This is a genomic window from Pseudomonas sp. B22129 (genome assembly GCF_044218875.1).
Taxonomy (GTDB): domain Bacteria; phylum Pseudomonadota; class Gammaproteobacteria; order Pseudomonadales; family Pseudomonadaceae; genus Aquipseudomonas.
In genome coordinates, this window is record NZ_CP162592.1 from 1486713 (window position 1) to 1544383 (window position 57671).

General features: G+C 61.3%; 44 protein-coding genes (2 of these 44 cut by a window edge). 24 read left to right on the forward strand and 20 right to left on the reverse strand.

Features of this window, described 5'->3' with window-relative positions; translation table 11 throughout:
• The 3 genes in view from zigA to AB4P94_RS06730 are tightly spaced (at most 45 nt apart) and all read left to right on the forward strand, a layout consistent with a single transcriptional unit that may run on beyond the window.
• A protein-coding gene (gene zigA / locus AB4P94_RS06720) for a zinc metallochaperone GTPase ZigA (protein ID WP_395609918.1) crosses the window boundary here: on the forward strand, window positions 1-555 show its 3' end. 654 nt of this gene lie to the left of the window's left edge; the window shows 555 of its 1209 coding nt (coding positions 655-1209); its start codon lies beyond the left edge, outside the window; the stop codon is at window positions 553-555.
• Window positions 555-1199, forward strand: coding sequence for a DUF1826 domain-containing protein (locus tag AB4P94_RS06725; protein ID WP_395609919.1), 645 nt, complete (start codon window positions 555-557; stop codon window positions 1197-1199). Before zigA ends, AB4P94_RS06725 begins: the two co-directional genes overlap by 1 nt.
• A 45-nt stretch (window positions 1200-1244) precedes the next feature.
• A complete protein-coding gene (locus AB4P94_RS06730) occupies window positions 1245-2207 on the forward strand; it encodes a CobW family GTP-binding protein (protein ID WP_395609920.1) in 963 nt (320 codons plus the stop codon).
• Here AB4P94_RS06730 and AB4P94_RS06735 read toward each other — a convergent pair.
• The gene (locus tag AB4P94_RS06735) at window positions 2201-2596 is read right to left on the reverse strand and encodes a DUF3301 domain-containing protein (protein WP_395609921.1); all 396 of its coding nucleotides are present in this window, start codon (window positions 2594-2596) and stop codon (window positions 2201-2203) included. The two genes, AB4P94_RS06730 and AB4P94_RS06735, sit on opposite strands and share 7 nt — an antisense overlap.
• Window positions 2597-2713: 117 nt before the next feature.
• Here AB4P94_RS06735 and pdxY point away from each other — a divergent pair, with 117 nt between their 5' ends.
• Window positions 2714-3586, forward strand: coding sequence for a pyridoxal kinase PdxY (pdxY, locus tag AB4P94_RS06740; protein WP_395609922.1), 873 nt, complete (start codon window positions 2714-2716; stop codon window positions 3584-3586).
• Between the two features lie 132 nt (window positions 3587-3718).
• Here pdxY and AB4P94_RS06745 read toward each other — a convergent pair whose 3' ends face one another.
• Complete coding sequence (locus AB4P94_RS06745) at window positions 3719-4204, reverse strand: acyl-CoA thioesterase (RefSeq protein ID WP_003213461.1); 486 nt, start codon at window positions 4202-4204, stop codon at window positions 3719-3721.
• Between the two features lie 290 nt (window positions 4205-4494).
• Here AB4P94_RS06745 and AB4P94_RS06750 point away from each other — a divergent pair, with 290 nt between their 5' ends.
• Entirely contained in the window at window positions 4495-6258 is a 1764-nt protein-coding gene (locus AB4P94_RS06750; RefSeq protein WP_038845475.1) for a cation:proton antiporter, read from the forward strand.
• Between the two features lie 165 nt (window positions 6259-6423).
• On the opposite strand, the gene AB4P94_RS06755 is transcribed toward AB4P94_RS06750, so the two are convergent.
• From AB4P94_RS06755 to uvrD, 3 genes are all read right to left on the reverse strand, one after another.
• Entirely contained in the window at window positions 6424-6831 is a 408-nt protein-coding gene (locus AB4P94_RS06755; RefSeq protein ID WP_017135771.1) for an SMI1/KNR4 family protein, read from the reverse strand.
• Window positions 6832-6966: 135 nt separating this feature from the next.
• Complete coding sequence (locus AB4P94_RS06760; RefSeq protein WP_395609923.1) at window positions 6967-7839, reverse strand: Tim44 domain-containing protein; 873 nt, start codon at window positions 7837-7839, stop codon at window positions 6967-6969.
• Window positions 7840-8029: 190 nt separating this feature from the next.
• Window positions 8030-10213 carry a DNA helicase II gene (uvrD, locus tag AB4P94_RS06765; RefSeq protein WP_395609924.1) on the reverse strand — a complete coding sequence of 728 codons (2184 nt, stop codon included), beginning with the start codon at window positions 10211-10213 and terminating at the stop codon, window positions 8030-8032.
• A 278-nt stretch (window positions 10214-10491) separates the two neighbouring features.
• Between uvrD and AB4P94_RS06770 the strand changes: the two genes are divergently transcribed.
• The 3 genes from AB4P94_RS06770 to AB4P94_RS06780 all read left to right on the forward strand — a co-directional run bounded on the left by AB4P94_RS06770 (window position 10492) and on the right by AB4P94_RS06780 (window position 14828).
• A complete protein-coding gene (locus tag AB4P94_RS06770; RefSeq protein ID WP_395609925.1) occupies window positions 10492-13365 on the forward strand; it encodes an EAL domain-containing protein in 2874 nt (957 codons plus the stop codon).
• A gap of 162 nt (window positions 13366-13527) precedes the next feature.
• Entirely contained in the window at window positions 13528-14394 is an 867-nt protein-coding gene (gene hexR / locus AB4P94_RS06775; protein WP_003177007.1) for a transcriptional regulator HexR, read from the forward strand.
• Window positions 14395-14630: 236 nt separating this feature from the next.
• Window positions 14631-14828, forward strand: coding sequence for a PA3496 family putative envelope integrity protein (locus AB4P94_RS06780; protein ID WP_395609926.1), 198 nt, complete (start codon window positions 14631-14633; stop codon window positions 14826-14828).
• On the opposite strand, the gene AB4P94_RS06785 is transcribed toward AB4P94_RS06780, so the two are convergent.
• Entirely contained in the window at window positions 14758-15732 is a 975-nt protein-coding gene (locus AB4P94_RS06785) for a LysR family transcriptional regulator (protein ID WP_395609927.1), read from the reverse strand. The genes AB4P94_RS06780 and AB4P94_RS06785 overlap by 71 nt on opposite strands.
• 196 nt (window positions 15733-15928) lie before the next feature.
• On the opposite strand from AB4P94_RS06785, the gene AB4P94_RS06790 reads away from it, so the two are divergent.
• Together AB4P94_RS06790 and oadA are read left to right on the forward strand one after the other, a co-directional pair.
• Window positions 15929-17344 (forward strand): acetyl-CoA carboxylase biotin carboxylase subunit, encoded by a 1416-nt coding sequence (locus AB4P94_RS06790; protein ID WP_395609928.1) that lies wholly within the window; start codon window positions 15929-15931, stop codon window positions 17342-17344.
• A gap of 11 nt (window positions 17345-17355) precedes the next feature.
• Window positions 17356-19164, forward strand: coding sequence for a sodium-extruding oxaloacetate decarboxylase subunit alpha (oadA, locus tag AB4P94_RS06795; protein ID WP_395609929.1), 1809 nt, complete (start codon window positions 17356-17358; stop codon window positions 19162-19164).
• A gap of 55 nt (window positions 19165-19219) precedes the next feature.
• On the opposite strand, the gene AB4P94_RS06800 is transcribed toward oadA, so the two are convergent.
• From AB4P94_RS06800 to AB4P94_RS06820, 5 genes are all read right to left on the reverse strand, one after another.
• Window positions 19220-20206, reverse strand: a complete 987-nt coding sequence (locus tag AB4P94_RS06800; protein ID WP_395609930.1) for a hypothetical protein — start codon at window positions 20204-20206, stop codon at window positions 19220-19222.
• Window positions 20207-20651: 445 nt separating this feature from the next.
• Entirely contained in the window at window positions 20652-23624 is a 2973-nt protein-coding gene (locus AB4P94_RS06805; RefSeq protein WP_395609931.1) for an autotransporter domain-containing protein, read from the reverse strand.
• A 230-nt stretch (window positions 23625-23854) separates the two neighbouring features.
• The gene (locus tag AB4P94_RS06810) at window positions 23855-24526 is read right to left on the reverse strand and encodes a GNAT family N-acetyltransferase (RefSeq protein ID WP_395609932.1); all 672 of its coding nucleotides are present in this window, start codon (window positions 24524-24526) and stop codon (window positions 23855-23857) included.
• A 10-nt stretch (window positions 24527-24536) separates the two neighbouring features.
• Complete coding sequence (locus AB4P94_RS06815) at window positions 24537-24983, reverse strand: GNAT family N-acetyltransferase (protein WP_395609933.1); 447 nt, start codon at window positions 24981-24983, stop codon at window positions 24537-24539.
• Window positions 24980-25618: an FMN-binding negative transcriptional regulator gene (locus AB4P94_RS06820; RefSeq protein ID WP_395609934.1), complete on the reverse strand. Its 639-nt coding sequence runs from the start codon at window positions 25616-25618 to the stop codon at window positions 24980-24982. The genes AB4P94_RS06815 and AB4P94_RS06820 overlap by 4 nt, the downstream gene beginning before the upstream one ends.
• A gap of 87 nt (window positions 25619-25705) precedes the next feature.
• Here AB4P94_RS06820 and AB4P94_RS06825 point away from each other — a divergent pair, with 87 nt between their 5' ends.
• Window positions 25706-27250 carry a PLP-dependent aminotransferase family protein gene (locus AB4P94_RS06825; RefSeq protein ID WP_395609935.1) on the forward strand — a complete coding sequence of 515 codons (1545 nt, stop codon included), beginning with the start codon at window positions 25706-25708 and terminating at the stop codon, window positions 27248-27250.
• 96 nt (window positions 27251-27346) lie between these two features.
• Window positions 27347-29632: a hypothetical protein gene (locus tag AB4P94_RS06830; protein WP_395609936.1), complete on the forward strand. Its 2286-nt coding sequence runs from the start codon at window positions 27347-27349 to the stop codon at window positions 29630-29632.
• A gap of 7 nt (window positions 29633-29639) precedes the next feature.
• On the opposite strand, the gene AB4P94_RS06835 is transcribed toward AB4P94_RS06830, so the two are convergent.
• From AB4P94_RS06835 to aspA, 7 genes are all read right to left on the reverse strand, one after another.
• Complete coding sequence (locus AB4P94_RS06835; RefSeq protein ID WP_395609937.1) at window positions 29640-30731, reverse strand: polyamine ABC transporter substrate-binding protein; 1092 nt, start codon at window positions 30729-30731, stop codon at window positions 29640-29642.
• Window positions 30728-31768 (reverse strand): histone deacetylase family protein, encoded by a 1041-nt coding sequence (locus AB4P94_RS06840; protein ID WP_395609938.1) that lies wholly within the window; start codon window positions 31766-31768, stop codon window positions 30728-30730. Before AB4P94_RS06840 ends, AB4P94_RS06835 begins: the two co-directional genes overlap by 4 nt.
• Window positions 31769-31890: 122 nt before the next feature.
• On the reverse strand, window positions 31891-32883 hold the full coding sequence (locus tag AB4P94_RS06845) for an AraC family transcriptional regulator (RefSeq protein WP_395609939.1): 993 nt from the start codon (window positions 32881-32883) through the stop codon (window positions 31891-31893).
• Window positions 32884-34741: 1858 nt separating this feature from the next.
• Window positions 34742-37567 carry a hypothetical protein gene (locus AB4P94_RS06850; RefSeq protein ID WP_395609940.1) on the reverse strand — a complete coding sequence of 942 codons (2826 nt, stop codon included), beginning with the start codon at window positions 37565-37567 and terminating at the stop codon, window positions 34742-34744.
• Between the two features lie 110 nt (window positions 37568-37677).
• Window positions 37678-38655, reverse strand: coding sequence for an asparaginase (locus AB4P94_RS06855; protein ID WP_395609941.1), 978 nt, complete (start codon window positions 38653-38655; stop codon window positions 37678-37680).
• Window positions 38656-38732: 77 nt separating this feature from the next.
• A complete protein-coding gene (locus tag AB4P94_RS06860) occupies window positions 38733-40178 on the reverse strand; it encodes an alanine/glycine:cation symporter family protein (RefSeq protein ID WP_395609942.1) in 1446 nt (481 codons plus the stop codon).
• Between the two features lie 469 nt (window positions 40179-40647).
• Window positions 40648-42072, reverse strand: a complete 1425-nt coding sequence (gene aspA, locus AB4P94_RS06865; RefSeq protein WP_053258714.1) for an aspartate ammonia-lyase — start codon at window positions 42070-42072, stop codon at window positions 40648-40650.
• Between the two features lie 182 nt (window positions 42073-42254).
• On the opposite strand from aspA, the gene AB4P94_RS06870 reads away from it, so the two are divergent.
• The 5 genes from AB4P94_RS06870 to AB4P94_RS06890 all read left to right on the forward strand — a co-directional run bounded on the left by AB4P94_RS06870 (window position 42255) and on the right by AB4P94_RS06890 (window position 46051).
• A complete protein-coding gene (locus tag AB4P94_RS06870) occupies window positions 42255-43163 on the forward strand; it encodes a LysR substrate-binding domain-containing protein (RefSeq protein ID WP_177038780.1) in 909 nt (302 codons plus the stop codon).
• Between the two features lie 333 nt (window positions 43164-43496).
• The gene (purE, locus tag AB4P94_RS06875) at window positions 43497-43988 is read left to right on the forward strand and encodes a 5-(carboxyamino)imidazole ribonucleotide mutase (protein WP_003176980.1); all 492 of its coding nucleotides are present in this window, start codon (window positions 43497-43499) and stop codon (window positions 43986-43988) included.
• Between the two features lie 11 nt (window positions 43989-43999).
• Window positions 44000-45085, forward strand: coding sequence for a 5-(carboxyamino)imidazole ribonucleotide synthase (locus AB4P94_RS06880; RefSeq protein ID WP_176994505.1), 1086 nt, complete (start codon window positions 44000-44002; stop codon window positions 45083-45085).
• A gap of 105 nt (window positions 45086-45190) precedes the next feature.
• The gene (locus AB4P94_RS06885) at window positions 45191-45436 is read left to right on the forward strand and encodes a GlsB/YeaQ/YmgE family stress response membrane protein (protein ID WP_017253508.1); all 246 of its coding nucleotides are present in this window, start codon (window positions 45191-45193) and stop codon (window positions 45434-45436) included.
• A 78-nt stretch (window positions 45437-45514) separates the two neighbouring features.
• Window positions 45515-46051, forward strand: coding sequence for a DUF3299 domain-containing protein (locus AB4P94_RS06890; protein WP_050784921.1), 537 nt, complete (start codon window positions 45515-45517; stop codon window positions 46049-46051).
• Window positions 46052-46169: 118 nt separating this feature from the next.
• On the opposite strand, the gene AB4P94_RS06895 is transcribed toward AB4P94_RS06890, so the two are convergent.
• Window positions 46170-47069 carry a D-hexose-6-phosphate mutarotase gene (locus tag AB4P94_RS06895; protein WP_395609943.1) on the reverse strand — a complete coding sequence of 300 codons (900 nt, stop codon included), beginning with the start codon at window positions 47067-47069 and terminating at the stop codon, window positions 46170-46172.
• Between the two features lie 57 nt (window positions 47070-47126).
• Window positions 47127-47531, reverse strand: coding sequence for an acyl-CoA thioesterase (locus tag AB4P94_RS06900; protein WP_003176975.1), 405 nt, complete (start codon window positions 47529-47531; stop codon window positions 47127-47129).
• Between the two features lie 373 nt (window positions 47532-47904).
• On the opposite strand from AB4P94_RS06900, the gene AB4P94_RS06905 reads away from it, so the two are divergent.
• From AB4P94_RS06905 to phoU, 7 genes are all read left to right on the forward strand, one after another.
• Entirely contained in the window at window positions 47905-49179 is a 1275-nt protein-coding gene (locus AB4P94_RS06905; RefSeq protein WP_395609944.1) for an MFS transporter, read from the forward strand.
• 102 nt (window positions 49180-49281) lie between these two features.
• Window positions 49282-50571 (forward strand): MFS transporter, encoded by a 1290-nt coding sequence (locus AB4P94_RS06910; protein WP_395609945.1) that lies wholly within the window; start codon window positions 49282-49284, stop codon window positions 50569-50571.
• Between the two features lie 337 nt (window positions 50572-50908).
• The gene (locus AB4P94_RS06915; protein ID WP_017135798.1) at window positions 50909-51895 is read left to right on the forward strand and encodes a phosphate ABC transporter substrate-binding protein PstS; all 987 of its coding nucleotides are present in this window, start codon (window positions 50909-50911) and stop codon (window positions 51893-51895) included.
• Between the two features lie 485 nt (window positions 51896-52380).
• Window positions 52381-54414 (forward strand): ABC transporter permease subunit, encoded by a 2034-nt coding sequence (locus AB4P94_RS06920; protein ID WP_395611304.1) that lies wholly within the window; start codon window positions 52381-52383, stop codon window positions 54412-54414.
• Between the two features lie 15 nt (window positions 54415-54429).
• Window positions 54430-56100 (forward strand): phosphate ABC transporter permease PstA, encoded by a 1671-nt coding sequence (gene pstA, locus AB4P94_RS06925; RefSeq protein WP_395609946.1) that lies wholly within the window; start codon window positions 54430-54432, stop codon window positions 56098-56100.
• 136 nt (window positions 56101-56236) lie between these two features.
• The gene (gene pstB / locus AB4P94_RS06930) at window positions 56237-57070 is read left to right on the forward strand and encodes a phosphate ABC transporter ATP-binding protein PstB (protein WP_017135801.1); all 834 of its coding nucleotides are present in this window, start codon (window positions 56237-56239) and stop codon (window positions 57068-57070) included.
• A gap of 71 nt (window positions 57071-57141) precedes the next feature.
• Window positions 57142-57671, forward strand: the 5' portion of a protein-coding gene (gene phoU / locus AB4P94_RS06935) for a phosphate signaling complex protein PhoU (protein WP_395609947.1). 232 nt of this gene lie beyond the right edge of the window; only the first 530 of its 762 coding nucleotides appear in the window; it begins with the start codon at window positions 57142-57144; the stop codon falls past the right edge of the window.

Below are 57671 nucleotides of genomic sequence, written 5' to 3' on the forward strand. Positions count from 1 at the left end.
CTGAACAAAATTCTCAACACCGGCCGTTTTGACTTCGAACGCGCCGCCCAAGCGCCGGGCTGGTTGCAGGAGCTGCGCGGTGAACACATCCCGGAAACCGAAGAGTACGGCATCGCCTCCACGGCTTACCGTGCACGGCGCCCGTTTCATCCGCAGCGCTTCTTCGACTTTATCGACCGCCCTTGGGTGAACGGCAAGCTACTGCGCTCCAAAGGGTTTTTCTGGCTGGCCAGCAAGCATCAGGACGCGGGCAGTTGGTCTCAGGCCGGTGGCCTGATGCGCCATGGTTTCGCCGGGCGCTGGTGGCGTTTTGTGCCGAAAAGCCAATGGCCGCAGGACGAGGAAAGTGTGGCCGCGATCATGGGCAACTGGCAGTTGAGCACCGGCGATTGCCGCCAGGAGCTGGTGTTTATCGGGCAAAACATTGATTTCAACCAGATGCGCGCCGAGTTGGACGCGTGCCTGCTCAACGATGAAGAAATGGCCCTGGGCGTCGAAGGCTGGCGCCTGTTGGCCGACCCCTTTGGCCCTTGGTATGAGGAGGCGGCTGCCTGATGCTGGCCCCGGTGATTCCCCTGCGCCCCGTGATCCGTCAGACCCGCGGTGAAACCCCGCTGGCGCTGTCCGACATTCTCAACGATGGCGTCAACCTGGCGCTGTGGCAGCGCCAGTTACCTCTGCATATCGCCGAATTCGGCGCCTTGCTGGTGGCGCTCAACGAGCCGCTTGCGGATTCCATGGTGATTGAGCTGAAAGATGATGACTCGGCGCCGAACCTGCAAGGTTTGGCATCCAGTTGCAGCGATCTTGAAGGCTACGAAGGCTTTATCGCCGATGTGTCGTGGCTGGTCAGCGCGTTTGCTTGCCTGCTCGGCGCCAGACGCATTGGCGTGCGTCTGCGGTTACTGGACAAAGCCATGTGCCCGCGCTTTCACGTTGACCACGTGCCCGTGCGGTTGATCACCACGTACGCCGGTATCGGCAGCCAATGGCTGCGCGAAGGCGTGATGGACCGACGCAAGCTGGGCCAGCCAGACGCAGAGCCCACGGACCGCATCGAGCAAATTCACTGTGGCGAAGTCGCGTTGCTCAAGGGCACCAAATGGCATGGCAACGAGGCTCACGGCCTGATTCACCGTTCGCCCGCGCCCAAGGCCGATGAGCGGCGGTTGATCCTGACGCTGGATTGGCTGGCATAACCGCGTAGGATCAAACGCTCTACACGGTCTGAAATGAAGCCCTCCATGCTGCAGAATATTCCCACCCATGTGATTGCCGGGCCCTTGGGCGCCGGCAAGACCAGCCTGATCAAGCACCTGCTCGCCCAACGCCCGGCCGACGAGCGCTGGGCGGTGCTGATCAACGAGTTCGGGCAGATCGGCCTGGACGCGGCGTTGCTCACCCAAGATGACGATGGCATTGCCTTGGGCGAGGTGGCCGGTGGCTGTTTGTGCTGTGTGAATGGTGCACCGTTCCAGGTCGGCTTGGGCCGTTTGCTGCGTAAGGCGAAGCCGCACCGGCTGTTCATCGAGCCCTCGGGTCTGGGCCACCCGGCGCAGTTGCTCAGGCAGTTGCGCGAAGCGCCATGGCAGGGCGTGCTGGCGGTTCAGCCGTGCGTGTTGGTGCTGGATGCCCAGGCGCTGGCGGCGGGTAAACCCTTGCCTGATGCGCAACGTGAGGCGTTGGCCAGCGCCGGGCTGCTGGTATTGAACAAGGATGAGGCGCTGGATGCCGCGCAGCACCAGGCTATCGAACAGCAACTACCGGATTGCCCGCTTTATTGGACCCGCCAGGCGCAATTGCCGCTGGTGCGGCTGCCCGGGCTGAATGCAATAGCCGCTGCGGCTGTGGATAACTTCGCGGTGCCCACGGGCTTGGCGCAAATGCCAGCGATATGGAGCGATCCGCAATTGCCGATTTGCTTGAGCCAAGCTCAAGAGGGCGGCTGGAGCATCGGCTGGCGCTGGCATCCGAGCCAGGCATTCGACACCCAGTGCCTGGAGGGTTGGCTGACAAACCTCGATTGGCGCCGCGCCAAACTGGTTATCCACAGCGCTGAAGGCTGGGTAAGCGCCAACGCTGTGGATAACAGCCCACTCAGCTGGCAAGCCAGCGAATGGCGCCGAGACTCACGTATTGAATTGATCTTCAGTGCGCCACAGGACGTGGCTGCGTTACAGGCTGCTCTGGCAGCCTGCCGTCAGTGACGGTTTTTGCTGGCGTGGTCCTGGCGCCACTGGCTCAGCTCAATCACCTCGGCGCTGGGCAGCGGGGTCTTGATCTCGAACGGGTAGGGCGCCAGTTCGATTTGCGCGCTGTGCGCACCGAATTGGGTGATCGTCCCGGGGTGACGGGTTTCGCCGGTTACGGTGAACTCGAAGTTGTAGATGCGCGCCAGACGCCGCCGACCATTGGCATCCTTCACAAAACCAATGCGTTTGAGCGCCACCGCGCCGTCCAGCAACTCGATATCGAGCTTGGCGCAATGCTGCTTGACCCGCTCCAGCGCCCGTTCGCGCAGGCCGTGGTTGTGCCACACCCATGCCGCGCCCGTCGCCAGCAGCATCAATACGAAGATGTTTCCCAGGGTGAGCATGCGATGAACTCCAACAAAGTGAGAGCAGCTTAACTGTGTCGCCGGTCTGTCGTACAGGCTGCGTTTAGTCGCATACTGCGCGGCCAGAATTCAAACGGCTTTACGGAAATCTCCCGCATGAAACGCACACCTCATCTGCTTGCGATCCAGTCTCATGTGGTCTTTGGCCACGCCGGAAACAGCGCCGCCGTGTTCCCCATGCAGCGGGTCGGGGTGAATGTCTGGCCGCTCAACACGGTGCAGTTCTCCAACCACACCCAGTATGGCCAGTGGGCGGGTGAAGTGTTGGCACCGCAGCAAATTCCGGCGTTGGTGGAAGGCATTGCCGCGATTGGCGAACTGGGCAATTGCGATGCGGTGCTGTCCGGCTACCTCGGTAGCGCCGACCAGGGCCGCGCAATCTTGACGGGCGTTGCGCGGATCAAGGCGATCAACCCCAAGGCGCTGTACTTGTGTGACCCGGTGATGGGCCATCCGGAAAAGGGTTGCATCGTGCCCCAGGAGGTCAGTGATTTCCTGCTGGATGAAGCCGCTGCCATGGCTGACTTCCTCTGCCCGAACCAGCTGGAGCTGGACAGCTTCGCCGGGCGCAAACCGCAATCGCTGTTCGATTGCCTGGGCATGGCCAAGGCATTGTTGGCGCGCGGGCCGAAGGCCGTATTGGTCAAGCATCTGGATTACCCGGGCAAACTGCCGGAGGGTTTCGAGATGCTGCTGGTGACCGCCGACGGTAGTTGGCACCTGCGCCGGCCGCTGCTGGCGTTTCCTCGCCAGCCGGTGGGTGTGGGCGACCTGACCTCGGGGCTGTTCCTGGCGCGCGTATTGTTGGGCGACAGCCTGCTGGCAGCCTTCGAATTCACCGCCGCTGCCGTACATGAAGTGCTGCTGGAAACCCAGGCCTGCGGCAGTTACGAGTTGGAACTGGTGCGCGCTCAGGACCGTATTGCCCATCCGCGTGTGCGCTTTGAGGCCACGCCAATCGGTTTGTAGTCACGCAAAACCCAATGTGGGAGCTGGCTTGCCTGCGATAGCTATCTGTCAGTTACCGATGTATTGACTGATCTGCCGCCATCGCGGGCAAGCCCGCTCCCACATTTTTTGATCTGGTTTACAGACCGGGGCTTACGGACCGTCCGCCTTGATTTCCTGGTAGCGCTTTTCCAGCTCCTGGCGAATCTGCCGGCGCTGCTGGGCCTGCACGAAGCGGCGCTTGTCTTCGCTGTTCTGCGGTTGCAGCGGCGGCACGGCGGCAGGTTTGCGCTGGTCGTCCACGGCCACCATGGTGAAGAAGCAGCTGTTGGTGTGGCGCACCGAGCGCTCACGGATGTTCTCGGTGACGACCTTGATGCCGACTTCCATCGAGGTATTGCCGGTGTAGTTGACTGACGCGAGGAAGGTCACCAACTCGCCGACATGGATCGGCTCACGAAAAATCACCTGGTCTACCGACAACGTGACCACATAACGGCCTGCATAACGGCTCGCGCAGGCGTAGGCCACTTCGTCGAGGTACTTGAGCAGGGTGCCGCCGTGGACATTGCCTGAGAAGTTGGCCATGTCTGGGGTCATCAATACCGTCATCGACAGCTGGGCGTTTCCGGGTTCCATAGCACACTCACGGTTGTAGGCATCTGTTGGGGAGGGCACCTCTGCGGGTGCTGAAATCTTTGCAGCTATCCCTAACGGGACGCCGGTGGGCGGCTTGCCGTCACGCCTGCACCGATCTGTTTCCATATATTGCACCGGCTTTATGCCGGAAGTCGCGGTGTTAACCTTCAAAAGCCCGTGTCAGGGCATTTCTTACGATTTAGGCCGACTTTTCCTTCCGCGCGTTGCGACTGTTCAACGGCGTGCGCGGAAGTGGGAAAAGCGCCAGTACCCTCAAGGAGCCCCTCGCCATGCACGCCATCAGTTTTATCCAGGATTTGGCCGTGATCATGCTGGTGGCAGGGGTGGTCACCATCCTGTTCCACCGCCTCAAGCAGCCGGTGGTGCTGGGTTACATCGTCGCCGGGTTCATCATCGGCCCCCACACCCCGCCGTTCGGCCTGATCCACGATGAAGACACCATCAAGACGCTCGCCGAGCTGGGGGTGATCTTCCTGATGTTCTGCCTGGGCCTGGAATTCAGCCTGCGCAAGCTGTTCAAAGTCGGCGCCACTGCGTTTATCGCGGCGTTCCTCGAAATCATCCTGATGATCTGGATCGGTTATGAAATCGGCCGCTGGTTCGACTGGAACACCATGGACTCGCTGTTCCTTGGCGCAATCCTGGCAATCTCCTCGACCACCATCATCGTCAAGGCGCTCAATGACTTGAAGATGAAGAACCAGCGTTTCGCCCAATTGATTTTCGGCGTGCTGATCGTGGAAGACATTCTCGGCATCGGCATTATCGCCTTGCTGTCGAGCATCGCCGTCAGCGGCACGGTCAGCTCCGGCGAGGTGTTTTCCACGGTCGGCAAGCTCTCGCTGTTCATGATCGTCGCGCTGGTCATCGGCATTTTGCTGGTGCCGCGGTTGCTGGCCTACGTGGCGAAATTCGAAAGCAACGAGATGCTGCTGATCACCGTGTTGGGCCTGTGTTTTGGGTTCTGCCTGCTGGTGGTGAAGCTGGAATACAGCATGGTGCTGGGCGCCTTCCTGATCGGCGCGATCATGGCCGAGTCGCGGCAATTGATTAAGATCGAGCGCCTGATCGAACCCGTTCGCGACATGTTCAGCGCTATTTTCTTTGTGGCGATTGGTTTGATGATCGACCCTCAGATCCTGTTGCAATACGCCTGGCCCATTGCGGTGATCACCGTGGCGGTGGTGCTGGGCAAGATGTTGTCCTGCGGCCTGGGTGCGTTTATCGCCGGTAACGATGGCCGTACTTCACTGCGTGTGGGTATGGGGCTGTCACAGATTGGCGAGTTTTCCTTCATCATCGCGGCGCTTGGGATGACGTTGCAGGTGACCAGCGACTTCCTCTATCCGGTGGCGGTGGCCGTGTCGGCGATCACCACCTTGCTCACGCCGTATTTGATTCGCGGCGCCGACCCCTTGTCGTTGAAGATTGCCGCCGTGATGCCCAAGCGCATGAGCCGGGTGTTCGGTATGTACGGAGAATGGCTGCGCAGCATCCAGCCGCAAGGCGAGGGCGCGATGCTGGCGTCGATGATCCGCAAGATCATCCTGCAAGTGGGGGTTAACCTGGCGCTGGTGGTAGCGATCTTCTTCGCCGGCAGTTTCTTTGCGGCGCGCATTGGCGGCTATCTGGAGGGATGGATCAGCGATCCGAGTTGGCAGAAGGCGTTGATCTGGGGCGGGGCACTGCTGTTGTCGCTGCCGTTTTTGATTGCGGCGTACCGCAAGCTCAAAGCGTTGTCGATGTTGCTGGCGGAGATGAGCGTGAAGCCGGAGATGGCCGGGCGGCATACCCAGCGGGTGCGGCGTGTGATTGCGGAGTTGATCCCCATTCTGTCGCTGTTGGTCATCTTCCTGCTGTTGGCAGCCTTGTCGGCCAGTATTCTGCCGACCAACAAGTTACTGGTGCTGATCGCCGTGGTCACGGCTGCGGTGGCAGCCGTGCTCTGGCGCTGGTTCATCCGCGTGCATACGCGGATGCAGGTCGCCTTGCTGGAGACGCTGGATAACCACAAAGACACGCCGGAGCACTAAGGCGCCTTCACTGTAGTGAGCGAGCTTGCTCGCGCTGGGCTGCGCAGCAGCCCTTAAACAACCGCCTCGCCCCACCTGGAAAGACGCGTTGCCCTGTTTGGGGCTGCTTCGCAGCCCAGCGGGAGCAAGCTCCCTCGCCACAGGGTTAGCCTTCACACATTCAAATCAGCTTTCCAGCCAGACGTCTCGCGCCCAGTGCCACACCGATTCCCAGGTTTCTTCGGTCACCAGTTCTTCTTCGCCGGACCACAGCACCACAGTGCCGTCTTCTTCTACGCAGTAGTAGTCATCGCCGTCCTGGCAGATCGGGATCATGCTGCGATCAACGCCGGCGTCCCAGGCATTGGCCGCAACGTCCGGCAGGTACGTGTGGGACTGCGGGTCGGTAACGGTCACCGGCTCCAGGCTGCCATACACTACGTCGCTGACGGTCAGCAGAAACTCACGGAACACAAAGGGAATGTCGATGAACAGTTGTTCCTCGATTTCCACGATCTGATCTTCATCAGGCAGTTCCAGAGGAACCGGAACCGGTTCGTTGGCTTCACGCAATTGTTCGATGATTTCTTCCACGGCCGGGATCCTCTTGCTGATGGCGCGGTTAACAGGGGCGTTTTATACAGTAGCTCGCTATAAGTGCAACCGTGAAATAGAAAACCCCGGAACATGTCCGGGGTTTTTATCACAGGTGGCTCAAACGCGCGGGTATCAGCCGTTCTGACGGATACCGGCGACCAGCCATGGCTGGTTCTCGCCTTGCGGACGTTCCATGTTCCAGCTTTCGCTGAACACTTCGCCCTGGTCGAAACGCGAGGTCTTCGACACGCCGCTGAAGGTCAGGGTGGCGATGGTCTTGTCGGCGCGGTCATCCACTCCGTCCAGCTGTACGCGCAGGTCGTCGATGTAAGTCGACTGGAAGGCATCACCGATCTCGGCGCGTTCGCGCTTGAGGAACTCCAGCAATTGCGGGGTCACGAACTCGGAAATCTTGTCCATTTCGTTGGCGTCCCAGTGTTGTTGCAGGGACTGGAAGTGGCTGCGGGCCGCTTCGACAAAACGCTCTTCGTTAAACCAGGCCGGTGCGTTGATCACCGGGCGGGCAGCAGCCGGTGCAGCCGAACCACCGAAGATCGAACCCATGGCAGGTTTTTGCTCGAACACTTCACGCTGCATCGGCGCGCCGGCGGGCGCCAGGTGCTCCTGCTGCTTGCGGCGACGGGCGGCGATAAAGCGGAAGATCACGAAGGCAATGACCGCCAGGATCAACATGTCAAAGATTTGCATGCCCTGGAAGCCGCCGCCCATGAACATGGACGCGAGCAGGCCACCGGCGGCGATGCCGGCCAGAGGGCCCAACCAGCGCGAAGCACCGCCGGCCTTGGCAGCAGCGCCAGCGGCACCGGCTGCACCAGCGGTCGCGGCTGCGCCGCCCATGCCACCGGCGGCTGGGGCCATTTGGCTGGTCTGGTGGCTCGGCGCTGCGCCGGAGCTTTTACCGCCACCGAAGCGTTTGGCGTTGGCGTCAAGGCTCATCGTCAGGCCGATGCACAACGCCATGGCGATGCTAAGAAAACGTTTCATAAAGGGAATTCCCATTTGTGGATTGCACGCGCGCCATGTTGCACAGGTGTCGTGACAGTGGCTAGCGGCAGAGTGTTTCGGGCTTTTGCGTAAGACCGATTCCGAAGGGTCTGTAGGACTAGTTACAGATATTGGCCCGCCACCTGTAAAAACAAGGGCGGGCCAGTAACCTTCATACAGGGAAGATGTATCAGATTGCTTCGAGCTTCGCGTAGCCCATCATCAGCCACTTGCTGCCTTCAGCGAAATTCACCTGCACCCGTGCCTGGGCGCCGGCGCCTTCGAAGTTGAGGATCACGCCTTCGCCAAACACCGAATGCCTGACCTGTTGGCCAAGGCTGAACTGGGTTTCAGGAATTTCGGAGCCGGCGAACAGGCTGCTGGCGCTCTGTTGCTGGCCACCGCCAAACGGGCGGCTGACGCTGTTGGACAAGCGCACTTCCTGAATCAGGCCCTTCGGTACTTCACGTACGAAACGCGAAACCTTGTTGTAGGTCTCGCTGCCGTACAGGCGTCGGGTTTCGGCGTAGGTCATCACCAGGTTCTGCATGGCACGGGTGATGCCCACATAGGCCAGGCGGCGTTCTTCCTCAAGGCGGCCGGGCTCTTCCAGGCTCATCTTGTGCGGGAACAGGCCTTCTTCCATGCCCACCAGAAACACGTACGGGAACTCCAGGCCCTTGGCGCTGTGCAGCGTCATCAGCTGGATGCTGTCTTCATGCTCGTCAGCTTGTGTATCGCCGGCTTCCAGCGACGCATGGCCGAGGAAGGCGGCAAGTGGCGTGAGGTCTTCTTCGCTTTCGGCGTTTTCGAACGCGCGCGCTGCGCTGACCAGTTCCTCAAGGTTTTCTACCCGAGCCTGGCCTTTCTCGCCTTTTTCCGCTTCGTGGTAGGCAATCAGCCCGGACTGCTCGATCACGGTCTGGGTCATCAAGTGCAGGGGCATTTCCGCGCACTTGGCCGCGAGGTTCTCGATCAGCTCGACAAACACACCCAACGCCCCGGCCGCACGGCCAGTCAGGCCTTTATTGGCGACCAGCAGGCGCATGGCTTCCCACATTGATACATCGGCGTGGCGCGCGTGGTCGCGAATTGCTTCAACGGTTTTCTCGCCAATGCCGCGCGCCGGGATATTGATCACGCGCTCCAGCGCCGCATCGTTGCCACGGCCTTCCAGCAAGCGCAGGTAAGCCATGGCGTTCTTGATTTCCGCACGCTCGAAGAAGCGCTGGCCACCATAGATACGGTACGGGATACGTTCGCGCAGCAAGGCTTCTTCCAGTACCCGCGATTGGGCGTTGGAGCGGTACAGAATCGCGATATCGCTGCGCGCCAGGCCGGTTTTCAGCGCGCTTTCGATGGTTTCCACCACGTAGCGCGCTTCATCGTGCTCGTTGAACGCCGCGTACAGGTTGATCGCTTCGCCTTCGCCGCCGTCGGTCCACAGCTCTTTGCCCAGGCGCCCGGTGTTGTTGGCGATCAAGGCGTTGGCGGCCTTCAGAATCCCGGCGGTGGAGCGGTAGTTCTGCTCCAGGCGGATAGTCTCCGCGTCCGGGAAGTCTTCGGAATATTGGTAGATGTTCTCGATTTTCGCGCCGCGCCAGCCGTAGATCGACTGGTCGTCGTCACCCACCACCATCAGGCTGTCGCCGCCCTTGGCCAGCAGGCGCAACCAGGCGTACTGCACGGCGTTGGTGTCCTGGAACTCGTCCACCAGGATGTGGCGGAAGCGTTTCTGGTAGTGCGCCAGCAAACCCGGGTTGTCGCGCCACAGGTCGAGGGCGCGCAGCAGCAACTCGGAGAAGTCGATGACCCCGGCGCGCAGGCAGGCGGCCTCGTAGGCTTCATAAATGCTGCGCATGGTGGCCAGGAACAAATCACCGCTGGCCTGAATATGCTGCGGGCGCAGGCCTTCGTCTTTCTGGCCGTTGATGAACCATTGCGCCTGGCGTGCCGGCCAGCGTTGTTCGTCCAGGCCCAACTCGCGGATCACCCGCTTGACCAGGCGTTGCTGGTCATCGCTGTCGAGAATCTGGAAGGTCTGGCTCAAGCCCGCTTCTTGCCAATGGGCCCGCAACAGGCGGTGTGCCAGGCCGTGGAAGGTGCCGACCCACATGCCGGCCGGGCTGATGCCCATCAGCTGCTCGATGCGGTGGCGCATCTCGGCAGCGGCCTTGTTGGTGAAGGTCACCGACAGGATGGAGTGCGGGGAGGCGTTTTCGACCTGGATCAACCAGGCGATACGGTGCACCAGCACTCGGGTTTTACCGGAGCCAGCACCGGCCAGGACCAACTGACGGCCAACGGGGGCCGCTACGGCCTGGCGTTGGGCATCGTTGAGGGAGTTCAGCAAAAGGGAGAGATCATCGCGCATCGGCGCATTCTAGGGTGCCCGGGGGAGTGGGGCAAATACCAATGCCGGGTGGTCGGCGGAAAACTTCAACGGCGCCCGCAGCGGGCAAAGATTCTGCCGTGAGGGATGACTGGTCGGTCATGCTCCGCAGCCCGCGCCGCGTCTCGCTCAAGCTGTCTGGCCCAACCGTTTGCGGTTAAAAGTCCTACAGGTTTTATGACCTGGGGCAGTTTGGCCCAAGCGCTTGCTTGTGTATGCTCCGTGCACGTTTCGGGCTCACCATTATAAGAACACTGCCTATGACCCTCAGTACCGACCTGTTCGGCGCCTCGACCGCGCCCGCACAGGTCATTCGTAAACACTACGCAACCGAGATGGCGGTCGAACGCACTCGGCTGTTGTACCAAGGCTCCTTGCTGCCGACGTTATTGATGTTGGTCAACGGCCTGGTCTGCGCCTGGTTGCTGTGGAACCCCAAGCAATACCTGCTGGACAGCATCTGGCTGGTCTGGCTGCTGGCCCTGGTGGCGATGCGCGTGATCCAGGTGGCCGCCTTTGATTCGGCGATGCCCAGCCGCCAGGCTCTGCCGGTGTGGGGGCGCATGTTCATGCTCGGGTCGGCGGTCAGCGGCCTGACGCTGGCAACCGCCGCCATCGCGCTGGTGCCGGCGGACAGCTTTATGCAGCAGGCCTGGGTGTTTGGCCTGATCGGCGCAGCGACGCTGTCGGCCAGCGTGGCCTATGCCGTGAGCCTGCCGGCGTTCCTGTCCTTTGCGCTGCCGTGCCTGGTGCCGGCTATTGTCTATTTATTCTGGGACGGCACCCCGCAGCAGCAAGGTTGGGGTGTGCTGGGCCTGATTTTGCTGGCTTCGTTGAGCCTGGTGGCGTGGCAGGTCAACCGCCTGATACAGCGCGGGCTGCTGAGGCGTTTCCAGAACCAGGCCTTGATCGAGCATCTGCAGCAGGCGCAGCAGCGCAGCGAGCAGTTGAATCAGGAGCTGGTGCGCGAAGTCGAACAGCGCCGCCACGTCGAGCAGGACCTGCGCGATGCACAAATCGGCCTGCAGGACCGCGTGGCGCAACGCAGCCAGGAGCTGGACGCCGCCAGCCTGGCCCTGAACAAAAGCGAAGCGCGCCTGGCCATGGCCCTGCAAGCCAGTGAATTGGGGCTTTGGGATTGGAACCTGCAAACCGACGAAGTCCATCACACCCAACTCAAGGAGCTGTTCGGCCTGGAGCCTGAATACGTCACGGCGATGCTCAGCCACCTCAAACCGCGCCTGCATCCCGAAGACTTGCCGCTGCTCAAGCGCGCACTGGTGGAACACCTGAAAGGTCGCAGCGAGGATTACCAGGTGGAGTACCGCGTACGCCATGGCGATGGGCACTGGGTCTGGATTGAAGACCGTGGCCGCGCCGTGGAGCGCACGCCGAGCGGGCGGGTCACGCGTATGCTCGGCACACGTCGTGACATCAGCGCCGGCAAGGCGTTGGAAGAACAGCAGCGGCTCGCGTCGACCGTGTTTGAGGCCGCCAGCGAGGGCATCGTGATCCTCGACCCTGATTACGTGCTGATTGCCGTAAACCAGGCTTTCAGCCGCGTCACCGGCTTTGAAATTGGTGACATGATCGGTCGCAACGTCGTTGAGCTGCCCAGCAGCCGCGACGCCCGCCGCCATTTCCCGGTGATCCGCCAAGCGCTCCTCAGCCACGGCACCTGGCAGGGCGAGTTGGTGGAAACCCGTAAGAACGGCGAGCTGTACCCGCAATGGCTGCAGTTGAATGTCGTGCGCGATGTCCGGGGAAAAGTCAGCCATATTGTGGGCTTCTTCGCCGATCTGTCTGCGCGGCGTGAATCCGAAGAACGCATGCGCTACCTTACGCACTACGACGAACTGACCGGGCTGGCCAACCGCTCGTTGTTCCGCGAACGCCTGCGCGAGGCCCATACGCGAGTACGCCAGGGCGGGCGTAGCCTGGCGCTGCTGCACATCAACCTTGATCGTTTCAAGCTGCTCAATGACAGCCTGGGCCACGAAGTGGCTGATCAGCTGTTGCAGAAAATGGCACGTCGTTTGATCAATGCCTTGCCCGAGGCCGACACGATTGCGCGGATGTCCGGGGATGAATTCGCGGTGCTGTTCGATGCTTACGGTAGCCTTTCCAGCCTTGCGCGAGTGGCCACGCGGTTGCTCGCCAAACTGCGCGTGCCGGTGACGGTGGAGGGGCATGAGCTGGTGGTCAGCGCCTCGATGGGCGTCAGCCTGTTGCCAGACAACGCGCGGGAAATTTCCGCGCTGGTGAGCCAATCAAACATGGCCATGCAGCACGCCAAGCATTTGGGGGGCAATAACTTCCAGTTCTTCACCGACAGCCTGCAAGCCAGCACCCTGGAGAGGCTGCAGCTGGAAAACCACCTGCGCAAGGCCATCGACGAGCGCCAGCTCACCGTGTTCTACCAGCCGAAACTGTGCCTGGCCACCGGCAAGCTGAACGCTGCCGAAGCGTTGATTCGCTGGGAGCACCCGCAATGGGGCATGGTGCCTCCGGGGGACTTTATCGGCCTGGCCGAAGAGACCGGCCTGATCGTGCCGCTGGGCGAATTTGTACTGCGCCAAGCCTGCTGGCAGGCGTGCGAGTGGCAGCGCCAGGGGCTGGCGCCGATTCGGGTGTCGGTGAACCTCTCGGTGCATCAGTTGCGCCAGGGCAAGTTGGTCAGCCTGGTGCGCCAGGTGCTCGAAGAAACCGGCCTGGCCCCGCAATACCTGGAGCTTGAGCTGACCGAAAGCCAATTGCTCGACAGCGTGGAGCACATCATCGCCACCTTCCAGCAATTGCGCGACCTGGGCGTGAAGCTGGCCATCGACGATTTCGGCACCGGCTATTCATCCCTCAGCTACCTCAAACGTATCCCGGTGGACTACGTAAAAATCGACCAGACGTTCATCCGTGGTCTGGGGCAGGGGCGTGAAGACGCCGCCATCACCCGCGCAATCATTGCCATGGCCCACGGTCTGGCGCTCAAAGTGGTGGCCGAAGGCGTGGAGGATCAGCAGCAGTTGGACTTCCTGCGTGGTGAGCGCTGCGACGAGGTGCAGGGTTACCTGATCAGCCGACCGATGCAGGCCGAAGGGTTGGCAGAATTGTTACGGAAAAATGCAGATTTTCCCTGAGGTTGGCCGGGGCGCCTTTATGGCTACATGGCGCCTGCCCGCTGAATCAGAGGGCATCAGGGCGATTTAGTGATGCATCGGACGGGCAAAACGACAATTCTTGTAGTATAACTACAAGCTTGCTACATCCCTGGCGTCTGCCAATAACAAGAGTCCTGCCCTTTGAACCTGTTGCAACATATCGCCCAGTCGCGCCACCTGTTACGCAAATCGGAACTCAAGGTTGCCGATCACGTGCTGCTTGACCCTGCGGCCGTGATGCACAGTTCCATGGCCGACCTGGCCCACAGCGTGGGTATCAGTGAGCCGACCATCGTGCGCTTCTGCCGCGCCATTGGTTGCTCGGGGTTCCAGGATTTGAAACTCAAGCTGGCCCAGAGCCTGGCCGCGGGTGCGAGCTTCGGGCAGTTTGCGATTCATGAAGACGATTCCGTCGCCGATTACAGCCTGAAAATCTTCGACACCACCTTGCACACGCTGATGGAAGTGCGCGAGAAGCTCGACCCGGTGGAACTGCAAAAGGCCGTGACAGCGATGTCCCAGGCCCAGCGCGTCGAGTTCTACGGTTTCGGTGCCTCCGGTGCCGTTGCGGCGGATGCCCAGCACAAATTCTTCCGCCTGCTGCTCACCGCCGCGGCGTACAGCGACCCGCACATGCAGGCGATGTCGGCGGTGACCTTGAAGCCAACCGACGTGGCCATCTGCATATCCCAGTCCGGCCGCTCCAAAGACCTGTTGATCACCGCCAACCTGGTGCGTGAAAGCGGCGCGTCGCTGATCACGTTGTGCCCGAGCCAGACGCCGTTGGCGGAGCTGTCCACGGTCAACCTGGCGATTGATGTGCATGAAGACACTGAAATTTATACGCCGCTGACTTCGCGCATCGCGCATCTGGTGGTGATCGATGTGCTGGCGATGGGCGTGGCCATGGCGCGCGGGCCGAGCCTGGTCAACCACCTCAAGAGCGTGAAGCGCAGCTTGCGCAGCCTGCGGTTGTCACCCAAATCCGTTAAAGCCCTGGACGACTGATAGGTCGCACGCACAGCAATGTGGGGTAGGGCTTGTGTGGGAGCGGGCTTGCTCGCGAAGGCGGCGTGCCAGTCAAGGATGTTGTAACTGAACCACCGCATTCGCGAGCAAGCCCGCTCCCACATTTTGATCTCCTGTATTTCCAGAAGATTCATCGTCCTGTCATCCCCGCGCCGCTAAACCGTAACTCCCCAAGCCCATCCTGTACTCCCCGTACTCGCATTGGGAGACTCGAAATGACCCGTCCCTACGAAGACAGCAACAGCGCCGTAAAAACCCGCCGTCAGCAGGAAGACCAGCGCCGCATGGCGTTTCGTCGCGCCATCGAAGACCGTTGCGAAGAGCGCCAATTGCTCCAGAGCATCAGTGACTACCCGGAACTCCATTGGCAGGCACCCGCGGCTGCCCAGCGAAACGCTCAGCCAGCGCGCTGATCTGCACCCGTTCGCTGCGGATAAAGCCCAGGAACGCATGGGCCACCGGTGACAGGCGCTTGGCTTTGGCTTGCACCAGGCACCAACTGCGGTACAGCGGCAATTCTTCCACCGGCAGCTCCTTGAGCCCGCCGGTGGCCAGCTCCAGGTTGACCGCGTGGCGCGTCAGCAACGCCACGCCCAACCCTGCGCTCACACACTCACGCTGCGCCTCGGCTGAGGCCACTTCCACCGTCTGGGTGAAGTGCACGCGTTTCTCCTTGAAATACTCCTCGCAGGCCAGCCGCGTGCCGGAACCCGGTTCGCGCAGCAGTAGCGTGTAGGGTTCCAGATCCTGCAGGCGCAGCGGCCCTTGCAGGCTCAAGGGATGATCCGGCGGCGCCACGGCGATGATCGGGTTGTTGAGGAACGGCAGGAATTCCAGCCCCATGTCCTGGGGGACCATCGACATGATCACCAGGTCGTCGCGGTTGTCGGAAAGCCGGCGAATCACCTGCGCGCGGTTGACCACCGTCAGGTGCAATTGCACCTCGGGGTGCTGGCGCTTGAAAGCGGCAAACAGGTGCGGCACGAAGTATTTGGCGCTGGATTCCACCGCCAGTTTCAGCTGGCCTTGCAATGAACCTTGCATGTCCGAGAGCTGCATATCGAGGTTTTCCAGGCGCCCGAAGATGTCGCGGCTGGCCCGTTGCAAGGCTTCGGCGGCCTCGGTCATGTAGAGCTTTTTGCCGACGTAATCGAACAGCGGTTGCCCGATCAGCTCTTCCAGCTGGCGAATTTGTAGGCTGACGGCCGGTTGTGTGAGAGACATTTCCTCAGCCGCGCGACTGTAGGAGCGCAAATCACAGACTTCATTGAAAATCTGCAATTGACGCAATGTCATACGCATCAATGACTTACGCATTATCAAAACCCTTCTGCCAGACACCGTGGTATCAACTATAAGTCTTTACTTATACACGACCCAATAATTATTGATTTTTGTTAATCCTTCGGTGCGCATAGTGTGTGTCTCGCGACTGTCATGAAACATTTGGTCACGCGCCGACCCGGATCCAGGGGGTCGTAGAACGCAGCAATCGGCTCAAGGGAATTTCCAAGTGATAAAAAAGATCCTGATCGCCAACCGTGGTGAAATTGCCGTACGAATCGTGCGTGCCTGCGCCGAGATGGGCATTCGCTCGGTCGCGGTCTTTTCCGACGCCGACCGCCACGCGCTGCACGTCAAACGTGCCGACGAAGCCCACAGCATTGGCGCCGAGCCGTTGGCCGGCTACCTGAACCCGCGCAAGCTGGTGAACCTGGCCGTGGAAACCGGCTGTGACGCGCTGCACCCCGGTTACGGTTTCCTGTCGGAAAACGCCGAGCTGGCAGACATCTGCGCCGAACGTGGTATCAAATTCATCGGCCCTTCGGCGGAAGTGATTCGCCGCATGGGCGACAAGACCGAAGCGCGCCGCAGCATGATCAAGGCCGGCGTGCCGGTCACCCCCGGCACCGAAGGCAACGTCGCCGATATCCATGAAGCACTCACCGAAGGCGACCGCATTGGCTACCCGGTAATGCTCAAGGCCACTTCCGGTGGTGGCGGTCGTGGTATCCGCCGTTGCAACAGCCGTGAAGAACTCGAACAAGCCTTCCCCCGTGTCATTTCCGAGGCCACCAAGGCGTTCGGTTCGGCGGAAGTGTTCCTGGAAAAATGCATCGTCAACCCCAAGCACATCGAGGCGCAGATCCTCGGCGACAGCTTTGGCAATGTGGTGCATCTGTTCGAGCGCGATTGCTCGATCCAGCGCCGTAACCAGAAGCTCATCGAAATCGCTCCAAGCCCGCAACTGACGCCGGAACAGCGCGCCTACATCGGCGACCTGTCGGTGCGCGCGGCCAAGGCCGTGGGCTACGAGAACGCCGGCACCGTGGAGTTCCTGCTCGCCGAGGGCGAGGTGTACTTCATGGAGATGAACACCCGGGTGCAGGTGGAGCACACCATCACCGAGGAAATCACCGGCATCGACATCGTGCGTGAGCAGATCCGCATCGCGTCGGGCCTGCCGCTGTCGGTCAAGCAGGAGGACATTCAGCACCGTGGTTTCGCGTTGCAGTTCCGTATCAACGCCGAAGACCCGAAGAACAACTTCCTGCCGAGCTTCGGCAAGATCACCCGTTATTACGCGCCCGGCGGCCCCGGCGTGCGCACCGACACGGCGATCTACACCGGCTACACCATCCCGCCGTTCTACGACTCCATGTGCCTGAAACTGGTGGTGTGGGCGTTGACCTGGGAAGAAGCCATGGACCGCGGCCTGCGTGCCCTGGACGACATGCGCCTGCAAGGCGTGAAGACCACCGCCGCCTACTACCAGGAAATCCTGCGCAACCCGGAATTCCGCAGCGGCCAGTTCAATACCAGCTTCGTTGAAGCCCACCCTGAGCTGACCAACTACTCGATCAAGCGCAAACCCGAAGAGCTGGCCCTGGCCATCGCCGCCGCCATCGCCGCCCACGCAGGCCTGTGAGGAATACAACAATGTCCAAGAAAATCTTTGTCACTGACACCATCCTGCGCGACGCCCACCAATCGTTGCTCGCGACCCGCATGCGCACCGACGACATGCTGCCGATCTGCGACAAGCTCGACAAAGTCGGCTACTGGTCCCTGGAAGTCTGGGGCGGCGCGACCTTCGACGCCTGCGTGCGCTTTTTGAAAGAAGACCCGTGGGAGCGCCTGCGCAAACTGCGTGCCGCGTTGCCTAATACGCGCCTGCAAATGCTGCTGCGTGGCCAGAACCTGCTGGGCTACCGCCATTACAGCGACGATGTGGTTAAAGCCTTCGTCGCCAAGGCTGCCGTGAATGGCATCGACGTCTTCCGTATTTTCGACGCCATGAACGACGTGCGTAACTTGCGCGTGGCCATCGAAGCGGTGAAAGCCGCCGGCAAACATGCTCAGGGCACCATCGCCTATACCACCAGCCCGGTGCACACCGTCGAAGCTTTCGTTGCCCAGGCCAAGCAGCTGGAATCCATGGGTTGCGACTCCATCGCGATCAAGGACATGGCGGGCCTGCTGACGCCGTACGCCACGGGCGAGCTGGTCAAGGCGCTGAAAGCCGAGCAGACCCTGCCGATTTTCATCCACTCGCATGACACGGCGGGTTTGGCCGCGATGTGCCAGCTCAAGGCCATCGAAAACGGTGCCGACCACATCGACACCGCCATCTCCAGCTTTGCCTGGGGCACCAGCCACCCGGGTACCGAGTCGATGGTTGCCGCCCTTAAAGGCAGCGAATTCGACACCGGCCTGAGCCTGGAACTGCTGCAAGAGATTGGCCTGTACTTCTACGCCGTGCGCAAGAAGTACCACCAGTTCGAAAGCGAATTCACTGCGGTCGACACCCGAGTGCAAGTCAACCAGGTGCCGGGCGGCATGATCTCCAACCTGGCCAACCAGCTCAAAGAGCAGGGCGCACTGAACCGCATGAGCGAAGTGCTGGCCGAAATCCCGCGTGTGCGTGAAGACCTCGGCTTCCCGCCGCTGGTGACGCCGACGTCGCAGATCGTCGGCACCCAGGCGTTCTTCAACGTGCTGGCCGGCGAGCGCTACAAGACCATCACCAACGAAGTGAAGCTCTACCTGCAAGGCGGCTACGGCAAAGCGCCGGGCACGGTGAACGAGAAACTGCGCCGCCAAGCCATCGGCAGCGAAGAAGTGATCGATGTGCGCCCGGCCGATTTGCTCAAGCCGGAAATGACCAAGCTGCGCGGCGAAATCGGCGCGTTGGCCAAGTCCGAAGAAGACGTGCTGACTTACGCCATGTTCCCGGACATCGGCCGCAAGTTTCTCGAAGAGCGCGACGCCGGCACCCTGGCGCCGGAAGTGCTGTTGCCGATTCCAGAGGCTGGCGGCGTGGCCCGTGCAGGCGGCGAAGGCGTGCCGACCGAGTTCGTCATCGACGTGCACGGCGAAAGCTACCGCGTGGACATCACCGGTGTCGGCGTGAAGGCTGAAGGCAAGCGCCACTTCTACCTGTCCATCGACGGCATGCCGGAAGAAGTGGTGTTCGAACCGCTCAACGAATTCGTCAGCAGCGGCGGCAGCAAGCGCAAGCACGCCACTGCGCCTGGCCATGTCAGCACGGCAATGCCGGGCAACATCGTTGACGTGCTGGTCAAGGAAGGCGACGTGGTCAAGGCCGGCCAGGCCGTGTTGATCACCGAAGCCATGAAGATGGAAACCGAAGTGCAGGCAGCGATTGCCGGCAAGGTGACCGTTGTTCACGTGGCCAAGGGCGACCGGGTCAACCCTGGCGAAATCCTGATTGAAATCGAAGGCTGATTCAGCCTTCGACACTACCGTTTAATCCTCGGGGGGGCAGGTGCCCCCCTTTTTTTTAACTTGCATACCCAAGCCTGCCCGCCGACCCCGTGAAGTAAGGATTGAAGTTGGCTCCCACGTTAAGGCTTACCGGCAGCCCAGGAGGTAGCAGCGATACCCTGACACCCACGAAGGCGTCAGCACGTACGCCCGGCCCTGCGGAAATACTATGTTTCGGCGCGGTGTATTTTGAAGTGTCAGTGCTAAATGTGACGGAATGTTGAATGTTAAAAGTAGGGGCTATACTTGCCCCGCCATTCACTTGTACCGGACCGGCCTGGACGTTTGCGGTGGCACTGCTTCTTGAGACGAAAGTATAACTATTGGTAACGGTTACCGTTTTATCGTTATTAAATGATACTTGTGGGTCTTTGTTGGGTGTCACGGTGTAGTCGAGACCGGGACCTCCTGCTCTTATTGTTTGCGCTGTTTCATGGGAAAAGCTCTGGCTTATGCCGCCACCGATGTCGCCCACACTTGCCTGTGCCCCACCGTTCACGTTAGCAATTTGAGTGGTCGTTAACGTGGGGGAGAAGTTTGCGTTAAATTTGACTTCGCCATTTAGCTTTAAGGTAGTACTGAACTCCGGAGCGCTGACAGTGATCCTTTTTATTACGCCGGCCCCTGCGTTAACACCCACGCCCGTTCCCAAGATGTTTGGAATCCCTATGCTGCCCGTACCGCTCAATTCGAACTGCATATTCGGCCTGACGCTGGCACGCAGGTCGCCGCTTTCTGTGACACTCAAGGTGATAGCGGGGTCAAATCGTACCGTTTTGGTTACCCCGACATTGACGCCGGGAATCGGTGTGAGGCCTGCAGAAATAAAGACATTCGTTCTAGGGATAAACGTGAGTGTCGGCAGGGGTTGAAATGTCGCTTTCCCGCCTGGAACGTTCGCTGTATAGGGTGCGAGCGGCGAATAAGGCGTTTGATTATTTATTGGATCTTGCGGTTGCGGGGCGTGAGGCTGATAGGCTGGGTTTGAAGAAACTGCATTCATAATGTTTCACCTTTAGTCAGTATTTTATCGTTGGCGGTGCACTGTTTTTATTAAGTTATGCTGCCCGATCTTTACATCTATCTACACGTATAGCGCGCTCGATAGATGTACAAATACTGTGTGGGATGAATAGTTTATTAGTTCCGTACAGGAACGGCTGCCGAGCCTATAAGCGTTTTTATCATTGTTTTAAAAAGGGTCTTATTGACAAATGAATAGGGGGTGCTGATGTGTTAAATGGCGTGGGATTAAACCGACAAAGAATGACAATACAGTGGGCCGGACTCAGTATTGGGTGGCTGTTTATCGATGTTCAGAAGATTAAGCACATATTAATTAATTTCGGCCAAATTTTGATCCAGGTCGAAGGCTGGTCAAGCCTTCGACAATGCCGCTGAATCCTTATCTCAGAGGCTTTCTTTCCCTGGCGTCCAGTTCAGCCCTGTTAAAAACTCATCTGCCATTGGCCGACCAAGGCGTGGTTGCGGCTGTTGCTGCCGATCTCTCCGGTATAGCCCAAGCCCAGGCTATGACGAGCTGACAAGCCCACATCCAGCCCGGCTTCGAGTAAGAGGCTGTCGCGGTCCAACGCGCTGCCCTCGACGTTGAACGCTGTACCGCCCGCGAGGAAAGCCTGGCGAGTATTGCTGTCGACGTCGCCGTAAGTGTGTTTCCAGCCGGCGCTGACCCGTGGGGTGAGGCTGATGCCATTGTCCAACTGGCTCAAGTGCGCCAGGCGCAGGCCGAATGTGCTGCTGAAGTTGTCCTGGGTCTGGCCGTCCACGTGCAGCGCAGCGGAGCCGCCTTTCTCGTTGTAGCTGTCGCGCTGATAGCGCTGGTAGCCGAGGCTGGCGAACGGCTCGGCACTCAGGCGACCGCTACCCAAGGCGTAACCCAGTTCGGCGAAGGCTTGTTGGCTGTTGGCGTCGTAGTCGCCTTTGGGACGGTCGTTGAAACCTTTGAAGGCCACGGTGCGTTTGCTGTCGCCTTGGTGGCCGCTGTAAGCCGCGCCGAGGCGCAGGGCCAATGGCCCGCTTTGGCGCATCGCGTAAATGCCGGCGTGCCAGCTGTCGACGCTGCCGTCGACGCCGGTGGTGTCCAGATCGGTTTTGGAGTAACCGCCCAGCACGCCGACACGCCATTCGCTGTCCAGCGCCCAATCGGCGCCGAGCACTGTGCCCTTGGTGCGCTGGGTCAGGCCATTGCTGCCGTGCTCACCGTCCAGCTTGCCGTAGCTGCCGATGCCTTGCAGCCACAGGCGGCCGCGTGCGTTGGGGTCGTTGAGGTTACGCGCATCGCTCGGTACGCCGGTGGCAGCCAGTACAGGCGTGTCTTTTTGATCGAGCCCGACCAGCAAGCCTGCGCCGCCGCCCAGTTGATGCATCGCCGCCAGCATGCTGTTGCCCACCTGGGCACTGGCGCCGAGGGTGGCGCTGGTGAGGTTAGCGGTGCTGCTGCCCGCCAATTGCTCGATGGCTGCGCCTGCGGTGGCGTTGGTGGTGTTGAGCAGGGCGTTGTACAACGTGCTGTTTTTGCCCAGGCTTGCCAGGCTGTTGGCGGCGTTACTGCCGTTGCCGGTGCTGGCGAACTGATTGAAGTTGACGTCGTTGCGTGTGTACGTCAGGCCAACCTGCGTTGGGCTGTAATCCAGGGTCGGTGTGAGGAACGCGTAGTCACTGGTGACGTTGCCGAATGTGCCGTTGATGCTGCCGGCTTGCAGCACGGTGTAATGGCTCTGCCATGGGTAGGTGCCGGTTCCGGGATTGACGGCCAACGTGGCGCCATTGAGATACGCCGTGCCGCCGACCTGAACCGGCGCGCTGCTGCCGTCGGCGTTGACGCCGTAGGCCAGGGTAGCGCCGCTGCCGAAGGTCAGGTCGCGAGTGATGCTCGCGGTGCCCAAAGCGGTGTTGGTCTGCAAGGTGCCGTTGACCAGCAGGCTGCCCACCGAGCCGCCGCCGGCATAAATACCGCCCGCGTCGACTGTCACGTTACCCACGATGCCGCCCTGGTTGATCAGTTTGGCGCCGCTGAAAATCTCGCCGCCGTCGCTGAAGTCACCCTGGCTGGTGAGGGTCCAGGTGCCTTGTTTCACGTCCAGCCATTCGAAGTTGCGGCTGTTGCCGAAACTGCCGCCGGCCGGGTCGTCCATGGTCACGCGGTCATAGCCTGCGCCGCCGTCCACCAGGCCGACAAAGCGGCTGCCACCGAGCAGCACCAGTTTGTCATCGCCGCCGCCCAAATCCAGCGCCAGGCCGTTGCTGCCGCTGATGGTGCCGCCGTTGATCACGGTGTCGGCAAAGTTGCCGACGAACTTCACGCCAAAGCCGTTCAGGCCCTGAATGGTGCCGTGGTTTTCCAGGGTGGTTGCCGCAACGCCCGGGCCGTCGCTGCCGTCGTCCACCAGCACCGCGTTGTTGGCGCCGCTGACCAGGGCGCCGCTGGCGTTGTACACATAGCCGCCGCCGAGGGCGATGCCTTCGCTGCCGTTGGCAAAGCCGTTTTTGTCCACGCCGCCTGCGCCGACGCCCTGAATGATTCCGTAGTTCTCGATGTGGGCGATTTTGTCGATGTCTACGCCGTCGCCGTCGCCATCCGGTTGCAGGCCGGAGAAGGCGCCGGTGATGGTGCCGTGGTTGATCACCGTGCCGTCGCCATCGGAGCCGAAGCCCGAACCATTGCGGCCGATCACGGTGCCGTAGTTGGTCAGCGTGGCGCCAAGGTCAGTGGTGATGCCGTGGCGGCCGCCGGAAATCAGGCCGTAGTTGGTCACCGTCACGCCGGTGGCGGAGTCGATGTCCACGCCGTCGAATTTGTCATCGCGGGAGAAGGTATCGCCCGTGGAGATCTCGCCATAGTTGGTGATGCTGGCGTTGCCGCCGGTCTTCATGCCGTCGCTGGCATCGCCGCGAATCAGGCCGCCTGCGCGGTTGATGATGGTGGTGGTGACGTTGCTGCTGCGGATCGCATCCAGGTCCAGCCCTTGGCCGGTGGCAGAGCGAATAGTGCCGCTGTTGTCGATCAACAAGCTGCCGCTGGCAAAGTTGCTGTTGATGCGCAACGCGTCATTGGCGCCCTGGATCACGCCGCCGGCGAGGTTGTAGATGCTGTAGTTGCGCGCCCCGGTCAGGGAGCCCGAGCTGTCGATGCCACGCCCGCCGCTGGAAACCAGCTTGCCTGCGTTGGTGATCACCACGCCCGCGCCGCTGGTGCCGTCCTTCAAGGTCACCGCCACGCCCGGCGTGGTGATGCTGCCCGCCGCGGAGGTGGTCAACGCATCACTGCCACCCAGGGTTTGCCCGGTGGTGGTGGGTGTGTTGATTTGCAGGTTTTTCGGCGGGGCAGTGGCCGCTTCGACGAAGCCGCTGCTGGCCAATAAGGTAATGGCGAGCGCGAGGCGATGGGGAGACGGGGGCATGGCAGGCGACCTTGTTATAAGAAACGAGGCGACCTGTATAACGAAGGAGGGTTGCAGGAATGTGTCGGGAACATGACAGGGTGGCCGGACGCAAAGTCCGAAGTGAGTGAAGATCCAATGTGGGAGCGGGCTTGCCCGCGATAGCGGTGTGTCAGCGATACAGAAGTTGGCTGAAGAATCGCTATCGCGGGCAAGCCCGCTCCCACAGTGATTTAAGGTGTTTGGGGAATTCAGGCCCGGCACTGCGCCAGCGACTTCAGTTGCCCGTCACCGCTCTGATTCGCCTGCGACAACCACTCTTCAAACCCCGCGCCAACTTTCGGCCACTCCGAATCGAGAATCGAATACCACGCGGTATCGCGGTTCTGACCCTTGACCACCATGTGCTGGCGGAACACGCCTTCAAAACTGAAGCCCAGGCGCTCGGCCGCGTATTTGGAGCGGCCGTTGCCGTTGTTGCACTTCCACTCCAGGCGACGATAACCCTGGTCGAACGCGTGCTTGGCCAGCAGATAAACGGCCTCGGTGCTTTTCGGCGAGCGCTGCATCGGGGCGCCGAAGGTCACGTGGCCGATTTCAATGCGGCCCTGGGCAGGCACGATGGACATCAAGCTCAGGATGCCTTGCACCTGGCCGTTTGCGCGGTCGATCACGCTGAAAAAGTACGGATCGTTGTGAGCCGCGTGATTGTTCAGCCAAGCATCAAAAGCGGCACGCTCGGGGAACGGGCCATACGGCAAATAATCCCACAGTTTCGGGTCGGCGCCCGGGCCTTGCAGGGCCTGGAACAAGTCGTCGCCATGGCGCGCGGGGTCGAGTTTTTCCAGGCGGATAAAGCGCCCTTCGAGCACTTTCACGGTCGGCGCGGGGGCGCCTTTCCAGTCGGCGAGGGAAATGGACATGCTGCGCTCCTTAAAGACCTTTGCGAAATTGGATGAAACCCGGGCGTTCGGCGATGCGTTCGTACAGTTGGATCGCCGTGGCATTGGTTTCGTGGGTCAGCCAGTGCACCTTGGCGCACCCATCGGCCTTGGCGGTGGCGTAGACGAATTCGATCAGTTTGCGGCCGACGCCGGTGCCGCGTTGGGCCGGGTCCACCAGCAAATCCTGCAGGTAACAGGAGTTTTCGATGCTCCAGTTGGAGCGGTGGTAAATGAAGTTGACCATGCCCACCGCCTTGCCGTCCTGCCAGGCCAGCGCTGAATGGGTCGGCTCGCTGGCGTCGATCAGGCGCTGCCAGGTGCTTTGGCTGACGGCGTCCGGCAGTTCGGTGTTGTAGAACTTCAAATACGCGTGCCACAGCGGCAACCAGGCGGCGTGGTCGGCGGCGGTGACCTGGCGGATGTCGATCTGACTCATTCTGAAACTCCTTGGGGAATAAAGCGCGCGAGGGTCTGGTCACGCACGTCGAGGCTGGCGGCCAGGCCGTCGCGTACGCCAGCGATGTCCGCCGGGCTGCGGTTCTGGCTGAGTTTGCGTTTGCCAATCAGGCGCTCGACCGGCAGGGCGAAGCCGACGATGGCTTTGAGCATGCCCTCAATGTAGTCGGCGGGGGCGTCGCTGACTTTCCACGGCTGGGCGCGGCCACCTTCGTGGCGGTCGGTCAGCGCCGTGACCACGCTGAGCAAGCGCTCGGCGTCGCTGAATACCTCGGCCTTGCCGTAGGCATGCACGGCGATGTAGTTCCAGGTCGGTACCACTTTGCCGTGCTCGGCCTTGGCCGGGTAAAACGCCGGGCTGATGTAGGCCTCGGCGCCGGCGAAAATCACTAGGGCTTCGCTTCCATTTTGCAGGTCTTTGCACTGCGGGTTGGCTTTGGCCAGGTGGCCGTACAACGTGCCGTTGGGGCCTTCGTCGGGGTTGAGCAGCAGCGGCAAGTGGCTGGCCATCAGCCCTTGCTCACCAAAGGTCACCAACTGTGCCAAACGGGTGTGCAGGATCAATTGGTGCAGTTCGGGCAAGTCGTCGAGAGCAAAGGCGCGCGGTGTGTACATGGAAATATTCCTTGGCGAATGCCTGCATCCTAGGCAGGCTAATGGTTCGTTGAAAGAGCCATCTGGCACCCATTTCATAGGTCCAATATGCCGCCCATCACGCCACCGCTGTCGTTCAACCCTGCAGGAATCGAACTGGATCGCCGTCAAGGGCTGACGCGCCAACTGTACGAAGCCTTACGCCAGCGCGTGCTGGACGGACGGCTTGTCAGCGGCACCCGATTGCCCGCCAGCCGTGACTTGGCGGCGGCGTTGTCGATCTCGCGCAACAGCGTGGTGCGTGCCTACGACCAGCTGTATGCCGAAGGGTTTACCGAAAGCCGGGTCGGTGATGGCACTTATGTGGCGCAACTGCCCACGGCAAAAAAATTATCCACAAAACCATCCACAGGGTTATCAACAGGCTTATCCCCAGCCTTATCCACAAAATGGGCCAATTTACCGGAAGATCTCGACAACGAAGTTATCCACAGCGGCGGCTTGGCCCGGATAAAAACCAACCACTTGTCACTGCCGCCAGCGGGGCCGCCACGGGCATTTCGCGTGGGCGTGCCGGCGTTCGATCTGTTCCCGTTTGATGTGTGGGCCAAGCTGAACGGGGCGTTCTGGCGCAATCCGGACCTGGAACTGCTCTGCTACGGTGACCCCGCGGGTGACGCGCGGTTACGCGGTTTGATCGCCGCTTATTTACGCAGCTCGCGCGGCATGCAGTGCACGGCTGAGCAAATAGTGATCACCAGTGGCGCGCAGCAGGCAATCAGCCTTTGTGCACAGCTGCTGGTGGAGCCTGGCGATGGGGTGGCGGTGGAGAACCCCGGGTATCGCGCGGCCGGGCATGCGTTTGCCCTGGCTGGCGGGAAATTGCATGGCGTGCCGGTCGATGGCGAGGGCATTGATTGCCAGGTGCTCAACACCCTGCGGGACTGCCGCGTGGCGTATGTCACGCCGTCCCATCAATATCCGCTGGGCGTGGTGATGAGCCTGGCGCGGCGCCTTGAATTGCTGGCCTGGGCCGAGCGCACGGGCGGCTGGATCATCGAGGACGACTATGACGGCGAGTACCGATACAGCGGCGCGCCGTTGTCGCCTTTGGCCGCTTTGGATCGCAGTGGGCGAGTGCTCTATGTCGGTACGTTCGGCAAGGTGGCATTTCCCGCGTTGCGTCTGGGTTATCTGGTGTTACCGGCGGGGCTGGTGGACGCCTTCTCCCGGCGCCGCGCTGTGGACATGCGCCACTCCGAAGTCAGCACTCAGGCAGTGATGGCCGAGTTCATGGCCGCCGGGCATTTTCAGCGGCACATTCGCCGTATGCGCCGCGCCGCCTTGAGCCGGCGCAATGCCATGCTCGCTGGCTGGCCCGCCGGGTTGCCGGGCATGGGGGAGTTGCCCAGCGTCGCGGCGGGGCTGCACATGACCGTGCGGGTGGGCAGCCTCGCCCGTGAGCAGCAGTTGCTTGAGCAGGCCCACGCAGTGGATGTCGAGATCAACGGCTTGAGCAGCTACTGGCTGGCAGAGTCGACCACGCCCGCGGATCAGCGCGCCGGGCTGGTACTGGGGTTTGCCGCCGTGCCGGAAGCGGGCATTGCCCTGGCGCTGGCGCGATTGCGCAAGGCCTGGGGTTGCGTCAACTAACTACAGACACCTTCAGGGCGAGGGTCCCTACCTTGTAAACACCAAGCCGGCGGCATTGTGCGCCCGGCGTTCCCTGTGTCTGCCAAGGTAATGATCATGTTCGACCCTTTCATGCTGCAGCTCTGCCAGTTGTTCGCGTTACGTCCCTCCCTTCAATCGCTGGGCATTACTCAGACCCTGCTCGACCAACACTACCAAGGTGTGCTCGAACACTATTGCGAGCACCTGATCGACTTTTTCACCGGCGCCGATACCCGTACGTCCAGCCGTTGGCGGCATCTGGCGCAGCAGTTGGAACGGCGTATGCGGACCGCCCGCAGGGCTCTGAACACAGCGTCTGCGCGGGAGATGGTCAAGGCGGTTCTGGACTACCCCGACAGTGGCGAGCGAGAGCAGCAGCTCGGAGAGCGCTCGCCGCAGGTATACCTCACCGCGCGGTACGGCTGCCTGGCGCTGGCAATCAGCCGCGGCAACGATATCCCTCTGGTGTTCACCCTGGCTCGGGGCCTGGAAACGGAAGATCGCGCTACCGCGCTGCCGGCCAGTGCCGAGCGACTTGAGCACAATGTCTTTGAAGAATGGGCCCTGGGTGCGCTGGAGGGCGCATTGCAGCGTATCGCCTGGGTCGATCCGGGGGCGTTTCCCACGCTGGCGGCATTGGATCGGCAATTGGCCTGGGCCTCGGGTTTCGTGGACTTTCTTGAGCCAAGCGTGGAGCAAGACACTCTGCGCTTTGAGCTGGAGCAACAGCTGCCGCCGTGGCTGAAAAACGCGGCGCCCTCAGGCCGGCTGGCTTACAGCCAATGGCTTGAAGCGCTGGCACGGTTTCATGAGAAATCCAGAGGCGTCAGTGACGTGGATGACGACGTGCAAGCAGGGCAAGCGCTGTTCGCCCGTCAGCTGGCTTTGCAACTGCGTCGGCTGACCCTGGAATGCAGCTTGCGAAACGAGAGCCATGTCACGCATGAGGGGTATCGAACGATGCGCGCTGCGGTGAACACCTTCGCCTTGCACCGTCGTTTGCGTGGCGTGCCCATGGGGTTTATGCCGTTGCTGGATGGCAGCGGCTATCTGCTCGGCCCGCCGACGAACAGCCAAGGTCCTTGGCTGGTGGTGCGCCCGGAGGCGCAGCCAATGGTCGAACAGGTGACGCTCGCGCCGAATGCCGGCCCGCCGCTGGAGGACCCGTTCAGCGTGCTTTATCACGCCGGTGTCGCGCGTTGGCGGGTGCTTTTCGAACATCCCCTGCATACCCTGGCGCGCCTCAAGCAAGTCGGCGGCAACCTTCAGGGCACTTGCGAAGCCGGGGGGAGCTGGCGTTGTGAGGTCAGCCTGCTGCGTAATCTGGCGCTGTTGCTGGTGTACCCGGGCACGCAACACCCCGGCGACGTGCCGGGTGCGCATGCCAGGGTCAAACGGATGGACAGCGCCTGGGCAGGTGCCCGCAAGGCCTTGTCAGAGGCACAAGGCAAGGGGCTGGCCGCGTTGCAACGCCCGCCATCGTCGGCACTCGGCGAACTGATTGGAGAGGGCGTGCATAAAGGGCTGCACAGGTTGGGGGGCGCGCTGATCTATAACAAGGACGAGAACCGCTTCAATGTCCTGTCGAACATACGGATTGCGCCCGTCGTCAACGTCACCCTCGTTGAGCATCAGATCGTCGACAACCACGATCAGCCGACAGCATACGGCCCCGGCATCGCACCGGACACGCGGGGTCGCTGGAAGCTTCAGCGGGCACCCAGGCTGCGACGGGACATCAATCAACCGAGCCCGGCGGCGCGCCGGGCCATCAACGCGGGCGCCGCCCTCCGTGCCACGTTGCCCGTGCTGCTCGGCGAAGCAACCCGGTTATCTCGGGTGCCCGGCACTCTGGCGGTGGAAGTGGAAGAAGACCTTGAGCGCAATGCCCGTCTTTTTGACGATGCGGCACGAGCGATTCAGCGCGCCAGTGCCCATTCGCCCTTGATCAGCCTGTTACGGGGTGAGGCCGGGCAACTGCGTGCCCATGGCCGCTACCTGCGTATTGAAATGGTCCGGCACACACTCACGCCGACACTGGGCGACGTGCAGTATCTGCTGGAGCAACAAGTGATTTGCATCCGTCGGGTGGCCGGCCGCGTGCCGGAAACCATCGATGGTGTCGTGGATTACTTGCAGGAGTATGAGGTGCTGGATTTGACCGAAGGTGAAAGGCCGCTGTGGTACGCCCACTTTCACTATTCCAGTGCCGAGGCTGCAGACGAACAGCCAAAGGCGGCGCACCTTAAAACCGCGGCCCAGCGCAGGCTGGGCCGCGAGTACGAGCGTGAAACCGGGCACAAGGTGTATCGCGGCCCGATCACCAATGCTTCAGGCCGCCAGATCTTCCTGGCCCATTGAGCCGGGCTCAGGTGCCCGACTTGATCTTGGTCCAGGCCCGCGTCCGGGCGCGCTCCGCGTCACGCCCCAAGGGTTTGAGGGTGTAGAGCGTGGCCATCGCGGCCTCGGTCGGGTACAGGTTGGGGTTGTTGCGGATCGATGGGTCGACCAGCCCGGTGGCGTCCTTGTTCGGGTTGGGGTAGCCGACAAAGTCGCTGATCGGCGCAATCACCTGGGGTTGCAGCAGGTAGTTGATAAAGGTGTAGGCGTCCTGTGGGTTTTGCGCGCCCTTGGGGATGGCGAGCATGTCGAACCAGATCGGTGCGCCTTCTTTAGGCAGGCGCATGTCCACGACCACGCCGTTTTTGGCTTCCTTGGCGCGGTTAGCCGCCTGGGAAAAACTGCCCGAATAACCCACGGCCACGCAGATGTCGCCATTGGCAATATCGGCCATGTATTTGGACGAGTGGAAGTAGGTGATGTAGGGGCGGATTTTCATCAACAGCGCTTCAGCCTTGACGTAATCCTTGGGGTTGCTGCTGTTGGGGTCCAGGCCCAGGTGTTGCAGCGCCAGCGGCAGGATTTCCGAGGGTGAATCGAGCAAGGCCACGCCGCATTGTTTGAGTTTGCTGATGTTCTCTTCTTTGAAGATCAAGTCCCAGCTGTCCACCGGCGCGTTCGGCCCCAGCACCGCCTTGACCTTGTCCGGGTTGAAGCCAATCAGGATGGTGCCGTACATGTAGGGCACGGCGAATTTGTTGCCGGGGTCGTTGGCTTCGATCAGCTTCATCAGCTTGGGGTCAAGGTGGTTCCAGTTCGGCAACTGGCTGCGGTCCAGCGGCTGGAACACGCCGGCTTCAATCTGCTTGGCGAGGAACACGTTGGACGGCACCACCACGTCATAGCCGGAGTTACCGGTGAGCAGCTTGGCTTCCAGGGCTTCGTTGGTGTCGAAGATGTCGTACACCAGTTTGATCTGCGGGTTCTGCGCCTTGAAATCGTCCAGCGCCTTGGGGGTGATGTAGTCGAACCAGTTGTAGACCTTGAGGGTTTTTTCTTCGGCCTGCACCGCGCCGCTCAACACGGCGGCGCACAGGGCGAGGGAGGTGAGCATTTTCATCGGGCGGCTCCTGCTTGTTCGAAACCTTCGAGGACGTTGACGGCATTGATGCCGATTTCTTCGACGGCGTAGCCGCCTTCCATCACAAACAGGGTGGGCTTGCCCAGGTGCGCTAGGCGCCGACCCATGGCCAGGTAATCCGGGCTGTCGAGCTTGAATTGGGAAATGGGGTCGTCCTTGAAGGTGTCCACACCCAGAGACACCACGATGACGTCAGCGCCGTAGCGTTCGACCTCTGCGCAGGCCTCTTCGAGTGCTGCGCTCCATTGGTCCCAGCCCGAGCCTGCGGGCAGCGGGTAGTTGAAGTTGAAACCTTCTCCTGCACCTTCGCCCAGCTCGTCGGCATAGCCGAGGAAGAACGGAAACTCCGCCTCCGGGTGGCCGTGGATCGAGGTGAACAGCACATCGTTGCGCTCATAGAAAATCGACTGGGTACCGTTGCCGTGGTGGTAATCCACGTCGATGATCGCGACCTTTTTACGGCCTTGGTCGAGAAAGGCCTGGGCGGCGATGGCGGCGTTGTTGAGGTAGCAATAGCCGCCCATCAAGTCGCCGGCAGCGTGGTGCCCGGGCGGCCGGCACAATGCGAAAGCACTGCGGGCGCCTTGCTGGATCGCAAGTTGTGCGGTGAGCGCCACTTGCGCCGCGCTATAGGCCGCTTGCCAGGTGCCGGCGGTAATCGGGGCGCCGCCGTCGAAACTGTAATAGCCGAGTTGGCCGTGCAGGCTGGTGGGTAAAACCCGGCGCAGGGTGCGGGCTGGCCAGGTGTAGGGCAGCAAGTCGCCGTCCTCGCCAAACTCGGTCCAGCGCGCCCAGGCACCTTTGAAAAAGTCGAGGTAGTCGCGGCTGTGGACACGTTCCAGCGGGGCCAGCCCGAAATCCTGCGGCGCCTGTACCGGGCCCAGTTCGCGGTCCTTGACCCGTTGCAGTACATGGTCGGCACGCGATGGCATTTCAAAGCAGGGCATCAGTTGCCCGTCCATCAGTTCACAGCGTCCGTGGTGCAAATGGTGATCGTCGGAGTAGATCGTCAGCATGGGTACTCCCCGCAGGCCTGTTGTTGTGCCTTGCAGTGTTGCGGGGCGAGGAACTCAAGAGAATGGCAGGAGCGGCCAGAAGGGGATAAATATGGCCAAAGTAAATGACCGTAATTCGCCCTTTAATGGCGCATCAGGCTAGGCGCCACGCCACTCCAGCGCACAAACGCATGGCGAAAACTCGCCGTCTCACTGAAGCCTAGCTGTTCGGCGATCTGATGAATGGGTATCTGGTCGTGTGCCAACCAGTGTTTGGCCCGCTCAAAGCGTAGCTCGTCGAGCAATTGCTGGTAGCTGCACCCCAACGCCTGCAAGTGCCTGCGCAAGGTGCGCGGCGAGCAGTTCATTTGCGCCGCCAAGCCCTCAAGGCCGGGGGCGGCATGCAGTTGGTCGGCGAGCAATTGGCGCACACGGTTGAGCCAGGCCTGGCGCCCGGTGAATTCGGAGTTCTGTTTGCGGCAGCGCTCGGTCATGGCCTGATGGGTGATGGCATCCGCTAGCGGCAGGGGTTGTTGCAGCCACTGTGAGTCGAAGGCAAACCCGCTGGTCAGCGCATCAAATTGCAGCGGGCAGTCAAAGCGCTCGGCGTAACGGGCGTGGTAATCCGGCGCGGGATAATCGAAGCGCGCCTCACGCAGCGGTAGCGCGCGGCCAAGCAAGTCATCGCAGATGACTTTCATCGACACCAGGCAAAACTCCACATTGAACGCTGCGAGCTCGGGGTTTTCCCGGTAGTCGCCGGCGGTCAGCCAGATCTGCCCGCCGTCTTCCACTAGGCTGAGCTCGAAAAGTGTTCCCAACAGCGCCGGGTAGCGCAGCGCCAGGCGCAAAGCGTCACCTAAGGTGGCACTGGTCAGCAGCGCATAACCGAGCAAACCGTAGCAGGACACGTGCATGCGCTGGCCCAGTTCCAGGCCGATGTCCTGGCGCAGGGCCACGGCATTGGCGCACACGCGCATCTCCTGACAGGTGGTGATGCGCGTGTCGGCGCGGTTTAGATCGGCCACGCCAATACCGCTGCCGGCCAGCAGTACGTCGCTCGCCAGCCCCTGATCCTTGAAGGTGGTCAGGACCAGGGACACGGCGTTGAGAGTGGTCAGGTGTGAATGCAACATGGGAAAACCGGTGCCAGTGAGAGTGGCAGTGGCGCAGCAAGTTACATGCCGTACCCGTGCTGTCGATCAGGTACCGGATGTAGATTTTGGCCGATCAAAAAATAGCTCACGGGCCTGTTCCAGGCTGATCTCGCTGCGGTAGAACGCGATCATTTGCGTGGGGGAGAGCCCTTGAGGCGAATCGGCAGCGGCGCCCAAGGCATGCTCGGCCGGAGTTTTCAGACGGGCAGCCTGGTAGGCTTTGTCCGGCGTCCAGTGGGCGCTGTAGTGAAAGTGCGCGTACCAAAGCACCTTGTCATTGCCACGGTCGATGATGGTGTACTCATCCAGGTAGTCCGGCTTGACGCCTTTGATTCGGCGGCGAGCCTCGGTCTTTTTGATTGTGATTACGTTGTGGCGCTTGAGCCATTCAATACCGGGCACGGTGGGTGGGTAGGCCTTGAGCGTTCTCTGCACCAGTTGGTTGCTCTGTTGATAGAGATCGGCCAAGTTCGTGTCGAGGGTTTTGATCATCGCACTGGCAGAGGTCGACAAGGCGTCGCTTTCGGTGAGGTTACGTTGTGTCAGGGCCTGCTCGATGGCGCTGATGGCTTGCTCCAGCCACCGGGCATGCTGGTGATACAGGTATTCGATGCCAAAAGGTGCGCGGTCGGCGAGGTTGGCGTGGGTTCTGGCCCGCGTGCGAAATGCAGGTAACCCATCCAGCAGGGCCTGGCCTTGATTGATGCTTAACTGCAGGTCCACGTTGACCGGCTCGCCGGAGGTGGGCGGGGTTCGGTCGCGCAGCACCCAGACGCCCTTGGTTTTTTCATGGTAGGTGGCCAATACCTGATTGGTCAGTGGCGAGCGAATGTCCACTAAGCCCGTCTCCAGGCCAACGCTGGTCAAGCGCGGCTCACCAATCAGCAGGCCGTTGTAGCGGGTGTGGATAAACTGCCTGCGCGGGCGCGGTGGGGTCGAAGGCGGAGTGGGGCGGCTTCTGAACACGCTTCTTTCGGCGCTCAGCGCGCGCAGGTTAGTGATGGCACGTCGCTGGAAGTCAGTCAGCTCCTGGCGCAATTCGAGTAACTGATCGTTGATGGCGTGTTCGGAGAACTCCACGGGAAAATCCTGCAGGCGCTCGTCAATCAATTGAAACTGCTCGATCAGGTTGCTCAAGGTATCTATGCGCTCGTCGAGGCGCCGGTCGCTCCGCTCCTCCAGCGTGTCTCGCAGGCATTGGATGGCGACGTCGGCGGTGTCGATGATCCGGTCGATCTGCGCCCAGGCCTCTGGTTGTGTGACAAGGGTGTGCTGCGGCAGGCACAGGTTGCGGTTGAGTGTTACGCGGATCGCTTTGAGGTCATCAAGGGTGTAGACCGGCATTGATCCTTTCAGCGTATTCAAGAGCAGCGCGCCGTCTCTGGCCAGGCCTCTGAGCTCTTCAAAACGGCCATTCATGTATTCCAATTGAATAAGCAGCCTGCCCGCCAGCTCGCGCATTTCGCGAAAGTCTTCAATTTGACGTACGTGCGGTGTTTCGGCCTGCAATTGCAGTTGCTCGTGAATGTTGCGCCATTTTGGGGTGAAGCGGGCGAGGAGTTCGCGAAGCGCGGCTTGGGTCATATTGGCTTGGGCTTTGATGTAGCTGAGGGCCTTGGGGGCGTAATCCGCGCTGGGTTGGTGAACATTCATCTCTTTGAGCATTTGCAGCGCCGACTCGTATTCCGAACGCTGGGTTTCCAGGGTCTGGATATAGGCTCGCCGAAGCGCGTCGGCCGATGTAGAGGGGCCTTCGTCCAGCGCGCTGCGAGCCTGTTGCAACTCACCTTGTGCGGTCTTTTTCCGGCTTTCGAAGTCCTCAAGTTTCTTTCGCAACTCATCGGCTTTCTTCTTTGCCAGCTCTCGGGCTTTCTGGGTCAGGAGTTTGGGGCCGCCGCCACGCAGACGCAGGCGCGTATCGACAAACCACTGGCCCTTGTTGTTGTGGATCAACGGTGGGCCGGTGCGTTCGGGGCGGGCGGGGTCGCTGATCAAGACGGTATCGTTTTCTTCCACCAGTACCAGGAACCAGCGCTCGCCCACGGGGGCGTACCAGTGCTCGCCGCCGCGATACAGATGCTGATGGGGCCCTGCCTCGCCGTTGACCTCGCCGAGGGTGGCGGGCCTGGTCACCTTGAAACTGTCCAGGACGGTGGCCAGTCGCACTGGCGTGCGGTTGACCGCGCCGCTGATATGCAGGAGGCGGCCGTCTCGCCCCAAAGTGTCGGAGCTGACCGTCGCAAGTTTTCTGACGATCTGTGGCTTTGGCTGGGCGGGCGGGCGGGCGGGGCGGTGGCAAGGGCGTGTTTCTCTGTGCCGCGCCTGGCGAGCGGTGGGTGACGCAATGCAAGGTAATTGCCATGCCGATGTTCAGCAGCAGATCAGCAAGAGCGGACCAGGGCGACTCGTGCTCGGGGTGAGCCTGAGCGTCGACCACATCCTGCAGTTGATCCATGATTTGCCAGATCCAGGCCGCCGTGTTTACGGTGCGCCCGACAAAGGGCAGGACCGCATTGAAGAGTGCCCAGCCGGCGCGTTTGAAGGTGGCCCAGCGCGCTTCGGCGTTGGACACCGATTGGCGCTCGGCCAGCGTCACGAGGGCGTTGGCATTGGCGTTGTACAGTGTGGCGAACAGATCGCCGGTCAGCGTGTCCTGGCCCAGTTTCACCGGCCCGCTCATTGCCCAGGCTTCGAGTGGGTCCAACACGAACGTGAGTACCGCCCAAGGCGAGGGCAGGTCGCCAGGGAACACGAATTTGGCGTAGTCATCGCGGGTGCCGTCGGGGAGCCAGGCCAAGACAGAATCGCGCAGGCTGTCGGACTGTTGCAGGGCGTACAGCAGATTATTCGGTGACGGGAATTGCGACAGCGGTTTGTCGAGCAGTGGCCGATACAGCAAGCAAGGTCCGGCGCCCATGTCCTGGGGGCCGATCACGAACATATTGGCGACCACATCCGGGCTGGTGTCCAGCCGGTGGGTCGGTACAAAGGCCAGCGGGCGAATGACGATCAACTGGCCCTCCACTTGGCGGTCGGCGGGAGCGGCCTGCATCAGTGCGGTGATGTAGCGATAGCCCTGCTCATCGATCCCGCCCTCGTCGCGGATCTTGCATTGCAGTGCCAGCAATGGCAGTTGGATGCGCAGGTGCTTGGTGTAGAGCAGCTGGCGGCGAGCGGACTCCAGCGCGTCATCCAGCAGTGTTTTCTTGACCAGTGCCGGGTAGGTATTGCCGATGTCCACGCGTTGGATCAAGCCTTCCAGGTACTCGATCGTCAGCCAGTCCGGCATGTTCTGTGGGTTGCGCTGGCGCAGCGTTTTGATACCCAGGGGCAGGGCGATCAGGTTTTGCAGGGCCAGCTCGGGCAGGCTGAATATTGAGGTGTCGATCTGCCCGGGCACAGGGAACAAGCCCCAGACCACCGGGCTGCGCACAGTGATGTCGAGGTTGCCCAGCCACTGCGTGGAAGCCTCGGGATGATCTTTGAGCATCTCGGCATTCAACTGCTCCAGGGCGTATTGCTGGATAGGGTTTATGCCCTCTTGATAGGTTTTGCCCTGATTCAAACCGTGCAGGGTCGCGAGGTCTTTGAGGTGGCGCGAGAAGGCGTCTTGATCCGGGGCTGAGGCGTTGGTCAGCCAATCGGGCAGGGCATCTACATACTGCTGCAAGTCGGAACTACTGAGTGACGCTTGAGGGGTTGGGGGCTGTATCAGGCTTTGCTGGGATGCGCCGGGCTCGCGCAAATCGGAAAAACTGATATTCCCGATCGCCATGATTTGCAGGTCTATAAACGCGCAGGCCAGGTAGTCGAAAAAGTTGCCATTGGGCTCCACCAGGCGCCACTGCACTTTTATGCCCGCCAGTGTGCTGCCCAGAAGCTCTGGCAGGTCCTGGGCGAGTTGTTCCAGGCTGGCGTATTTCGCGAATCCGCCGAGCAGTGAATGGCTGAGGATCACCTCGTTGCCATGTTTGCGGCCGATCAAGACGCTGATCAGGTGTTCGTCAAGGTGAGTGACCTTTCCGGCATCGTCGATCTGATCGATATCAATTACGTAGGCCCTGACGGCCTGCGGGTCACTGACGCTGCGCACGGCGAAGTCCGGCGTGCGATACAACTGGCGTGCCATTTCGCAGTCATCGACGTTTAAGCCGGTGACCTGCTGTACGTTCCAGAAGTCGCGCAGCGTCCTGGACAGTGCGTGCCAGCGCGGGCCACTGTCGGCTTCCGAGTCGTTCCAGTACTCCATCTGGGCCTGTTGATAACCGTGCAACATCACGGGTGCCAGTGTGTTGATGAGGGAGGCGATGTCGAGAATGCGCACCGGTAGGTGTACCGCCGGTTCAATGATCGGCAGTTGGGTCAGAAAGTGTTCGCCTTCGATATACAACACAGGCTTCGCCAGCACGGCCTGGATGGCGAGGATGTCGGTGAGCGCCATGTAATCGCGGCCGGTGGGTACGACATGGCCGTCGTCAATGCCCCAGATCGGGGTGCCAACCATGGCCACGTTCGGGTCAATGCCCAGGGTGGGGTACAGCGCTTGCAATTGCTCCCGCAGCATCGTGGCGGCGACTTCGCGAAACGCAGGGCCGGTGGACATTTGTGTGATCAGCGCGGCGGTGAGGCTTTGATGGGAGGGGGTGGAATCGGTGGAAGTCATGACACGTCCTGACAAACTAAAGAATGGCAACGACCCCAGGGAAAACCTGGGGCATTGCCATGCTAGGAAGCGTCGTGTCAGGTACGGTGGTGCTTATATAGGCAGGGTGCTCAGCGCAACTCGCCGCACAGGTCCAGTTCCACCAGGCGGCGCACTTCCTGGGTGTCGAGCCCGGCGCCGATCAGCGCGTTGAGCTTGCCGAACGCCGCTTCACGGGTCATGCCGCCGCCGGACAGCACGCCGACGCCGCGCAGGCGGCTGCCGGCCTCGTAAACATCCAGCTCCACGCCGCCTTCATGGCATTGGGTGATCGCTACGACTACAACCCCTTTGTCCTGTGCCCGTTGCAGGCTGGCCAGGAAGGCGGGGTTGTCGCTTGGCCCGGTGCCGCTGCCGAAGCATTCGAGAATCAACGCCTGGATACCGCTGTCGATCAGCGCGTCCAGTTGCACCGCCGCGATGCCCGGTACCAATGGCAACACACCGACGTTAGCCAGGGTTTTAGGCTGGCGATAGTCCAAGGCCTGGGGGATGGACTCGGCGCGGGCAACGCCGCCCTGACGGTTCAGCGCCGCAAACGGGTTGCGGCCGAAACTGCGGATTTTCGCACAGCGGGTCGGAGCGATCATTGCGCCGTGGAAATGCAGGTGCACGCCCGGCGTCAGGCCTTTGCCCAAAGCCTGCAAGGCACCGCTGACGTTTTCCCAGGCATCACTGTCTGGCACGCCAGCCGGCAGCATGGAACCTGTGAATACCACCGGCGCCGGCAGGCCCAGCAGCTGGAAGCTCATGGCGGCTGCGCTGTAGGCCAGGGTGTCGGTGCCGTGCAGAATCAGCACGCCATCGCAGCCCTGGTCCACGGCGTCGATTACGGCGGTGTGCAGGCGCTGCCAGTAAGCGGGCGTCATGTTGGCGCTGTCGATCAGCGGGGCCATTTCCTGAAAGCGCCAGGCGGGCAGCGGCTGGTTGGCGAGCTGCTCGCGCATGCGCGCTTCGAAACCGGAGGCAGGGGCCAGGCCGTTGGCGCTGGCTTGCATGCCGATGGTGCCGCCGGTGTAGAGCACCATGACGTTATTGGATGCTGACATTGAGATTCTCCTGAACGAAAAACGCCGCCGGGCCCAGAGCATGCCCAAGGCCGGGCGGCGTGTCACTGCTGATCGTTTTAGCGTTGCGCTTGAGCGTTCAGTTCAGCCGATGGAGCCACGTGCGGTTGTGCCGGATTTGCCGGCCAGGCCTTGCGGTCCAGGTCCAGGTCAGGGAACTGGCTGGAGTCGAACACCGGCGTCTTGATGCCTGCCGCGCGCTGGTTGTCGTAGTCGTTCAGGATGCGCATGGCGATCTTGAACAGGAACGCCAGGGCGAACAGGTTGACGAACGCGAGCATGGTCATGGTGATGTCGGCGAAGGCGAACACAGTGCTCAGGTTTTCGATCGAGCCCCAGAAAATCAGCGCCAGTACCACGGCGCGATAGGCCATCAGCATCTTGCGGTTGTTGCCGACCAGGAAGCGCAGGTTGCTCTCGCCCAGGTAGTAGTTGTACATGATCGAGGTGAACACGAACAACGCCAGCGCCACGGAGATGAACATGCGGCCCCAGTCGCCGACTACTGCGGCCAGGGAGTTCTGGGTCAGGGCAATGCCGTCGCCTTCAAAGCCTGGGGTGTAGAAGCCGGAGAGCAGGATCAGCAACGCGGTGCAGGTGCAGATCACGAAGGTGTCGAGGAACACGCTGAACGCCTGGACTACGCCCTGAGCAATCGGGTGTTCCACGGAAGCGACGGCGGCCACGTTAGGCGCACTGCCCAAGCCGGCTTCGTTGGCGAACACGCCACGTTTCACACCCATGATGATCGCGCTGCCGACCAGGCCACCGAAGGCTTGGTCCAGACCGAAGGCGCTCTTGACGATGGTCGCGAGCATGGCCGGGACGTGGTCGAATTGCAGCACGATCACGTACAGGGTCACGGCGATGTAGATCAGGGTCTTGACCGGCACCAGCAGGTCGGCAATCGAAGCGATGCGCTTGATCCCGCCGATGAACACCATGCCCAGCAATACCGCCAGCGCCAGGCCGGTGTAGGTGGTGTCCAGGCCAAAGGCGCTGTTCAGCGAGTGGGTCACGGCGTGGGCTTGCAGGCCGTTGAAGGCGAAACCGAAGGTCACCAGCAACAGGAACGCGACGACCATGCCCAGCCAGCGTTTTTGCAGGCCGTGCTGGATGTAGTAAGCCGGGCCGCCACGGTAAGTGCCGTCGACGTCAGTGCGTTTGTACAGCTGACCGAGGGAGCACTCGATAAAGCTCGAAGACATGCCCACCAACGCGGTGACCCACATCCAGAACACGGCGCCCGGGCCACCCAGGGTCACGGCAATGCCGACACCGGCGATGTTGCCGGCACCCACGCGACCGGCCAGGCTGAGCATCAGCGCCTGGAAGGAGCTGAGTTGGCCGGAGCTGCTTTTCAGGCTGTCTTTAAACACCGAAAACATGTGGAAAAAGTGACGCAGTTGAACGAAACGCGAACGGATCGTGAAATAACCGCCGAGCCCGACAATGAGCACGATCAGGACTTTCCCTGATAGGAAGTCGTTGATGACTTCGAGCATGGAGTGTTCCTCGCTGATTTTTCTAATGGCAAACGCAGGACGGTCCAACGCCGTCGCATAGCACCAGGCAGTGCGCGACAGTTCGGCCCCAATCCTTTTGCGGGTTGTTATTCATGCGGTTTCGCGCTGTTTGCGGGCCTCGTTACCGACGGCCGCACACGCGAAGAGGGGCGGCACTATACCTAGGCAAGCGTGATTCGTCTGCTTGGGCTGATTAAAGGTTTCACCAAGATCTTTCTGGTTGCACCCGTTTACTGTGGGAGCCGGGCTTGCCCGCGATGGCGGTGTGTCAGGCGACAGTGCTGCCAACTGACCCTGCGCCATCGCGGGCAAGCCCGGCTCCCACAGGGTTTGCGGTGTTCGGTCGAGCGTGTTTCAGGCAAAAAAAAGGGCCTGAAGAACGAGCCTTCAGGCCCTCAAAAGGTGAGAGGTGTCTAGTCCCTCAACCTGGTGAGCGGTGCAACAAACGTCAGGCCTTCAGCGGAACCAGACGTGGGGCAATCATGTTTTCCGGGCGCAGGATGTCGTCGAGCATGGCGTCGTCGAGCAAGCCTTCTTCGCGCACCAGTTCCAGCACGCCACGGCCGCTTTCAAGGGCGATACGGGCGATGCGGGTGGCGTTTTCATAGCCGATGTACGGGTTCAGCGCGGTGACCAGGCCGATGGAGTGCTCCACCAGCTCGCGGCAGCGCGCTTCGTTGGCGGTGATGCCGACGATGCAGTGCTCGCGCAGCATGTCCATGGCGCGTTGCAGCAGGCGGATCGAGTCGAAGATCTTGAAGGCGATCAGGGGCTCCATCACGTTCAGCTGCAGTTGGCCGCCTTCGGCTGCCATGGTCAGGGCCAAATCGTTGCCGATGACCTGGAACGCAACCTGGTTCACGGCTTCCGGGATCACCGGGTTGACCTTGCCGGGCATGATCGAGCTGCCTGGCTGGCGTGCCGGCAGGTTGATCTCGTTGATGCCGGTACGTGGGCCGCTGGACAGCAGGCGCAAGTCGTTGCAGATCTTCGACAGCTTCACGGCGGTACGCTTGAGCATGCCGGAGAACAGCACGAAGGCGCCCATGTCGGAGGTGGCTTCAATCAGGTCGGCAGCCGGAACCAGCGGCTGGCCGCTGATCAGGGCCAGGCGCTGAACGGCCAGGGCCTGGTAACGCGGGTCGGCGTTGATGCCGGTGCCGATGGCGGTGCCGCCCAGGTTCACTTCGGTCAGCAGCTCTGGCGCCAGGGTTTTCAGGCGGGCCAGGTCTTCACCGAGGGTGGTGGCGAAGGCGCGGAATTCCTGGCCGAGGGTCATCGGCACGGCGTCTTGCAGTTGGGTGCGGCCCATTTTCAGCACGTGGCTGAATTCGACGCCTTTGGCGGCGAACGCCTGGATCAGGCTGTCGAGGCTGGCCAGCAGCGCGTCGTGGCCCAGCAGCAGACCCAGACGGATCGCGGTGGGGTAGGCGTCGTTGGTCGACTGCGCCATGTTCACGTCGTTGTTGGGGTGCAGGTACTGGTATTCGCCCTTGTTGTGGCCCATGGCCTCCAACGCGATGTTGGCGATGACTTCGTTGGCATTCATGTTGGTTGAAGTGCCGGCGCCGCCTTGAATCATGTCCACCACGAACTCTTCGTGGAAATCGCCGCGGATCAGACGGGCACAGGCTTCGCTGATGGCAGCGTGCTTGGCTTCGCTGAGCTGACCCAGCTCACGGTTGGCGTCAGCCGCCGCTTGCTTGACCATTGCCAGACCGACCACCAATTTCGGGTAATGCGAAATCGGAACGCCCGAGAGGCGGAAGTTGTTCACCGCTCGCAGGGTCTGGATGCCGTAATACGCTTGAGCCGGTACTTCAAGTACGCCAAGCAGGTCTTTTTCGGTACGGAATGATGCAGCAGAGGACATGACGGAAATCATCTCGATAGGGACCCGGAACTGGCCGGAACGCTGCGAATGCTAGGCTTGTAGAAGTTTTTGAGCCAATGCTGTTCAGCACTGGCCTATGCACAAACGGCATAATGTAGCTGTGACCCGGTTATCATGGCGGGCGTGTGTGCCAAAATGGTGCGTACCCGTGGGAGGAAGTGATGAACCTTGAGAGCAAATGGCTGGAAGACTTCAGCGCGCTGGCGGCGACCCGCAGTTTTTCCCAGGCGGCAGAACGACGCTTTGTGACCCAGCCGGCGTTTAGCCGGCGTATTCGCAGCCTGGAAGCCGCGCTGGGCCTGACACTGGTCAACCGTTCGCGCACCCCGGTCGAACTGACGGCGGCGGGGCAGTTGTTCCTGGTGACGGCGCGTACCGTGGTCGAACAGCTCGGTGAAGTGCTGCGCCATTTGCATCATCTGGAAGGCGGGCAGGGCGAAGTCATGCAGGTGGCGGCGGCTCACTCGCTGGCGCTGGGTTTTTTCCCGCGCTGGATTGCGCAGTTGCGCAACGAAGGTTTGAACATTGCCACACGGCTGGTCGCCACTAACGTGGGTGATGCGGTGCATGCCCTGCGCGAAGGTGGTTGTGACCTGATGCTGGCGTTCTACGACCCGGATGCTGCGATGCAGATGGACGCCGAAATCTTCCCGTCGCTGCACCTGGGCAACACTGAAATGCTTCCAGTGTGCGCGGCCGATGCCGAGGGCAAGCCGTTGTTCGACCTGGAAGGCGAGGGTAGCGTGCCGTTGTTGGCCTACAGCGCCGGCGCGTTTCTTGGGCGTTCGGTGCATTTGCTGCTGCGCCAGCGTGCGTTGCGCTTCACCACCGTGTACGAAACCGCCATGGCCGACAGCCTCAAGAGCATGGCTTTGGAGGGGTTGGGCATCGCCTGGGTGCCGCAACTGAGCGTGCGTGCCGAATTGGCTCGCGGCGAATTGGTGGTGTGCGGCGGCCCGCAATGGCACGTGCCGCTGGAGATTCGTCTGTACCGCTGCGCATTGGTGCGCAAGGCGAACGTGCGGTTGTTGTGGCGCAAGCTGGAAGGTGGGGCTGCACAAGGCACCTGAGGGCGGTGAAGATCAAATGTGGGAGCGGGCTTGCTCGCGAATGCGGTGGGCCAGGCAACCCATCTGTGGCTGATACACCGCATTCGCGAGCAAGCCCGCTCCCACAGGATTTTGCGGTGTCTGGGACTGACTCAAAAGTCAATAAAACCGCCACTTTGCCCCGCTAGACAGATGGTCATCCAAGGGGCTGTTTATCTCGATTATTACGGTATACTGCGCGGCCTTCGGCCGGTCCAACCGGCCTTAATTCGTACAACAAGCCACGCCGGATTTCCCGCGTGGCTTGTTGTTTTTTGACGCGCCTGCGGGCGCCCAGAGAGAAGAGGCACGACGATGAGTGCATTGGTTGGCGTGATCATGGGCTCCAAGTCCGATTGGTCCACCCTTAGCCACACCGCCGATATGCTGGAAAAACTCGGCATTCCCTACGAAGTGAAAGTGGTTTCCGCCCACCGCACTCCGGATTTGCTGTTCCAGTATGCCGATGAAGCAGAATCCCGTGGCATCGAGGTGATCATCGCCGGTGCCGGTGGTGCGGCGCACCTGCCAGGCATGTGTGCGGCCAAGACCCACCTGCCGGTGCTCGGCGTGCCGGTGCAATCGGCAATGCTCTCGGGCGTGGACTCGCTGTTGTCCATCGTGCAGATGCCGGCCGGTATTCCGGTGGCCACCCTGGCAATCGGCAAGGCCGGCGCGATCAACGCAGCCCTGCTGTCCGCCAGTATCCTGGGCGCCAAGCACCCGCAGTTCCACGCGGTGCTGAAAAAATTCCGTGCCGAGCAGACAGACAGCGTGCTGGACAATCCAGACCCACGTATCGCCTGAGGTTTTTTACGATGAAAATCGGTGTAATCGGTGGCGGCCAACTGGGTCGCATGCTGGCCCTGGCGGGCACCCCACTGGGGATGAACTTCGCTTTCCTGGACCCGGCGCCGGACGCCTGTGCGGCCGCCCTGGGTGAACACCTGCGTGCTGACTACAGCGATCCGGACCACCTGCGCCAACTGGCCGACGAAGTCGACCTGGTGACCTTCGAATTCGAAAGCGTCCCGGCTGAAACCGTGGCGTTCCTGTCGCAATTCGTGCCGGTGTACCCGAGCGCCGAAGCCCTGCGCATCGCCCGTGACCGCTGGTTCGAGAAAAGCATGTTCAAGGACCTGGGCATTCCGACCCCGGCCTTCGCCGACATCCAGTCCCAGGCGGACCTGGACGCCGCCGTCGCCAGCATCGGCCTGCCGGCCGTGCTGAAAACCCGCACCCTGGGTTACGACGGCAAGGGCCAGAAAGTCCTGCGTACAGCAGCGGACGTGGTCGGCACCTTCGCCGAACTGGGCAGCGTTGCCTGCCTGCTGGAAGGCTTCGTGCCGTTCACCGGCGAAGTGTCGTTGATCGCCGTGCGTGCCCGTGATGGTGAAACCCGTTTCTACCCGTTGGTGCACAACACCCACGACAGCGGCATCCTCAAGCTGTCCGTGGCCAGCACTGACCACCCGCTGCAGGCTCTGGCCGAAGACTATTCCAGCCGTGTGCTCAAGCAGCTGGATTACGTCGGCGTGATGGCGTTCGAGTTCTTTGAAGTCGACGGCGGCCTCAAGGCCAACGAAATCGCCCCGCGCGTGCACAACTCCGGGCACTGGACCACCGAAGGCGCCGAGTGCAGCCAGTTCGAAAACCACCTGCGGGCGGTGGCGGGCTTGCCGCTGGGTTCGACGGCCAAGGTTGGCGAAAGCGCCATGCTCAACTTCATCGGCACCGTGCCGGCGGTGGAAAAAGTCATCGCCATCGACGACTGCCATCTGCACCATTACGGCAAGGCCTTCAAGGCCGGGCGCAAGGTCGGCCACGCCAACCTGCGCTGCAAGGACCGCGCGACGCTGCAAGCGCAGATCCTCAAGGTTGAAGCGCTGATCGCCGAGCAATAAGCCTGAGACCGGCGGGAACCATTCGGTGACCGCCGTCCTCTGATTGCAGGACGCCAAAGTCTGACTAGGCTTTCGTGTAGTTCACTTCATTCAGAGGGAAATGCCATGGGTATCATCGGAACCATCTTTATCGGCCTGATCGTCGGTCTGCTCGCGCGTTTCCTCAAGCCTGGCGACGACAGCATGGGCTGGATCATGACCATCCTGTTGGGTATCGCCGGTTCCCTGGTCGCCACCTACGGTGGTCAGGCGCTGGGCATCTACCAAGCGGGCCAGGGCGCAGGTTTTATCGGTGCGCTGATCGGCGCCATCGTGCTGCTGGTGATCTACGGCCTGATCAAAAAGAAATGATCTAAGCGACAAAGCCCTCTGCGCTGCGCAGGCGCAGAGGGCTAGAATGCTCGCCACCTGTACTTGCCGAGCTTCTTCATGCGCCGTCTTCTGTTGACTCTTCTCTTGCTGGGCTCAGGCCTTGCACACGCTGGCGAACTGCCGGAAACCGACTGGCTCGACCTGATGCCGCTTTCCGACCAGAAAGCCCTCGAAGCCATGCCCGAGATCGACCACAACTCCCCCGAAGCCCAAGGCACCTTCACCGACAAAGGTGGCTTGAAGCAAAGCAAAGGCTTGCCGGCGGTGATGTATTCGACCAAAACCGTGGCGGCCATGAATGGCAAGAACATCCGCATCGGCGGCTATCCGGTGCCGCTTGAGACTGACGCCAAGGGCCGCAGTACGCTGTTCTTCCTGGTGCCGTACCCAGGCGCCTGCATCCACGTGCCGCCACCGCCGCCGAACCAACTGGTGCTGGTGCGCTATCCCAAGGGGTTGAAGCTGGATGATATCTACACGCCGCTATGGGTGACGGGCACGTTGAAGGTGGAGAAGGTCAACAATGACCTGGCCGATGCGGCGTATGCGCTGGATGCGGGGAAGGTGCGGGTCGTGAAGGAGTCCGACCTCTAAAACCCGGCACATAACCCCTGTGGGAGCTGGCTTGCCTGCGATGCGGGCACCTCAGTGTATCAGTGATACCCGGGTGATGCTTTCGCAGGCAAGCCAGCTCCCACATTTTTGATTGGGTTTACAAGGCGACGCCGGTGATGCTCACGCCCAGCGTGTGGCTTTCGCCTGGCGCCAAATTCACCACATCATCCAGCACATTCGCCGTCTCGATGCACAGCATGCCCGTCCAACCGTCGTCAGCCATATCGTCGAATGCCTTGGCACGCTCGGTCCACGGGTTCCAGATCACCGTCGAGTTCGAGCCCTCGGCTGTGAGCTGGATGCGGCGCTGCCAGGCCTTGTCGACGATGTTCAGTTGCGCCGGGGTGTCGAGGTAGATGCGGTCGGTCTCGGCGGTGAAGTGCAGCAGGCCGGATTGGTTTTTCTCGGCCCAGCCGTCTGCTGTGTCGATATACGCCAATCCGTCCAGCCCTTCGACCTGCACGTTGCGCACATCGCTCACGGCGAAATAGGTGTGCAGCGCCTGGCTCAGGGTCACGGTGTCAGTGCCACGGTTATGGCTGGTCAGGCGGATATGCAGTTGGTCGTCCAGCAGCAGGCTCAGCTTCAATTGGACCTGATGGGGCCAGCCCGGAAAGCCGTCCGCAGGCACCGGCAAGGCCAGATCTACCCGCAGTGCCTCGCCTTCAAGCTCGGTTCCAGTCAATTCCCAGATCGCCGTGCGCACAAAACCGTGGGCCCCGGCAGGCTGGTCGCTGTGGCGCATCGCCTTGACGCTCTGCGGGTTGCGGTCGAACACACCAAACCAAGGCCAGCACACTGGCACGCCGGTGCGAATGCCTTTGCCTCTCTTGAACACCGCCTCGGGGTTCGGCCAGATCAGCGGCTGCTCGCCGTCGCGGCCGTAACTGAAAATATGCGCGCCTTGTTGGGCGACCATCAGTTCGGCGCCGTTATGGCGGATGCGCCAGCAGTCCAGCTCGTCGATTTTCACGGTTTCAACGTGGGGCACAGGCATACAAAGCACTCTTTATGGCAGGCAATGGGGCAGTTGACCGTCAAAACCCCGCGAGGTTTAACGCGCGCGCGACGGTACCGAACGCGTACGGCCGCTGCCGTCGATGGCGACAAACACAAACACCGCCTCGGTGACCTTGCGCCATTCGCTGGACAGCGGGTCGTCGCTCCACACTTCAACCATCATCTGGATCGAGCTGCGGCCGATTTCCAGGGCCTGGGTGTAGAAGGAAAGCTGTGCACCGACTGCCACCGGCACCAGGAACGCCATGCGATCAATCGCAACCGTAGCCACGCGGCCACCTGCGACCTTACTGGCCATGGCGGTGCCGGCCAGGTCCATCTGTGCGACCAGCCAGCCGCCGAAGATGTCGCCAAAACCGTTGGTTTCACGCGGGAGCGCAGTGATTTGCAGGGCGAGATCGCCTTGCGGGATAGGATCTTCTTGTTCGAGTTCGATCATGCCGAGGGTGCCTCTGACCCGTAACGCTTCATGGGTATTTCAAGTGGATAGCCGTCTTCTGGAAAAACGTTTCAGCACCAACATACACCGCGTGATGCGTTTCTCGTAAGGCGTACTAAAGGGAAACTCTGCCAAATCGGCTGGATGGCACCCAACGGCGTTTTGGCACAGCAGCCCCTCAAGACAGCGGGTTTGGCGCTGGCAAGGGCCGAGTATATCGAGACGCTGGCGCCGCGACGACCTCCCGGGGCTCATTTGGTCGGCAAATCGCGGCTGTATCGGGGCTTTTTCCGTTAACTGTGCTCATGGCGTGGAATATTCGCCGCAGCTGGGGTGTTGTTCCGGTCAGTACCGGCCTTAATGAGATGCCCCCATGACTACCGCGCCGCTGATGCGCCCGCTGACCCGCAGCGATTACAAAACCCTGTCGTTGTCCGCCCTGGGCAGTGCCCTGGAGTTCTACGACTTCATCATCTTCGTGTTTTTCGCGGCGGTGGTGGGCAAGCTGTTTTTCCCGCCCGACATGCCCGAGTGGATGCGCCTGGTGCAAACCTTCGGCATTTTCGCGGCCGGCTACCTGATTCGCCCGCTGGGCGGCATCGTAATGGCACACTTTGGCGACCTGTTGGGGCGCAAGAAGATGTTCACCCTGAGCATCTTCCTGATGGCCCTGCCGACCCTGGCCATCGGGTTGTTGCCGACTTATGCGCAGGTCGGTTTGCTGGCGCCGGTGCTGCTGCTGTTGATGCGCATGATTCAAGGCGCGGCGATTGGCGGTGAAGTACCGGGGGCGTGGATCTTTGTCGCCGAACACGTACCGGCCAAGCGTATCGGTTATGCGGTGGGCGTCTTGTCGGTAGGCCTGAACCTGGGGATTTTGCTCGGTTCGCTGGTTGCCACGGGCGTCAATGGCGCCTATAGCCCGGAGCAGGTGGCGGATTACGCATGGCGAATTCCATTTGTGCTGGGCGGGGTATTCGGTTTGTTGTCGGTGTACCTGCGCCGCTGGTTGCATGAAACGCCGGTCTTCGCCGAGTTGCAGCAGCGCAAGGCGTTGTCCCGGGAAGTGCCGTTGCGCACGGTACTGCGTGAGAGCCGTGAGTCGATTGTGCTGTCGGTGTTGATGACCTGGTTTCTGTCCGCAGGTGTTGTGGTGGTCATCCTGATGACGCCCGCGCTGCTGCAAGGGGTTTACCACTTCGCGCCCAAAGTCGCCTTGCAGGCCAACAGCCTGGCGGTTGTCACGATGGCGCTGGGCTTGGTCATCGCCGGCAAGCTCTGCGACCGCGTGGGGGCCGGCCGGGTGCTGGTGTTTGGCTGCCTGGGCTTGATGCTGACGTGCTGGGCGCTGTATGCCAGCCTGGCCAGCCACCCGCAATGGCTGTTCCCGCTGTACATGTTGACCGGGCTGTTTGTGGGCACGGTGACGGCCGCGCCGTTTGTGATGGTCACCGGTTTCCCGGCAGCCGTGCGTTTCAGCGGCTTGTCGTTTTCCTACAACCTGGCGTACGCCGTGCTCGGCGGCCTGAGCCCGGTATTCGTGTCATTGCTGCTCAAAGAGAGCCCGATGGGCCCGGCTTACTATGTGGCGCTGGTGTGCGTGATGGGCATGGCGGTCGGCGTTTACCTTTGGAAACACGGGCGTTAAGCAACGCTGTGCTTTTGCGGGCGATTTGCTATCGTGCCAAACCGACCCCGGCACGTGCCGGGGTCTCGCGTTCGCCGTCCTGACAATAAGAGAAGCCTTGCCATGTCCTCTGTGCCCGCAAGCAGTGCGCAACCTTCGCGCCCGCTGACCCGCAACGACTACAAAACCCTGTCGCTGTCTGCCTTGGGCGGGGCGCTGGAATTCTACGACTTCATCATTTTCGTGTTTTTCGCCACCGTGGTCGGAAAACTGTTCTTCCCTGTGGACATGCCCGAATGGCTGCGCATGATGCAGACCTTCGGCATCTTCGCCGCCGGCTACCTGGCACGCCCGTTGGGCGGCATCATCATGGCGCACTTCGGCGACCTGCTGGGCCGCAAGAAAATGTTCACCCTGAGCATCTTCATGATGGCCGTACCGACCCTCATCATGGGCCTGCTGCCGACCTATGCGCAGATCGGCCTGTGGGCACCGGTGCTGTTGCTGCTGATGCGCATCATCCAGGGCGCGGCGATTGGCGGCGAAGTGCCGGGGGCGTGGGTATTCGTTTCCGAGCACGTGCCGCCGCGCCATATCGGCTACGCCTGCGGCACCCTGACCAGCGGCCTTACCGCCGGCATTCTGCTGGGCTCGCTGGTGGCCACCGCCATCAACACCGTGTACAGCCCGGAGCAGGTGTCGGATTACGCCTGGCGGATCCCGTTCCTGCTCGGCGGCGTGTTCGGCCTGCTGTCGGTGTACCTGCGCCGCTGGCTGCATGAAACGCCGATCTTCGCCGAGATGCAGCAACGCAAAACCCTGGCGGCCGAGTTGCCATTGCGCGCGGTACTGCGCGACCACCGCGGTGCCATCGTGTTGTCGATGCTGCTGACCTGGCTGCTGTCGGCGGGTGTTGTGGTGGTCATCCTGATGACCCCGACCGTTCTGCAAACCGTCTACCACTTCAGCCCGACGGTTGCGCTGCAAGCCAACAGCCTGGCCATTGTTACCCTCAGCCTGGGTTGTATCGCCTCCGGCGCATTGGCTGACCGCTTTGGCGCTGGCCGCGTGCTGGTCGTCGGTTGCCTGCTGCTGCTGGCGACCTCATGGACCCTCTACCACAGCCTCATCGACCACCCCAACTGGCTCTTCCCGCTGTACACCCTGACCGGCCTGTTTGTGGGCGTGATCGGCGTGGTGCCGTATGTGATGGTCAAAGCTTTCCCGCCAGTGGTGCGTTTCAGCGGGTTGTCGTTCTCCTACAACGTCGCTTATGCCGTGTTCGGTGGCCTGACGCCGCTGGCGGTATCGCTGCTGATGAAGGAAAGCCCGATGGGGCCCTCTTACTATGTCGCCGTGCTGTGTGTGATGGGGATGTTGGTGGGCGCCTACCTGTGGAAACGCGGCCGCTGATTCACCGATAACCTTGTGGCGAGGGAGCTTGCTCCCGCTGGGCTGCGCAGCGGCCCCAGAAAAAGCGGGAGCGCTACGCACTGGAGCGCCAGCCCGGTCCAGCGCGAGCAAGCTCGCTCGCCACAGGTATTGTGTTGTGCCAACGATTACAGAGTGTTTCTGAAATATCCCCTAAACCTCCCCGCAACCCGCGGTTTTATTGCGTTTCCCCCTTCCTGACAGGTTTTTCACAAATACTGGCCTTTCATCTAATTGTCATATTCCAGACATAGAGTGTTCACACGGCCTACCGATACTTGGCCCCGATCCAACTATCCCTATCTGCTAGGAGCAAGGCATGAAACTGAAACGTTTGATGGCGGCAATGACTTTTGTCGCTGCTGGCGTTGCGACCGCCAACGCGGTGGCCGCTGGTGTTGATCCGGCAATCCCGGCTTACGTTAAGACCACTGGTGTGTCGGGCAACCTGTCCAGCGTCGGTTCCGATACCCTGGCTAACCTGATGACCCTGTGGGCTGAGGGTTACAAAAAGGAATACCCGAACGTCAACATCCAGATTCAAGCCGCCGGTTCTGCCACTGCGCCACCTGCGCTGACTGAAGGCACCTCCAACCTGGGCCCGATGAGCCGCAAGATGAAGGACACCGAACTGGCTGCCTTCGAGCAGAAGTACGGCTACAAGCCAACCGCTATCCCGGTTGCCGTGGATGCCCTGGCTGTCTTCGTACACAAAGACAACCCGATCCAGCACCTGACCATGGAACAAGTCGACGCGATCTTCTCCTCGACGCGTCTGTGCGGCGCCAAAGCCGACGTGAAAACCTGGGGTGACCTGGGCGTGACCGGCGACCTGGCCAACAAGCCGGTTCAACTGTTCGGTCGTAACTCGGTATCCGGCACCTACGGCTACTTCAAAGAAGAAGCCCTGTGCAAAGGCGACTACAAGCCAAACGTGAACGAACAACCAGGCTCGGCTTCGGTCGTGCAGTCGATCAGCTCCTCGCTGAACGGCATCGGTTACTCGGGCATCGGCTACAAAACCGCTAGCGTGAAGACCGTTGCTCTGGCCAAGAAGGGCAGCACTGACTTCATCGAAGACAGCGAAGAAAACGCCCTGAACGGCAAGTACCCACTGTCCCGCTTCCTGTACGTGTACGTGAACAAAGCCCCGAACAAGCCTCTGGCCCCGCTGGAAGCCGAGTTCGTGAAGTTGGTTCTGTCCAAACAGGGCCAGGAAGTTGTCGTGAAAGACGGCTACATCCCGCTGCCAGCCAAAGTTGCCGCCAAGGCACTGGCTGACCTGGGTTTGAAAGAAGGCAACTAAGCCTGCAATACCTGGTGTAGACGAATGCTGTTCTGTGGGAGCGGGCTTGCCCGCGATGCTGGCGACACGGTGTAGAGCTGAAACCGTATTGATGCCATCGCGGGCAAGCCCGCTCCCACACTAGCCGTCTACACCTCCTAATTTTCAGTCCGCTGCCAGCTCTGCTACGCGGCGGCTTTGTTGCGTCACTGCACTGTCATCTTTCTGTCATACAGGACCGCTAGGGTGTGCGCATGAATGATCTGGCCAATTCCACCATGACGACGACTTCCCCTCCCAAGCGTATTGATTTCAATACGCCTGAGCTGCAACGCAAGCGCCGCATTCGCGCGCTCAAAGATCGCCTGACCCGCTGGTACGTGCTGGTCGGCGGCCTCGCCGTCCTCGGCGCCATCACCCTGATCTTCTTCTTCCTGGCTTATGTCGTCGCGCCCCTGTTCCAGGGTGCCTCGTTGACCAAGGAAGAAGCCCTGACCCCAGCGTGGATCCAGGACGCCGGCAAGCCGTTGATGATCTCCCTCGAAGAACAGAACCAGGTCGCCATGCGGGTTTCCGACAAGGGCCAGGCGCTGTTCTTCAATGTGGACACCGGCGCCGAGCTCAAGCGTGTCGACCTGCCGCTTCCGGCGGGCGCCAGCGTTGCCTCTATTGGTAAAGACCAGCCGGGCAGCCCGCTGGTGATCCTGGGTTTGTCGAATGGCCAGTCCCTGGTGTTCCGCCACACTTATAAAGTGTCCTACCCGGACGGCAAGAAAACCATTACGCCGGCGGTTGAATACCCTTACGGTGAAACGCCGATCGTCCTCGACGATCAGGGCCGCCCGCTGGAACACGTCGCGCTCAACGCCACCGACTCCTCGCTGGTGGTGGCCGGTTCCGCCGGTTCCTACTTGAACGTGCTGAGCCTGAGCCGCGAAGAAAACATGATGACCGGCGAAGTCACCAGCGAGCAGAAGCGTATCGAGCTGCCGCAAATGACCGAGCCGGTGAAGGCGATCTTCATCGACCCGCGCCAGCAGTGGCTTTACGTGATCAACGGTCGTGCACTGGCCGACGTGTTCAGCCTGCGCGACAAGAGCCTTAACGGTCGCTACAAGCTGCTCGAAGACGGCACGTCTGAAATCACGGCCAGCACCCAACTGGTGGGCGGCATCTCGCTGATCGTCGGCAACTCCAAAGGCGGCCTGGCCCAGTGGTTCATGGCCCGCGACCCGGATGGCGAACAACGCCTGAAACAGATCCGCACCTTCCAGATGGGCACGGCGCCCATCGTGGAAATCACCGCTGAAGAACGTCGCAAAGGCTTCACCGCCCTCGACGCTTCCGGCAAGTTCGGCGTGTTCCACAGCACCGCGCACCGCACCCTTCTGGTGGACCCGGTGGTTGAAGGCCAAGGCCTGTTCGGCCTGTCGCCACGCGCCAACCGCGTGATCGTGGAAGCCGGCGGCAAGCTGCAACCGCTGGCGCTGGACAACCCGCACCCGGAAGTGTCGTGGAGCGCGTTGTGGAGCAAGGTCTGGTACGAGAACTACGACGAGCCTAAATACGTCTGGCAATCGACCGCGGCCAACACCGACTTCGAACCGAAAATGAGCCTGGCCCCGCTGACCTTCGGTACCTTGAAGGCCGCGTTCTACGCCATGCTGCTGGCGGCGCCACTGGCGGTTGCCGCTGCGATCTACACCGCTTACTTCATGGCCCCGAGCCTGCGCCGCAAGGTCAAGCCGGTGATCGAGTTGATGGAAGCGATGCCGACGGTGATCCTCGGCTTCTTCGCCGGCCTGTTCCTGGCACCGTATGTAGAAGGGCACCTACCGGGCATTTTCAGCCTGTTGATGCTGTTGCCGATTGGCATCCTGGTCGCCGGTTTTGTGTTCAGCCGCTTGCCTGAGTCGCTGCGCCTGCGGGTTCCCGATGGTTGGGAAAGCGCGATTCTGATCCCGGTGATCCTGTTCGTGGGCTGGCTCTCGCTGTACATGAGCCCGTACCTGGAAACCTGGTTCTTCGGCGGCGACATGCGCATGTGGATCTCTCACGATCTGGGCATCACCTACGACCAGCGCAACGCTCTGGTCGTCGGCCTGGCCATGGGTTTTGCGGTGATCCCGAACATCTACTCCATCGCCGAAGACGCCGTGTTCAGCGTGCCACGCGGCCTGACCCTGGGCTCGCTGGCCCTGGGGGCCACGCCGTGGCAGACCATGACCCGTGTGGTCATCCTGACCGCCAGCCCAGGTATTTTCTCGGCGCTGATGATCGGCATGGGCCGCGCTGTCGGCGAAACCATGATCGTGTTGATGGCCACCGGTAACACCCCGGTGATGGAGATGAACCTGTTCGAAGGCCTGCGCACCCTGGCGGCCAACGTGGCGGTCGAGATGCCGGAGTCGGAAGTGGGCGGTAGTCATTACCGCGTGCTGTTCCTCTCGGCACTCGTGCTGCTGCTGTTCACCTTCATCATGAACACCCTCGCCGAGCTGATCCGTCAGCGTCTGCGCAAGAAATACTCGTCGCTTTAAGAAAGGTAGAAGTCTGTGAAACAGAACTCCCTGAATGGATGGTTCAAGAGCGGCGCCCCAGGCGTCTGGATCAGCGGTGGCGCGGTGTCCATCGCCGTCATCATGACCATTGGTTTGCTGGCGGTAATTGCCGTGCGTGGCCTGGGCCACTTCTGGCCGGCCGACTTGATCCAGGCCAACTACAATGTGCCGGGCCAGGAAAACCATATCGTCATCGGCGAAGTGGTGCAGAAAGAAGAAGTGCCCCGCGAGCGCTTGAAAAGCGCCGGGTTGCCGGTGCCGGACCAAGGCCCGGAATTCATGACCCGTGAGCTGATCAAAGTCGGCAACCGCGACCTGAATGGCAACGACTTCACCTGGATCGTCGGCGAGTGGTTGAAGGACCAGACCAAGCCGGTCGAGCTGATGGCGGTCGAGCGTCGCGAGTGGGGTAACTTCTACGGCACCCTGGTCAACGTCAAGCAGGACGGCAAGGTCATCGCCGAGGGTGAGGCCGCATGGCCTGAGCTGCAAGCCCGAGTCGACCGCGTGAACAAGCTGGCTGCCCAGCTCAAGAGCCTGGAAAAAACCGACATCGGCGCGATCAACGCCGGGCTGGAACGCATCCGCCTGCACGGTCGCAAGCTGGAGCTGGAAGGCAAGCTGGACGCCACCGCGCAAGCGGATATGGACTCCGGCCGTGCCGAGCTGAACAACCGTTACAAGGACATCGAAGCGCGCCTGGCTGACCTGCACACCCAGTTCAACCGCGACAGCCTGACCGCCCGCGATGCCAACGGCAAAGAAATTGAAATCGGCATCGGCAAAGTGGTGCACGCCTACCAGCCGAACGCCATGGGCTACATGACCAAGGTCGGCTTCTACTTCAGCAAGGTCTGGGAATTCCTCAGCGATGACCCACGGGAAGCGAACACCGAAGGCGGGATTTTCCCGGCCATCTTCGGCACCGTGATGATGACCCTGATCATGGCGATGATCGTGACCCCGTTCGGCGTGCTGGCGGCGGTGTACCTGCGTGAATACGCCAAGCAGAACACCTTGACCCGCGTGATCCGTATTGCCGTGAACAACCTGGCGGGCGTACCGGCCATCGTCTACGGCGTGTTCGGCCTGGGCTTCTTCGTGTATGTACTGGGTGGCTCGGTTGACCGCCTGTTCTTCGCCGAAGCCCTGCCGGCCCCGACTTTCGGTACACCGGGCCTGCTCTGGGCCTCGCTGACCCTGGCGCTGCTGGCGGTGCCGGTGGTGATCGTGGCCACCGAAGAAGGCCTGGCGCGGATTCCTCGCACTGTGCGTGAGGGGTCTTTGGCCCTCGGCGCGACCAAGGCGGAAACGCTGTGGAAGATCGTGCTGCCGATGGCCAGCCCGGCGATGATGACCGGCATGATCCTCGCCGTGGCCCGCGCCGCTGGCGAAGTGGCGCCGCTGATGCTGGTGGGTGTAGTGAAGCTGGCGCCGTCGCTGCCGCTGGATGGCAACTACCCGTATCTGCACCTGGACCAGAAGATCATGCACCTGGGCTTCCATATTTATGATGTGGGCTTCCAGAGCCCGAACGTTGAAGCGGCACGACCGCTGGTGTACGCCACCGCGTTGCTGCTGGTGCTGGTGATTGCCACGCTTAACCTGTCGGCGGTGTGGATTCGTAACCACCTGCGCGAGAAATACAAAGCGCTGGACAGTTAATTAAAGTGAACGCGGACTAAATGTGGGAGCGGGCTTGCTCGCGAAAGCGGTGTCTCAGTAACACCTGGGTCGACTGACCCGACGCCTTCGCGAGCAAGCCCGCTCCCACACAAATTGGTAGCACAGGGAGCATCCCATGCAACATGAAACCCACACCCACGGCATCAACATGTCGGCCCTGGGTCGCGACAAGCAGAGCCTGAGCCTGGCCCAGGAAACCGTGGCCATCGAAGTGCCGGGCCTGAGCCTGTACTACGGTGAAAAGCAGGCGCTGTTCGATGTCAGCATGAACATCCCCAAGCAGCGCGTGACCGCCTTTATCGGCCCGTCCGGCTGCGGCAAGTCCACGCTGCTGCGTACGTTCAACCGCATGAACGACCTGGTGGACGGCTGCCGCGTAGAAGGCGCGATCAACCTCTACGGCACCAACATCTACCGCAAGGGCGAAGACGTGGCCGAGTTGCGTCGCCGTGTGGGCATGGTGTTCCAGAAGCCGAACCCGTTCCCCAAGACCATCTACGAAAACGTGGTCTATGGCCTGCGCATCCAGGGCATCAACAAAAAACGCATCCTCGACGAAGCCGTTGAGTGGGCCTTGAAAGGCGCGGCCCTGTGGGACGAAGTCAAAGACCGCCTGCACGACTCGGCACTCGGCCTGTCCGGCGGCCAGCAGCAGCGTCTGGTGATTGCACGCACCATCGCCGTGGAACCTGAAGTGTTGCTGCTCGACGAACCCTGCTCGGCACTCGACCCGATTTCGACGCTGAAAGTCGAGGAGCTGATCTACGAGCTCAAGTCCAAGTTCACCATCGTTATCGTGACCCACAACATGCAACAGGCGGCGCGGGTTTCCGACTACACCGCGTTCATGTACATGGGCAAACTGGTGGAGTTCGGGGACACCGACACCCTGTTCACCAACCCGGCCAAAAAACAGACCGAAGACTACATTACCGGTCGTTACGGCTAGTCCTCGGCGGTTCTGATTGCACTGAATGCTGCGGCCTCCCGCACCTTACCGGACGCTCCAAGGACACCCACATGATCAGCAAAGAAGGCCTTACCCATCACATCTCCGCGCAGTTCAACGCCGAGCTTGAGGAAGTGCGCAGCCACCTCCTGGCGATGGGCGGGCTGGTGGAGAAGCAAGTCAACGACGCCGTCACCGCGCTGATCGAGGCCGACTCGGGCCTGGCCCAGCAAGTGCGCGAGATCGACGACCAGATCAACCAGATGGAACGCAACATCGACGAAGAATGCCTGCGCATTCTGGCGCGTCGCCAGCCGGCGGCGTCCGACCTGCGTTTGATCATCAGCATCTCCAAGTCGGTGATCGACCTGGAGCGCATCGGCGACGAAGCCACCAAAATTGCGCGCCGTGCCATCCAGCTGTGCGAAGAAGGCGAAGCGCCGCGCGGTTACGTGGAAGTGCGCCACATTGGCGACCAGGTGCGCAACATGGTCCGCGATGCGCTGGACGCGTTTGCCCGCTTCGACGCCGAGCTGGCACTTTCGGTGGCGCAGTACGACAAGACCATCGACCGTGAATACAAAACCGCGCTGCGCGAACT

Coding starts and splice junctions, on each gene's coding strand:
- AB4P94_RS06725 (WP_395609919.1), top strand. CDS start 555: ATGCTGGCCCCGGTGATTCCCCTGCGCCCCGTGATCCGTCAGACCCGC.
- AB4P94_RS06730 (WP_395609920.1), top strand. CDS start 1,245: ATGCTGCAGAATATTCCCACCCATGTGATTGCCGGGCCCTTGGGCGCC.
- AB4P94_RS06735 (WP_395609921.1), bottom strand. CDS start 2,596: ATGCTCACCCTGGGAAACATCTTCGTATTGATGCTGCTGGCGACGGGC.
- pdxY (WP_395609922.1), top strand. CDS start 2,714: ATGAAACGCACACCTCATCTGCTTGCGATCCAGTCTCATGTGGTCTTT.
- AB4P94_RS06745 (WP_003213461.1), bottom strand. CDS start 4,204: ATGGAACCCGGAAACGCCCAGCTGTCGATGACGGTATTGATGACCCCA.
- AB4P94_RS06750 (WP_038845475.1), top strand. CDS start 4,495: ATGCACGCCATCAGTTTTATCCAGGATTTGGCCGTGATCATGCTGGTG.
- AB4P94_RS06760 (WP_395609923.1), bottom strand. CDS start 7,839: ATGAAACGTTTTCTTAGCATCGCCATGGCGTTGTGCATCGGCCTGACG.
- uvrD (WP_395609924.1), bottom strand. CDS start 10,213: ATGCGCGATGATCTCTCCCTTTTGCTGAACTCCCTCAACGATGCCCAA.
- AB4P94_RS06770 (WP_395609925.1), top strand. CDS start 10,492: ATGACCCTCAGTACCGACCTGTTCGGCGCCTCGACCGCGCCCGCACAG.
- AB4P94_RS06780 (WP_395609926.1), top strand. CDS start 14,631: ATGACCCGTCCCTACGAAGACAGCAACAGCGCCGTAAAAACCCGCCGT.
- AB4P94_RS06785 (WP_395609927.1), bottom strand. CDS start 15,732: ATGCGTAAGTCATTGATGCGTATGACATTGCGTCAATTGCAGATTTTC.
- oadA (WP_395609929.1), top strand. CDS start 17,356: ATGTCCAAGAAAATCTTTGTCACTGACACCATCCTGCGCGACGCCCAC.
- AB4P94_RS06800 (WP_395609930.1), bottom strand. CDS start 20,206: ATGAATGCAGTTTCTTCAAACCCAGCCTATCAGCCTCACGCCCCGCAA.
- AB4P94_RS06805 (WP_395609931.1), bottom strand. CDS start 23,624: ATGCCCCCGTCTCCCCATCGCCTCGCGCTCGCCATTACCTTATTGGCC.
- AB4P94_RS06810 (WP_395609932.1), bottom strand. CDS start 24,526: ATGTCCATTTCCCTCGCCGACTGGAAAGGCGCCCCCGCGCCGACCGTG.
- AB4P94_RS06815 (WP_395609933.1), bottom strand. CDS start 24,983: ATGAGTCAGATCGACATCCGCCAGGTCACCGCCGCCGACCACGCCGCC.
- AB4P94_RS06820 (WP_395609934.1), bottom strand. CDS start 25,618: ATGTACACACCGCGCGCCTTTGCTCTCGACGACTTGCCCGAACTGCAC.
- AB4P94_RS06825 (WP_395609935.1), top strand. CDS start 25,706: ATGCCGCCCATCACGCCACCGCTGTCGTTCAACCCTGCAGGAATCGAA.
- AB4P94_RS06830 (WP_395609936.1), top strand. CDS start 27,347: ATGTTCGACCCTTTCATGCTGCAGCTCTGCCAGTTGTTCGCGTTACGT.
- AB4P94_RS06835 (WP_395609937.1), bottom strand. CDS start 30,731: ATGAAAATGCTCACCTCCCTCGCCCTGTGCGCCGCCGTGTTGAGCGGC.
- AB4P94_RS06840 (WP_395609938.1), bottom strand. CDS start 31,768: ATGCTGACGATCTACTCCGACGATCACCATTTGCACCACGGACGCTGT.
- AB4P94_RS06845 (WP_395609939.1), bottom strand. CDS start 32,883: ATGTTGCATTCACACCTGACCACTCTCAACGCCGTGTCCCTGGTCCTG.
- AB4P94_RS06850 (WP_395609940.1), bottom strand. CDS start 37,567: ATGACTTCCACCGATTCCACCCCCTCCCATCAAAGCCTCACCGCCGCG.
- AB4P94_RS06855 (WP_395609941.1), bottom strand. CDS start 38,655: ATGTCAGCATCCAATAACGTCATGGTGCTCTACACCGGCGGCACCATC.
- AB4P94_RS06860 (WP_395609942.1), bottom strand. CDS start 40,178: ATGCTCGAAGTCATCAACGACTTCCTATCAGGGAAAGTCCTGATCGTG.
- aspA (WP_053258714.1), bottom strand. CDS start 42,072: ATGTCCTCTGCTGCATCATTCCGTACCGAAAAAGACCTGCTTGGCGTA.
- AB4P94_RS06870 (WP_177038780.1), top strand. CDS start 42,255: ATGAACCTTGAGAGCAAATGGCTGGAAGACTTCAGCGCGCTGGCGGCG.
- purE (WP_003176980.1), top strand. CDS start 43,497: ATGAGTGCATTGGTTGGCGTGATCATGGGCTCCAAGTCCGATTGGTCC.
- AB4P94_RS06880 (WP_176994505.1), top strand. CDS start 44,000: ATGAAAATCGGTGTAATCGGTGGCGGCCAACTGGGTCGCATGCTGGCC.
- AB4P94_RS06885 (WP_017253508.1), top strand. CDS start 45,191: ATGGGTATCATCGGAACCATCTTTATCGGCCTGATCGTCGGTCTGCTC.
- AB4P94_RS06890 (WP_050784921.1), top strand. CDS start 45,515: ATGCGCCGTCTTCTGTTGACTCTTCTCTTGCTGGGCTCAGGCCTTGCA.
- AB4P94_RS06895 (WP_395609943.1), bottom strand. CDS start 47,069: ATGCCTGTGCCCCACGTTGAAACCGTGAAAATCGACGAGCTGGACTGC.
- AB4P94_RS06900 (WP_003176975.1), bottom strand. CDS start 47,531: ATGATCGAACTCGAACAAGAAGATCCTATCCCGCAAGGCGATCTCGCC.
- AB4P94_RS06905 (WP_395609944.1), top strand. CDS start 47,905: ATGACTACCGCGCCGCTGATGCGCCCGCTGACCCGCAGCGATTACAAA.
- AB4P94_RS06910 (WP_395609945.1), top strand. CDS start 49,282: ATGTCCTCTGTGCCCGCAAGCAGTGCGCAACCTTCGCGCCCGCTGACC.
- AB4P94_RS06915 (WP_017135798.1), top strand. CDS start 50,909: ATGAAACTGAAACGTTTGATGGCGGCAATGACTTTTGTCGCTGCTGGC.
- pstB (WP_017135801.1), top strand. CDS start 56,237: ATGCAACATGAAACCCACACCCACGGCATCAACATGTCGGCCCTGGGT.